This is a genomic window from Bacillus sp. S2(2024), assembly GCF_050474045.1.
Classification (GTDB): Bacteria; Bacillota; Bacilli; order Bacillales; family Bacillaceae_G; genus Bacillus_A; species Bacillus_A yunxiaonensis.
In genome coordinates this window covers 173,014-230,684 of sequence record NZ_JBFLUS010000005.1, presented here as the reverse complement: position 1 = coordinate 230,684, position 57,671 = coordinate 173,014, and the positions used below count along the sequence as shown (strand labels likewise).

Annotated in this window: 49 protein-coding genes and 20 pseudogenes (2 of these 69 only partly in view); 33 read left to right on the top strand and 36 right to left on the bottom strand. The window is 34.0% G+C overall.

The window, feature by feature from the left end:
* Window positions 1-2,346, top strand: partial view of a Tn3 family transposase gene (locus AB1284_RS26130; RefSeq protein WP_429762061.1) — the 3' portion only. It extends 615 nt beyond the left edge of the window; only the last 2,346 of its 2,961 coding nucleotides appear in the window; its start codon lies beyond the left edge, outside the window; it ends in the stop codon at window positions 2,344-2,346.
* A gap of 217 nt (window positions 2,347-2,563) precedes the next feature.
* On the opposite strand, the pseudogene AB1284_RS26125 reads toward AB1284_RS26130, so the two are convergent.
* Window positions 2,564-3,132 (bottom strand): annotated as a pseudogene (locus tag AB1284_RS26125) (IS6 family transposase); the annotation flags it as partial.
* 336 nt (window positions 3,133-3,468) lie between these two features.
* Window positions 3,469-3,627, bottom strand: a complete 159-nt coding sequence (locus AB1284_RS26120; protein ID WP_429762060.1) for a hypothetical protein — start codon at window positions 3,625-3,627, stop codon at window positions 3,469-3,471.
* 228 nt (window positions 3,628-3,855) lie between these two features.
* On the opposite strand from AB1284_RS26120, the gene AB1284_RS26115 reads away from it, so the two are divergent.
* The 3 genes from AB1284_RS26115 to AB1284_RS26105 all read left to right on the top strand — a co-directional run bounded on the left by AB1284_RS26115 (window position 3,856) and on the right by AB1284_RS26105 (window position 6,327).
* Window positions 3,856-4,074, top strand: coding sequence for a hypothetical protein (locus AB1284_RS26115; RefSeq protein WP_429762059.1), 219 nt, complete (start codon window positions 3,856-3,858; stop codon window positions 4,072-4,074).
* A 776-nt stretch (window positions 4,075-4,850) separates the two neighbouring features.
* Window positions 4,851-6,050 carry a formamidase gene (gene fmdA, locus AB1284_RS26110; protein WP_429762058.1) on the top strand — a complete coding sequence of 400 codons (1,200 nt, stop codon included), beginning with the start codon at window positions 4,851-4,853 and terminating at the stop codon, window positions 6,048-6,050.
* 1 nt (window position 6,051) lies between these two features.
* The gene (locus tag AB1284_RS26105) at window positions 6,052-6,327 is read left to right on the top strand and encodes an FmdB family zinc ribbon protein (RefSeq protein ID WP_377882077.1); all 276 of its coding nucleotides are present in this window, start codon (window positions 6,052-6,054) and stop codon (window positions 6,325-6,327) included.
* Window positions 6,328-6,497: 170 nt separating this feature from the next.
* Here the strand turns inward: AB1284_RS26105 and dnaI are convergent, their stop codons facing one another.
* Both dnaI and AB1284_RS26095 read right to left on the bottom strand, forming a co-directional pair.
* Window positions 6,498-7,352 (bottom strand): primosomal protein DnaI, encoded by an 855-nt coding sequence (gene dnaI, locus AB1284_RS26100; RefSeq protein WP_429762122.1) that lies wholly within the window; start codon window positions 7,350-7,352, stop codon window positions 6,498-6,500.
* 185 nt (window positions 7,353-7,537) lie between these two features.
* The gene (locus AB1284_RS26095; RefSeq protein ID WP_429762057.1) at window positions 7,538-8,095 is read right to left on the bottom strand and encodes an AbrB/MazE/SpoVT family DNA-binding domain-containing protein; all 558 of its coding nucleotides are present in this window, start codon (window positions 8,093-8,095) and stop codon (window positions 7,538-7,540) included.
* A gap of 387 nt (window positions 8,096-8,482) precedes the next feature.
* Between AB1284_RS26095 and AB1284_RS26090 the strand changes: the two are divergent.
* The 4 genes and pseudogenes from AB1284_RS26090 to AB1284_RS26075 all read left to right on the top strand — a co-directional run.
* Window positions 8,483-9,133: pseudogene (locus AB1284_RS26090) on the top strand (tyrosine-type recombinase/integrase); the annotation flags it as partial.
* The gene (locus AB1284_RS26085; RefSeq protein ID WP_429762056.1) at window positions 9,126-9,455 is read left to right on the top strand and encodes a DUF6262 family protein; all 330 of its coding nucleotides are present in this window, start codon (window positions 9,126-9,128) and stop codon (window positions 9,453-9,455) included. The pseudogene AB1284_RS26090 and the gene AB1284_RS26085, both read left to right, overlap by 8 nt.
* A 438-nt stretch (window positions 9,456-9,893) precedes the next feature.
* On the top strand, window positions 9,894-10,619 hold the full coding sequence (locus AB1284_RS26080; RefSeq protein WP_429762055.1) for a hypothetical protein: 726 nt from the start codon (window positions 9,894-9,896) through the stop codon (window positions 10,617-10,619).
* 192 nt (window positions 10,620-10,811) lie between these two features.
* Window positions 10,812-11,498: an IS6 family transposase gene (locus AB1284_RS26075; protein ID WP_429762054.1), complete on the top strand. Its 687-nt coding sequence runs from the start codon at window positions 10,812-10,814 to the stop codon at window positions 11,496-11,498.
* 253 nt (window positions 11,499-11,751) lie between these two features.
* On the opposite strand, the gene AB1284_RS26070 is transcribed toward AB1284_RS26075, so the two are convergent.
* The gene (locus AB1284_RS26070) at window positions 11,752-12,333 is read right to left on the bottom strand and encodes a TetR/AcrR family transcriptional regulator (RefSeq protein ID WP_429682098.1); all 582 of its coding nucleotides are present in this window, start codon (window positions 12,331-12,333) and stop codon (window positions 11,752-11,754) included.
* A 322-nt stretch (window positions 12,334-12,655) separates the two neighbouring features.
* Between AB1284_RS26070 and AB1284_RS26065 the strand changes: the two genes are divergently transcribed.
* Complete coding sequence (locus tag AB1284_RS26065) at window positions 12,656-13,276, top strand: FMN-dependent NADH-azoreductase (RefSeq protein WP_133338802.1); 621 nt, start codon at window positions 12,656-12,658, stop codon at window positions 13,274-13,276.
* A gap of 247 nt (window positions 13,277-13,523) precedes the next feature.
* A pseudogene (locus AB1284_RS26060) lies at window positions 13,524-14,226 on the top strand (DsbA family oxidoreductase).
* Between the two features lie 132 nt (window positions 14,227-14,358).
* On the opposite strand, the gene AB1284_RS26055 reads toward AB1284_RS26060, so the two are convergent.
* A protein-coding gene (locus tag AB1284_RS26055; protein WP_429748878.1) for an IS3 family transposase occupies window positions 14,359-15,548 on the bottom strand; the annotation gives its coding sequence in 2 pieces (ribosomal slippage) (window positions 14,359-15,248 and window positions 15,248-15,548; 1,191 coding nt in all).
* 67 nt (window positions 15,549-15,615) lie between these two features.
* Window positions 15,616-15,996: pseudogene (locus AB1284_RS26050) on the bottom strand (IS6 family transposase); the annotation flags it as partial.
* 128 nt (window positions 15,997-16,124) lie between these two features.
* Between AB1284_RS26050 and AB1284_RS26045 the strand changes: the two are divergent.
* From AB1284_RS26045 to gtfA, 4 genes are all read left to right on the top strand, one after another.
* Window positions 16,125-17,108: a LacI family DNA-binding transcriptional regulator gene (locus AB1284_RS26045; protein ID WP_429762053.1), complete on the top strand. Its 984-nt coding sequence runs from the start codon at window positions 16,125-16,127 to the stop codon at window positions 17,106-17,108.
* Window positions 17,109-17,387: 279 nt separating this feature from the next.
* On the top strand, window positions 17,388-17,987 hold the full coding sequence (locus AB1284_RS26040) for an alpha/beta hydrolase (RefSeq protein ID WP_429762052.1): 600 nt from the start codon (window positions 17,388-17,390) through the stop codon (window positions 17,985-17,987).
* A 146-nt stretch (window positions 17,988-18,133) separates the two neighbouring features.
* Entirely contained in the window at window positions 18,134-19,141 is a 1,008-nt protein-coding gene (locus AB1284_RS26035; protein ID WP_429762051.1) for a carbohydrate kinase family protein, read from the top strand.
* A complete protein-coding gene (gtfA, locus tag AB1284_RS26030; protein WP_429762050.1) occupies window positions 19,101-20,570 on the top strand; it encodes a sucrose phosphorylase in 1,470 nt (489 codons plus the stop codon). Before AB1284_RS26035 ends, gtfA begins: the two co-directional genes overlap by 41 nt.
* Before the next feature lie 314 nt (window positions 20,571-20,884).
* Here the strand turns inward: gtfA and AB1284_RS26025 are convergent, their stop codons facing one another.
* The gene (locus AB1284_RS26025) at window positions 20,885-21,592 is read right to left on the bottom strand and encodes an IS6 family transposase (protein WP_429762049.1); all 708 of its coding nucleotides are present in this window, start codon (window positions 21,590-21,592) and stop codon (window positions 20,885-20,887) included.
* A 104-nt stretch (window positions 21,593-21,696) separates the two neighbouring features.
* On the opposite strand from AB1284_RS26025, the gene AB1284_RS26020 reads away from it, so the two are divergent.
* The 12 genes and pseudogenes from AB1284_RS26020 to AB1284_RS25965 form a co-directional block, all read left to right on the top strand.
* Entirely contained in the window at window positions 21,697-22,038 is a 342-nt protein-coding gene (locus AB1284_RS26020) for a hypothetical protein (RefSeq protein WP_429762048.1), read from the top strand.
* A 174-nt stretch (window positions 22,039-22,212) separates the two neighbouring features.
* Window positions 22,213-23,202, top strand: coding sequence for a LacI family DNA-binding transcriptional regulator (locus AB1284_RS26015; protein WP_429762047.1), 990 nt, complete (start codon window positions 22,213-22,215; stop codon window positions 23,200-23,202).
* A gap of 605 nt (window positions 23,203-23,807) precedes the next feature.
* Complete coding sequence (locus AB1284_RS26010) at window positions 23,808-25,136, top strand: MFS transporter (RefSeq protein ID WP_429762046.1); 1,329 nt, start codon at window positions 23,808-23,810, stop codon at window positions 25,134-25,136.
* 117 nt (window positions 25,137-25,253) lie between these two features.
* Window positions 25,254-25,451: a sporulation histidine kinase inhibitor Sda gene (gene sda / locus AB1284_RS26005; RefSeq protein ID WP_429762121.1), complete on the top strand. Its 198-nt coding sequence runs from the start codon at window positions 25,254-25,256 to the stop codon at window positions 25,449-25,451.
* 102 nt (window positions 25,452-25,553) lie between these two features.
* A complete protein-coding gene (locus tag AB1284_RS26000) occupies window positions 25,554-26,360 on the top strand; it encodes a Nif3-like dinuclear metal center hexameric protein (RefSeq protein WP_429762045.1) in 807 nt (268 codons plus the stop codon).
* A 44-nt stretch (window positions 26,361-26,404) separates the two neighbouring features.
* Entirely contained in the window at window positions 26,405-27,208 is an 804-nt protein-coding gene (locus tag AB1284_RS25995) for an alpha/beta hydrolase (RefSeq protein WP_429762044.1), read from the top strand.
* Between the two features lie 136 nt (window positions 27,209-27,344).
* On the top strand, window positions 27,345-27,575 hold the full coding sequence (locus tag AB1284_RS25990) for a LacI family DNA-binding transcriptional regulator (protein WP_429762043.1): 231 nt from the start codon (window positions 27,345-27,347) through the stop codon (window positions 27,573-27,575).
* Between the two features lie 96 nt (window positions 27,576-27,671).
* Window positions 27,672-28,106 (top strand): annotated as a pseudogene (locus AB1284_RS25985) (LacI family transcriptional regulator); the annotation flags it as partial.
* A 33-nt stretch (window positions 28,107-28,139) separates the two neighbouring features.
* Window positions 28,140-28,328, top strand: a complete 189-nt coding sequence (locus AB1284_RS25980) for a substrate-binding domain-containing protein (RefSeq protein ID WP_429762120.1) — start codon at window positions 28,140-28,142, stop codon at window positions 28,326-28,328.
* Between the two features lie 34 nt (window positions 28,329-28,362).
* On the top strand, window positions 28,363-29,307 hold the full coding sequence (locus AB1284_RS25975; RefSeq protein ID WP_429762119.1) for an alpha/beta hydrolase: 945 nt from the start codon (window positions 28,363-28,365) through the stop codon (window positions 29,305-29,307).
* A gap of 174 nt (window positions 29,308-29,481) precedes the next feature.
* Window positions 29,482-30,291, top strand: a complete 810-nt coding sequence (locus tag AB1284_RS25970; RefSeq protein WP_429762042.1) for an alpha/beta hydrolase — start codon at window positions 29,482-29,484, stop codon at window positions 30,289-30,291.
* A gap of 81 nt (window positions 30,292-30,372) precedes the next feature.
* A pseudogene (locus AB1284_RS25965) lies at window positions 30,373-30,450 on the top strand (IS6 family transposase); the annotation flags it as partial.
* A gap of 57 nt (window positions 30,451-30,507) precedes the next feature.
* Here AB1284_RS25965 and AB1284_RS25960 read toward each other — a convergent pair.
* Window positions 30,508-31,050, bottom strand: a pseudogene (locus tag AB1284_RS25960) (IS6 family transposase); the annotation flags it as partial.
* A gap of 273 nt (window positions 31,051-31,323) precedes the next feature.
* Here AB1284_RS25960 and AB1284_RS25955 point away from each other — a divergent pair.
* A pseudogene (locus AB1284_RS25955) lies at window positions 31,324-31,524 on the top strand (zinc ribbon domain-containing protein); the annotation flags it as partial.
* 669 nt (window positions 31,525-32,193) lie between these two features.
* Window positions 32,194-32,793: pseudogene (locus AB1284_RS25950) on the top strand (Rpn family recombination-promoting nuclease/putative transposase); the annotation flags it as partial.
* Between the two features lie 35 nt (window positions 32,794-32,828).
* On the opposite strand, the gene AB1284_RS25945 reads toward AB1284_RS25950, so the two are convergent.
* The 21 genes and pseudogenes from AB1284_RS25945 to AB1284_RS25845 form a co-directional block, all read right to left on the bottom strand.
* The gene (locus tag AB1284_RS25945) at window positions 32,829-32,996 is read right to left on the bottom strand and encodes a hypothetical protein (RefSeq protein ID WP_429762041.1); all 168 of its coding nucleotides are present in this window, start codon (window positions 32,994-32,996) and stop codon (window positions 32,829-32,831) included.
* Window positions 32,997-33,589: 593 nt separating this feature from the next.
* Window positions 33,590-33,925, bottom strand: a pseudogene (locus tag AB1284_RS25940) (Rpn family recombination-promoting nuclease/putative transposase); the annotation flags it as partial.
* A 57-nt stretch (window positions 33,926-33,982) separates the two neighbouring features.
* On the bottom strand, window positions 33,983-34,849 hold the full coding sequence (locus AB1284_RS25935; RefSeq protein WP_429762040.1) for an Rpn family recombination-promoting nuclease/putative transposase: 867 nt from the start codon (window positions 34,847-34,849) through the stop codon (window positions 33,983-33,985).
* A gap of 478 nt (window positions 34,850-35,327) precedes the next feature.
* Entirely contained in the window at window positions 35,328-35,831 is a 504-nt protein-coding gene (locus tag AB1284_RS25930) for a DUF4303 domain-containing protein (RefSeq protein WP_429762118.1), read from the bottom strand.
* A gap of 423 nt (window positions 35,832-36,254) precedes the next feature.
* On the bottom strand, window positions 36,255-36,710 hold the full coding sequence (locus AB1284_RS25925; protein ID WP_429762039.1) for a DUF4274 domain-containing protein: 456 nt from the start codon (window positions 36,708-36,710) through the stop codon (window positions 36,255-36,257).
* A gap of 170 nt (window positions 36,711-36,880) precedes the next feature.
* Window positions 36,881-37,396 (bottom strand): SecY-interacting protein Syd, encoded by a 516-nt coding sequence (locus AB1284_RS25920; RefSeq protein WP_429762117.1) that lies wholly within the window; start codon window positions 37,394-37,396, stop codon window positions 36,881-36,883.
* Between the two features lie 29 nt (window positions 37,397-37,425).
* On the bottom strand, window positions 37,426-37,932 hold the full coding sequence (locus AB1284_RS25915) for a hypothetical protein (protein WP_429762116.1): 507 nt from the start codon (window positions 37,930-37,932) through the stop codon (window positions 37,426-37,428).
* An 821-nt stretch (window positions 37,933-38,753) separates the two neighbouring features.
* The gene (locus AB1284_RS25910; protein WP_429762038.1) at window positions 38,754-39,206 is read right to left on the bottom strand and encodes an SMI1/KNR4 family protein; all 453 of its coding nucleotides are present in this window, start codon (window positions 39,204-39,206) and stop codon (window positions 38,754-38,756) included.
* 42 nt (window positions 39,207-39,248) lie between these two features.
* Window positions 39,249-40,225, bottom strand: a pseudogene (locus tag AB1284_RS25905) (HNH endonuclease); the annotation flags it as partial.
* A 164-nt stretch (window positions 40,226-40,389) separates the two neighbouring features.
* Entirely contained in the window at window positions 40,390-40,959 is a 570-nt protein-coding gene (locus AB1284_RS25900; protein ID WP_429762037.1) for an imm11 family protein, read from the bottom strand.
* A pseudogene (locus AB1284_RS25895) lies at window positions 40,960-41,409 on the bottom strand (SMI1/KNR4 family protein).
* A gap of 14 nt (window positions 41,410-41,423) precedes the next feature.
* Window positions 41,424-41,877, bottom strand: a pseudogene (locus AB1284_RS25890) (YrhA family protein).
* 24 nt (window positions 41,878-41,901) lie between these two features.
* Window positions 41,902-42,462 (bottom strand): T6SS immunity protein Tdi1 domain-containing protein, encoded by a 561-nt coding sequence (locus AB1284_RS25885; protein WP_429762036.1) that lies wholly within the window; start codon window positions 42,460-42,462, stop codon window positions 41,902-41,904.
* Window positions 42,463-42,490: 28 nt separating this feature from the next.
* A complete protein-coding gene (locus AB1284_RS25880; protein ID WP_429762035.1) occupies window positions 42,491-42,886 on the bottom strand; it encodes a hypothetical protein in 396 nt (131 codons plus the stop codon).
* 382 nt (window positions 42,887-43,268) lie between these two features.
* Window positions 43,269-43,522: pseudogene (locus tag AB1284_RS25875) on the bottom strand (pre-toxin TG domain-containing protein); the annotation flags it as partial.
* A 460-nt stretch (window positions 43,523-43,982) separates the two neighbouring features.
* Window positions 43,983-44,474, bottom strand: a complete 492-nt coding sequence (locus AB1284_RS25870) for an SMI1/KNR4 family protein (protein WP_429762034.1) — start codon at window positions 44,472-44,474, stop codon at window positions 43,983-43,985.
* A pseudogene (locus tag AB1284_RS25865) lies at window positions 44,471-45,051 on the bottom strand (HNH endonuclease). The gene AB1284_RS25870 and the pseudogene AB1284_RS25865 overlap by 4 nt, the downstream one beginning before the upstream one ends.
* Before the next feature lie 227 nt (window positions 45,052-45,278).
* Window positions 45,279-46,526, bottom strand: coding sequence for a PoNi-like cognate immunity protein (locus AB1284_RS25860; protein ID WP_429762033.1), 1,248 nt, complete (start codon window positions 46,524-46,526; stop codon window positions 45,279-45,281).
* Between the two features lie 27 nt (window positions 46,527-46,553).
* Window positions 46,554-47,072 (bottom strand): annotated as a pseudogene (locus AB1284_RS25855) (hypothetical protein); the annotation flags it as partial.
* A 427-nt stretch (window positions 47,073-47,499) separates the two neighbouring features.
* A complete protein-coding gene (locus tag AB1284_RS25850; RefSeq protein ID WP_429762032.1) occupies window positions 47,500-47,928 on the bottom strand; it encodes an SMI1/KNR4 family protein in 429 nt (142 codons plus the stop codon).
* A gap of 28 nt (window positions 47,929-47,956) precedes the next feature.
* Complete coding sequence (locus AB1284_RS25845) at window positions 47,957-48,334, bottom strand: immunity 22 family protein (RefSeq protein ID WP_429762115.1); 378 nt, start codon at window positions 48,332-48,334, stop codon at window positions 47,957-47,959.
* 606 nt (window positions 48,335-48,940) lie between these two features.
* Between AB1284_RS25845 and AB1284_RS25840 the strand changes: the two genes are divergently transcribed.
* On the top strand, window positions 48,941-49,414 hold the full coding sequence (locus AB1284_RS25840; RefSeq protein ID WP_429762031.1) for a hypothetical protein: 474 nt from the start codon (window positions 48,941-48,943) through the stop codon (window positions 49,412-49,414).
* A 206-nt stretch (window positions 49,415-49,620) separates the two neighbouring features.
* On the opposite strand, the gene AB1284_RS25835 is transcribed toward AB1284_RS25840, so the two are convergent.
* The 4 genes and pseudogenes from AB1284_RS25835 to AB1284_RS25820 all read right to left on the bottom strand — a co-directional run bounded on the left by AB1284_RS25835 (window position 49,621) and on the right by AB1284_RS25820 (window position 52,444).
* On the bottom strand, window positions 49,621-50,064 hold the full coding sequence (locus AB1284_RS25835; protein ID WP_429762030.1) for an SMI1/KNR4 family protein: 444 nt from the start codon (window positions 50,062-50,064) through the stop codon (window positions 49,621-49,623).
* A gap of 535 nt (window positions 50,065-50,599) precedes the next feature.
* A pseudogene (locus AB1284_RS25830) lies at window positions 50,600-51,153 on the bottom strand (suppressor of fused domain protein).
* Between the two features lie 168 nt (window positions 51,154-51,321).
* Window positions 51,322-51,897 carry a hypothetical protein gene (locus tag AB1284_RS25825; RefSeq protein ID WP_429762029.1) on the bottom strand — a complete coding sequence of 192 codons (576 nt, stop codon included), beginning with the start codon at window positions 51,895-51,897 and terminating at the stop codon, window positions 51,322-51,324.
* A 415-nt stretch (window positions 51,898-52,312) separates the two neighbouring features.
* Window positions 52,313-52,444, bottom strand: coding sequence for a hypothetical protein (locus tag AB1284_RS25820; RefSeq protein ID WP_429762028.1), 132 nt, complete (start codon window positions 52,442-52,444; stop codon window positions 52,313-52,315).
* Between the two features lie 333 nt (window positions 52,445-52,777).
* Here AB1284_RS25820 and AB1284_RS25815 point away from each other — a divergent pair, with 333 nt between their 5' ends.
* From AB1284_RS25815 to AB1284_RS25800, 4 genes and pseudogenes are all read left to right on the top strand, one after another.
* Window positions 52,778-53,191 carry a DUF6892 domain-containing protein gene (locus tag AB1284_RS25815; protein WP_429762027.1) on the top strand — a complete coding sequence of 138 codons (414 nt, stop codon included), beginning with the start codon at window positions 52,778-52,780 and terminating at the stop codon, window positions 53,189-53,191.
* 719 nt (window positions 53,192-53,910) lie between these two features.
* Window positions 53,911-54,293 (top strand): annotated as a pseudogene (locus AB1284_RS25810) (hypothetical protein).
* A 190-nt stretch (window positions 54,294-54,483) separates the two neighbouring features.
* Window positions 54,484-55,372 (top strand): annotated as a pseudogene (locus AB1284_RS25805) (IS1595 family transposase).
* A gap of 52 nt (window positions 55,373-55,424) precedes the next feature.
* Window positions 55,425-56,066: a DUF3885 domain-containing protein gene (locus AB1284_RS25800; RefSeq protein WP_429762026.1), complete on the top strand. Its 642-nt coding sequence runs from the start codon at window positions 55,425-55,427 to the stop codon at window positions 56,064-56,066.
* A gap of 262 nt (window positions 56,067-56,328) precedes the next feature.
* On the opposite strand, the pseudogene AB1284_RS25795 reads toward AB1284_RS25800, so the two are convergent.
* A pseudogene (locus AB1284_RS25795) lies at window positions 56,329-56,620 on the bottom strand (tyrosine-type recombinase/integrase); the annotation flags it as partial.
* Window positions 56,621-57,242: 622 nt separating this feature from the next.
* On the bottom strand, window positions 57,243-57,671 hold the 3' portion of the coding sequence (locus AB1284_RS25790; protein ID WP_429762025.1) for an SMI1/KNR4 family protein. Its footprint extends 228 nt past the window's final position; only the last 429 of its 657 coding nucleotides appear in the window; the start codon falls outside the window, past its right edge; its stop codon occupies window positions 57,243-57,245.

The window sequence follows — 57,671 nt, the reverse complement described above, 5'->3', positions numbered from 1 at the left end:
AACTCTTCAAAAACTTATTTAGCTTGGTTAAAAGAAGTACCTGGTCAATTTTCACCAGAATCTTTTTTAAAGGTTATTGAGCGCTTAGAATACATAAAAGGACTACAGTTAAACATTAATACAAAAGGGATACATCCTAATCGACTACGACAACTGTCTCGAATGGGAGCACGCTATGAAGCTTTCTCATTTCGAAGGTTTAAAGAGATAAAAAAGTATGCCATATTGGTAGCTTATCTATTCGATTTAACTCAGGATTTAATTGATCAAGCTTTTGAGATTCATGATAAACAAATGATGAATCTTCAATTAAAGGGAAGAAAGCAGCAAGAAGAGATCCATAAAAAAAACGGAAAAGCGCTAAATGAAAAAATTCTTCATTATGCAGACTTAGGAACTGCATTAATTAAAGCTAAAGAAGAAAATATGAATCCTTTTGTGGTATTAGAAACAGTCATGCCCTGGGATAAATTTGTAGCTTCTGTAGAGGAAGCTAAACAACTGTCTCGACCTATAAATTATGATTATCTTGATTTATTAGAAAGCCGATACAATTACCTACGAAAATATACTCCTACATTACTTAGAGCCTTAGAATTTCAGTCTACAAATTATGCTAAGTCTGTATTAAATGCTTTAGACGTCATCCGTGAACTAAATGACTCAGGAAAACGTAAAGTATCACAAGGAGCCCCATTAGCTTTTGTTTCAAACAGATGGCAAAAACATATATACGACGAAGATGGAAACATTAATCGACATTTCTATGAATTAGCTGCATTTACCGAACTACGAAATTATGTACGTTCTGGAGATATTTCTATTGTGGGAAGCCGGCAGCATAAAGATTTTGATGAATACTTAGTACCATCTCAAGATTGGATTGATAGTAAAGAAATAGGGACACGCTTAGCAGTTGCTACACATGCCGATGAATATATAGCGGAACGAGCACAAACTCTATTAAAGCGAATTGAAACATTCTCTAACAATGCTCACTCATTAGATGGAGTTGATATTGACAAGGGAAATCTACATCTCCAGCGTTTGGAAAAGGATACTCCAGAGGAAGCCAAACAACTAAGTGCCAAACTCTATCACATGTTACCTCGGGTTAAGCTTACAGACCTACTTCTAGAAGTAGCGAGCTGGACAGGCTTCGAGCAGCAATTTATTCACGCATCCACAAACAAACCACCTAAAGGGGAAGAAATCATTATTTCTCTTGCTTCACTTATGGCTATGGGAACAAATATTGGACTTACGAAAATGGCAGAAGCTACACCAAATATCTCTTATCATCAGTTAGCTAATGCAAGTCAGTGGCGTATGTACGATGATGCATTAAATCGTGCACAAGCAATATTGGTTAATTTTCAGCATCGGCTACCCTTGGCTTCTTACTGGGGTGACGGTACTACTTCATCATCGGACGGAATGCGGGTTCAAATTGGGGTATCCTCTTTGAGCGCTAGCTCGAATCCACACTATGGATCTGGTAAAGGAGCGACTATATATAGATTCGTAAGTGATCAATTTTCTTCCTTTTACACAAAAGTTATTAACACGAATGCAAGAGATGCTATACATGTGATTGATGGGTTACTTCATCATGAATCTGATTTAATGATTGAAGAGCATTATACGGATACAGCCGGCTATACTGACCAAGTATTTGGCTTAACTCACCTGTTAGGATTCCGTTTTGCACCTCGATTAAGGGACTTATCGAGTTCTAAATTATATACAATTGGTTCACCTAAAGATTTTTCAAATATAGAAGGTCTTATACGGGGACAAGTGAATATGAAATTGATCTATGAAAATTATGATGACGTTTTACGTATAGCCCATTCAATTCGAGAAGGAAAAGTGTCCGGTGCACTAATTATGAGCAAGTTAGGTTCTTATACCCGCCAGAATAAAGTAGAAAAGGCTTTAAGAGAAATGGGTAGAATTGAAAAGACTATCTTTATTTTAGATTATCTTTCAGATAAAACGTTACGTAGAAAAGTTCAACGAGGATTAAACAAAGGGGAAGCAATGAATTCACTAGCAAGAGCAATATTTTTTGGGAAACACGGAGAATTCCGTGAACGTGCTCTCCAAGACCAATTGCAACGAGCAAGTGTATTAAGTATTCTCATTAATGCCATCATTATATGGAACACCGTATATTTAGGTAAGGCTGTAGAGATGTTAAGAAGTACGCATGGGTTTAACGAAGAACTATTAAAACATATCTCACCACTAGGATGGGAGCATATCAACTTTTTAGGTGAGTACCGATTTAATAAGAAAGATACTACAACGTTAGAATCTCTTCGTCCTTTACAACAAGTCTAAAAATAAGAGCCGGATTTTTCTTAGAGTAGAAAATCCGGCTCATTTTATGTCGAAATTTGCTTAAAGTATATTTTCGTTAAAATGTGGGCGGGACCCCTAGAAGTGGGAAACTTCTTTTGGGTGAAAGTTAAAAGTCTGACAGATGCTGATTGAGAAATTCGGTTCTGTTACAAAGTTTCCGAAGATATAAAGAGATGGGGAAGGTTATGGACCAGTTTTATGAAACTATTAATAATTCATGTAATGCGTTATACGTTGAAAAAACGAAGTTTGGTTGAGGACTTCGTTTTTGTTTGTATATAGCATGAACAGTTTCTATACCTTTAATAGTACGTGAGGCATGGCGAAGACTTTGAAATCCTAAAGAACGGGAGAATCGACGTTTCACATGCCGGTGATCTTGCTCAATGATATTATTGAGGTACTTGATTGTACGATGAAAGGTATTTTTGTAAAGACCTATCTCTTTTAATTTTTTGAATGCGGAAGCTAAAGAAGGGGCCTTATCTGTCGTCAGAACCGTTGGTTCTCCAAAAGATCGAACAAGTCTTTTCATAAAAGCATATGCTGCTTGTGTGTCCCGTTTTTGACGAAGTTGAATATCAAGTGTTTGTCCCTCTTTATCGATTTCTCGATATAAATAACACCATTTCCCTTTCACCTTGATATGGTTTCATCCAAACGCCAAGATAACAATGTGTTTTTGTTTTTCTTTTTCCAAATGTGGTAGATAAGTTTTCCATATTCATGAACCCAGCGCATGATAGTTGTTGGATGAATAGAAATAGTTTTGAATTTCATTTTGTAGCAAAGGAAACCCCGCTTATCAACGGGGCTTCTAAAGGTATTGTGTCAAGTAACGAATTACTAGACTAAATTACCATAACATGAATTATATAGAAATAATATTGGTAAATGTGTCCAATTAAAAAGAGTGAATAAGGTTTCACTAAATACTTTGATATTAAGGGGAAATTTCTAAAGTAAAGGAAGATACAAAAAATAATTCCACAAACAATTAGTTATCTGCACCCGAAAGGGTGCTTTTTTGATGGTTATATATATAATTTACAAATGTTAAATTTTGGAGCGGAAAAATAAAAAACCACTCAGAGTGTTTTCTTAATCTCGCATTGCCCCTGCCTCCCGGGAAGTTATTGCACCTTGTCCTTCGCTTACATCTTTTTGAATTTCTTGTTTTACTTTTTTTGCATCAGTTCCAGCAAAATCCGGTTTCATAATAGAACCCAAATTCTCTTTAGCTTTTTTATGATTTTGCATACAAGTCCTCCTCAATTTATTATTTAACAATCTTATTATTTGCAAAAATACACTCGGTATATCCCGAGTAGTTGAGCGTATAGTGTATAAGTGCTATAATTATAAATAAATCTATATATATTAATTGATATACAATAACATAAGGACACACCTGCGTGCTATTAAAATAGCATGGGTGGGTCCTTTTTTGCGTGTACATATATTGATTAATACAATAAGAGAGAGATAATGATGAAAATTAAATCTAAAATTATTGGTGCAGCAATGGCAACCATCTTACTTATGGGTGGAGTAACATCTCATGCTGCGATTAATGTTGGCTGGACTCAAGTGAATGGGGCCTGGTATTTATATGATGCATCAGGTGTAGTTAAAAGAGGTTGGGGGCAAGACAGAGGGAACTGGTACTTACTTGACCAATCTACGGGAGAAATGAAAAAGGGGTGAGTGCAGGACGGCGGAAATTGGTACTTACTTAATCAATCCACAGGAGTAGTCAACAACCCGCCACTTAACACCCTTACGGGTCATTTGAAGTGGGGGCTTGCGTCTGTCAAAGTCCGACTGACAGTGCTTCTACCCTCGTAGAGAGCAACTACGCTTATTCCTACCCAGTAGTGCAAACGAGCAACGCTCTCCTACCTTAGTGTGGTGGAACATAAGGACGGTTGACTTCGCCCTTACTACAAGAGTCATACCCAAGTAGTACCGTCAAAAACGGTTTCGTATACGTTAAAGATTTTATAGTTACAACGTATTCCTGTAACCAACCTCATATCTTTAGTTGTTAAAGAACGAATAAGAGTGCCTTTTACGCAACGGTTTTCTCTTATGTTCCAATTATAACAAAACGAAAGGAGAAGGAAAGGTAGATGTTTCAGATACTTAATATGGTACAAAATCTTACGATTTTTAACGTACCGTATCTGACGGCAATTCCTCCCCCACTTATCGTTGGGCTACACCCTGCACATGATTGAAGTAGGGGTATCCTTGCCGATTTTAGATGAAAACGGGCTTGCGACTTTAGTCGTGGGAGTCTCAATTAAGATGTATTCAATACCGTCCCAACCATATGAAACTTCATCTACTTCCAATCGGTCTAAATATACAAGTATTTCGATTTTTTTGAATTTTATTGATATTGTTGGTAATCAATCATATAATGGAAGCGCATACATTATTTAACTACTATAATATTTAAAATGTAAGGAGGTAATAAAATGCCAAAAACTATGTTCAAGCTTGATTTGAGTAAACCAATGGAAGAGCAGCTACATCCCGGTCACAATCGCTGGCATCCGGATATACCTGCTGCCTTTTCCGTTGAACCAGGTACATCGTTTCGGTTGGAATGTAAGGATTGGACAGACGGGCAAATTAAAAATGATGATAATCCCAATGATATCAGGAATGTGAACTTAGCACGCGTTCATGTATTAAGTGGACCGGTATATGTAAATGGCGCCCAGCCGGGAGATTTATTGGTAGTTGATATTTTGGATATTGGGGCATTTCAGGGTGAAGAATGGGGCTTTAATGGGATTTTTGCACGAGAAAATGGTGGAAGCTTCTTAGTCGATGAATTTCCTGAAGCGGCAAAGTCTATTTGGGATTTCGAAGGTATTTATACCACTTCCAGACATGTGCCAGGTGTGAAATTCGCTGGCATCATGCACCCAGGGCTAATAGGTGTTGCGCCTTCAATGGAGCTTTTGCAAAAGTGGAATGAAAGAGAAAAAGAGCTTAGAGATACAGATCCTAATCGTGTACCGGAATTAGCCACCAGACCAAATCCTGAGGCAGCCGTCCTTGGAACGCTAAAAGGAGCAGAGTTTGACCGGGTCGCCATGGAAGGAGCAAGAACGGTCCCACCAAGGGAAAACGGCGGAAATTGTGATATTAAAAACCTGTCGAAGGGGTCAAGAATTTACTTCCCGGTTTTCGTTAAAGGGGCCAAGCTTTCAGTTGGCGACCTCCATTTCTCACAAGGTGACGGAGAAATCACTTTCTGCGGCGGCATTGAAATGGCGGGTTGGATTGACCTCAAGGTAGACGTCATTAAAGGTGGTATGGAAAAGTATAAAATTACAGAAAACCCAGTTTTCAAACCGGGGCCTGTTGATCCTCATTATTCCGATTTCTTAGTGTTTGAAGGGATTTCCGTAGATGATAGGGATGGGAAACAGCATTATTTAGATGCTAATTTGGCTTATCGCCGAGCTTGTTTGAATGCAATTGAATATTTAAAATCCCAGGGGTATACAGGAGAGCAGGCATACATGATTTTGGGTACAGCTCCGGTTGAAGGAAGAATTAATGGAATTGTAGATATTCCAAATGCCTGCTGTACCATTGCGATTCCAACGAAAATTTTTGAAAAAGATATTTTACCGAAAATAAATAGAGGGGAAAGGAAATAACATGCCCAGTTACACATTTCATTGCCCCGATTGTGGAGAATTTACATTATTCTTTATATCAATGACAGGAAATAAAGATAAAGCTGTATGTCCTGATTGTGCACTTGAATCAAATCGAATCTATTATGCTCCTAATCTCTTTTCCTACTCAAAAGAGATACGCACCCGAATTGAAAAAGGTATGGAGCCACGCAGAATGACGCGCGAAGAATTAGGTCCTAAACAGACAACAAGGAAGAAAGTAACTGCTAATCGCCCGTGGCAAGTAGGGAATTAAAAAAAGCAAAGGGGAGGGTTCTACCTTCTTTTGCTTTTTTTAATTAAAAATAAAATAATGATGAAAGGTTTTAAAACCAAATCATAAGAATTTAAGAATCCTAAATTTGCTATAACTTTGGCAAACTTAGGATTCTTTTTTCTTGTGGTAAATTTATATGAACTGAAATATTACAGAGCAGCAGCACGCCTTCTATTTTTCCATTGTACTTCAATTACATCGACATATGGTGTAATTCTCTCCATAAGCCTTGCTGCCTTCATCTTTTCTTCTCCAGTATTATAAGTGTACGATAGATGATGTTCCAATTCAGAAATAGATAGATTAGATGTATACACAGTTGGCAATCCATTAGCCGAACGATACTGTAAAATCGAACCCAAGATATCATCTCGTAACCAAGTGCTAATACATTCTGCGCCTATATCATCTAGGATAAGTACAGGCGTTTCTTTTATATAATCAATTTTCTCTTCTACTGTACCTTCCTTTATGCTAGAACGTAATTCTCTGAAAAAATCAGGGACATATACGAAAGTAGAAGGGATGGTGTGCTTCGCTAGTTCATTTGCAATAGCAGCTGCAAAGAAGCTCTTTCCAACTCCAAAAGGTCCATATAAATATAATCCTTTTGTTCTAATCCCTTGAATTACACCAGATGTAAAGTCCAAAGCTGCTCGTATAGCATGCAAATGTCCTAGTTCATCTGTTTCTATATCACTGAATTTTACACTTAACACATTTTCAGACACATGGACACTTCGAATACAATTTTTCTGAGCTTGAATCCGCTTATATTCAAGCATAAAAGGACAGTATTGATAGGTTAATTCGAAACAATTTCCTTTCTTATACTTGGCGTATCGATTACTTTTCTGTATGTAGGAGGCATGGCCATGTATTCTATTTTTACATTCATGTAAACCGGAACAACCACTACACCCTCGTTTGATCTCATTATATTCGACAAAAACAGTTAGATTATCTATTATATCTTGCTTAGTTACGCTTGGATTTTCACACAGGTAGCTTTAAATCGATGGTGAATCTAATAATCGATTCGTTTATTCCTCTAGTTTAATAGCAAGTGATTCAGCAAATTGGCTTCCTTTTAATACATCTTTAATGCTTTTAATTCCATTCATCCTAATCTACCTCAATCGGTGTATTTGCAGTATTATTATCAATTCTTATAATTAAGTAACTGTTTTTAACGAAACCAACGCCTCACAAGCCACTTTGCATCATCCGTCTTTAATAACAACAATATTTCTTCTAATTCCTTATCAGAAGGAATTATGAATTTTTTAGGATCTGATTTCCTTTTAGGGGCAAATTCTTCGATGAATTTCATTTGGTAGTAGTCTTGCGTTCGTTCCATAATAGATTTTGGATATTTACTAGATTGTAATTGAACAATAGGAATCAATTTAAAAGATAATTTACTATTTGTATGTATTTCTTGAGACCTTATTACAACTGAAATGCCGTATTTGATATGGTGAACTGCTGTCAAAGGATTTTGAAATTCTGTGTTTACAAGTCCCGTTTCAGAGCAAATAAAACAGGGGAATTTCTTAATACCAATTACTTTCTTCCCTATACAAATAGGGCACATTTTTTCCTTTTCATCTTTCTCAAAAATAACCGTATTATTTTCCTTATCAATTTTAAAAACGACTCCATCGCCTGTCTCGATATCTAAGTACTCACGAATTGATTTTGGAATAGTGGTTTGACCTTTGCTAGATACAGTGTATTTAACCATAACATGCTTCACCTCAACCTCGTCTTCTTTACTTTTTCTCTACCTCCAAATAAAATTGTAAAGAAAAGTAAAATGAAAATCAACATTTTATGTATATATATGGATTAAATAATTTTGAGAAAGCCTTTGAAGGCATAGAGAAGACATTTTGAAAATAGATTGATCAAAATAGTTTCTTCTCTAACAAATTTCTTTTCGATTTTTCTAATTTAGCAAAACTTCTTGAAAAAATGCCAGTCATTGGAGATTAAAAAAGATAGCATGCCTAGTTGAAACATGCTATCTTAGATTTATTTTTCCGTAATATGGGATTTTTTATTTATGAAATTTTAATGTGCCAGTAGGAAAGAATACATCTTCTTTTTTGCCACATTGATTACACGTAATATTAAGGGCAAGAATGGAGAAATTTATTTGTTTAAAAATCATGCATTTCGACACCGTTACGGTGTTAATTTGATTAATAACGGAATGAATATCCTTCATGTTCAAAAACTGATGGCACATGCCAGTCCTGAAATGACACTAGTCTATGCTCAAATTCATGACCAGACACTCCGTGAAGAATGGGAAAAGGCTCGAGACAATGGCGCAGTAAGACTAGATACTCATGGAAAAGTTATTTTCGCCGATTTAGTTCAACAGGCTGAAGAAAATGGAGTTGAACTGGAGTGGATACGTCACAACATGGACTCCATTCGTTTAGATCATGGTTTTTGTATAAAAAGCCCAAAACTTCATTGTGATTTTCTTGAACAGACATTGGAACCACCGTGTATTAAAAACAACTGCCGGAGTTTTCACGTAGACAAGACTTTTCTCGACTATTATCAGGAACAGATATCTAAAATGGAAGCTGATATTGAAGTATACAAAAAATCTGGAAGGCTACGTTCCATTGAGTTAATTGAACCCAAATTAAAAAGATATAAAGAATTAGCAAGTGATTTACAACATAATGGTGGTATCTTTGGTTTAGATAAAACTAGACCTGAGTATGTTGGAGATGAACGTGAGAAGGTGCTGCAAAATGTCTAATGAAAACCCAAATACCGAAGGTATTATAAAATATGCGAAGTTGAAAACGGAAACGACCATTCAAAAAGTTGAAGAAGCGATCAAAAAAATGATTAAAAAACAAATGAAAAGAAATTTTAACTCTGTATCTGCAGAATCAGGGGGTTCAAAGGCATTTCTATACAGAAATACAGAAATCCGAGATCGAATCGAAACGCTTCGCAAACAACAAGAAGGTCTCCTTTCAATAAAACAAGTTAAAAGAAATATGAGTGACGCATCAAAAGATGTAATTATTACTTCCTTACGGAAGCGAATCAAGGATTTAGAAAATGAAAATTAGGAAATTAAAGAACAATTGAAAATTCAATTTGGAAAGATTTATGAGGAAATTTAGTTCTAACGATTTTCCCTCCTTTATTTGACTTTTATGTGTTGGATGTCTTTTATTCCGCAATCGGGCCAGATTGCAGAACAACACCTTTAAAGCAAATTGGATGTTTATGCTAAATCATGGTGAAATTATCAAGGTTGTACTTAAACTAAAGCAGCTAATAAAAGCTCATTGTTATGCGATTAAAGCCCCCTTAAATATCTTTATTCCATATACTGGTATGATTTATAATCGGTATTAGGTATTGATATATATAACGTGTTAGTCGTTATAGTACGTTTTATTTGTAAATAACTTCTTTTACGGCCAAGTCAGTGTGAAGTCATTTTCAAGAGAAGCTCGGAACGACATTAATATATATCGATTTTTTTAAAAGGAGGCGTTAATGTGAAAAAAATGATGATGGGCACTCTTTTTCTGTTTTTTATTATTGTCTCTGGGTGCAGCCACTCTCCCACAACCTCCGGCGGACATGCCGTGATTGACTGGGTGGATTTCATCAAACTCAATGGCCACAGTTATCAAGCTATTTATACAGGGACTCTCTCTGACCCATCCCTTGTGGGAAAGGAAATCGGTACCGTAAAATTCAGGGTTTCCGATAATGTGACTAACCCGAACTACAAGATAAAGGATGGGGATGCTGCCTTCCTTGAAAAAGGGACGAAAATTTATGAGGTAAAAGAAAACCCTGATTTGGTTGCCGTAAAAGACCAGGAAGCAATCGGCGGTTATAGAGTCTATTACCGTGACCGTGGATCCTACAACTACCATTTCAAGAATCTGAATCAGGACGAAGTGGAAAAAATACAAATCTACGAGGAGCATGGCGACACCAAGCTTGAACATCGGCTTTTATCGACCTTGACGGATTCATTCCAAATTAAGAACTTCCTCGGTTTACTAAACCAGGGGACGGAAAACGATGACTTTCGGTATGATCACAGTCATCCTGATCAGAAAGTCTTCAACATTGTTTTTTACACAAAAAAAGCGGTCGCCTATCGATACAACATTTTTTATAACGGCAAGGAGTATGGATGGGCCCCTTGGAGCCAAGAGGTTCTTCCAGTTTCAATTGAAGAGTTCCTGAAAACCAAGCAGTTCAATTAACTGACATCCGGATCCAAGTAGTTTGGCGGTTTTGGTCTAATATTATCACTTGGGGCTATCCTCATTGGCATTGTACTTATAACAAGGATATTTCACTAACAAGGGCTTATCTCGTATTAGATTTAAGGGTTCTGTTGCAAAGTTTTCTAAACTAAGCTACACTTTCGAAAAAGAAAACGAGGAGAATTACAGATGGGATATTTTAAAGGAAAACAGTTCAAGAAGGATATTATTTTAATAGCCGTTGGCTACTATTGTCGTTTTTCTTTAAGTTATCGCGATGTGTCTGAAATTCTCAAAGAACGTGGTATTTCTATTCATCCAACAACTATCATGCGCTGGGTTCATGAATATGGAAAACTTATCCATCAAATTTGGAAAAAGAAAAACAAAAACACATTGTTATCTTGGCGTTTGGATGAAACCTATATCAAGGTGAAAGGGAAATGGTGTTATTTATATCGAGCAATTGATAAAGAGGGACAAACACTTGATATTCAACTTCGTCAAAAACGGGACACACAAGCAGCATATGCTTTTATGAAAAGACTTGTTCAATCTTTTGGAGAACCAACGGTTCTGACGACAGATAAGGTCCCTTCTTTAGCTTCCGCATTCAAAAAATTAAAGGAGATAGGTCTTTACAAAAATACCTTTCATCGTACAATCAAGTACCTCAATAATATCATTGAGCAAGATCACCGGCATGTGAAACGTCGATTCTCCCGTTCTTTAGGATTTCAAAGTCTTCGCCATGCCTCACGTACTATTAAAGGTATAGAAACTGTTCATGCTATATACAAACAAAAACGAAGTCTTCAACCAAACTTCGTTTTTTCCACGTATAACGCATTACACGAATTATTAATAGTTTCATAAAACTGGTCCATAACATTCCCCATTTTTTTATATCTTCGGAAACTTTGCAACAGAACCGTAATTAGTCACTCAGTCCCTTACATGGATCTGCGCAACTATTCGTGTCAAAAGTGCGCAAAATAAAGTGTAAAGTTACAAGCTGAAAAAATTGGTACGAACCAGCGTAACAGAAACGTTCGTTTTTGTTGCGTAATTTAATAGTAAAGGCTACTTTAAAATGGCGAAAAAGATTTGAAATTTAACATGAGTTTCATTAAAGGAAATACTTACTCATGCCATTTTTAAATATAGGCAGGGTCTTAGTCACTAGCTCTTCTGGTGAAATAGGTCTTCCATCCTTATTCCATGTGTATGCAGCTCCGTATATACTCCAACTTAGCATAGTAGATAGGGTTGTTACCAATTGTTTATCCTCTAATTCAATGGTATTTTTAGTTCCTTTTAGCATAAGATCAGCTATTAGCTTCTGTAACTCTTCTTTAATTTTACTTTCTATAATAGTTCCTAAAGAGTTATAACCTTTAGGACATAGGTCGCTTAACTCTTTATGGTGATCACACATGGCTAGAAAAATATTTGCAATGACTTTTTCATTGAATCCCTCGTGATCATTTAGTCTTTTTTTCAATTTGTCTGTAAAAGTATTGGTGATTGTAGAATGTAATAAATCAAATTTATCGTCAAAGTGCGCATAAAATGTAGCGCGGTTAATAGTAGCCTTTTCTGTGATATCACGTACCGTTATATTGTTGAAATCTTTTTCACTAGCTAACGAAAGAAAAGAGTCTACAATCAATTGTCTTGTACGAAGTATTCTCGGATCTTGTTTTGGCATAATCAATCTGTTCTTCTCCTTTTTAGATACATAATGGTGTTTAAAAGCGACAGTGTTAATAGAGATGTTGTGTAAACAACATATTAGCCATTTTGATGGTTGTTAATAGTTCTTTTTCATCTTATCATCAATTATACAACGCGCGTTGTTTAAATAACACATGTTTTTGTTTGAGGGTGTTGATTCAGCAAAAATTGTAGGGATCATTTAGAATCATACCGAAAATATTGTTCAGATGAAACGTGTAAATTCTTTTAATGAGTATTCAAAAAATGTTTGGGAATAAAAAACATTCATCAAAATCATAAAGGAGACAATTATCATGTCAAAAGTATTATTTGTTAAAGGAACACCTCAAAGTGAGGAGCAATCAAGAAGTACGCAAGTTGCAAGAGCATTTATCAATGAATATAAGGAAGTAAATCCAACGGATGAAATAATTGAGGTGGATGTCTATTATGCAAATGTGCCATTAATTGATGCTGATTTTTTAACTGGACAAAAGAAGTTAAGAAGTGGGGAAGCGCTAACAGATGTTGAAGCACAGAAAGTAGAAGCAGTTAATGCATTCACAAAGCAATTTATGGAAGTAGATAAATACATCATTCAGTCTTCAATGTGGAATTTAGGAATCCAACCGTTATTAAAAGCCTATTTTGATACAATCATGAGTGCTGGAAAAACGTTTAAATATACACCAGAAGGTCCAGAAGGATTGATGAAAGGGAAAAAAGCAATCCATATTCATGGAATGGGAGGGTTTTATTCGCAGGCAATTGGAATGGAGCATTCCGATTCTTACGTGAAAGGTGCGCTAAAGTTTGTTGGGATTGAAGTGGTTCCAACGATTTTTGTTGAAGGTATTGACTATGATCCAACTAAAGAAGAAGAAATTGTTGCTGCAGCAATTGAAAAGGCAAAAGCGGTAGCACGAACTTTTTAAAAAAGAGCATTGGTGGGATTAGTTAAAAAGATTTTTATTAACATAATCCCCTCACAGTAGACTAGTACAAAAAGAACGTTAAATTGTACTTAATAATGGAGGGGATTTTTCTATAAAATCAAGAGGACAAAAATTTAAAAACTATTCTTGCTAAGTAATATCAAATTACGTTATACAATTAAAACTGTCAAGCGTAATAGGGAATAGATAAAACACATTCATCAAAATAATAAAGGGGGAACATATGATGAAAGTAGAAATTTGGTCTGATTTTGTTTGCCCGTTTTGTTATATTGGCAAACGTCAATTTGAAATAGGGTTAGAACAGTTTAAACATAAAGAAGAGGTAGAAGTCTTATTTCGTAATTTTCAATTAGATCCATATGCGAAAAAAAATACAGGAATGGATATCCATCAGGTAGCATCTTCCAAGCATGGTATCCCATATGAAAAAGCAAAAGCAAGAAACAATCAATTGAAACAGAAAGCAAAAGAGGTTGGGTTAGATTATCAATTTGATACAATGATTCCTACGAATTCATATGATGCACTTCGTCTTTCTTATTATGCAAAAGAGAAAGGGAAGATACAGGAGTTTATGGAGCGTATTATGAAAGCTCATCTCACGGATTCACTAGATATCGGTGACCATGCAACACTTGCTCAACTTACAAGTGAGATAGGTCTTGATGGCAACGAAGCTTTGGATGTTTTAGCAAATGATAAATATAGCGAGAATATTGCAGCTGATAGAGCCGAGGGATCAAAAATTGGGATTCAGGGCGTGCCCTTTTTCGTAGTGAATGACAAATATGCCATCTCAGGAGCACAACCTAGCCAAGTATTTTTAGAAATATTACAACGGGTTTGGAAAGAATGCTAAGGTTGAAGAGCATAAATTAGAGCCGTCGCTCGATGATTATTGTTCAGATGGAACATGTGAATTTTAATGAATATTCAAAAAAAGATACAGAAATCTCAAAAGAATAATATAGTATTTCAAGGCTCCGGTATTGTTGTACTAAATCTTGAAGTAGTGCCAACTGGTCTTACCCCTGTCAAGTGGACAGATTCAAAAAAGACTATGCAATCAGTGTGTTCCGATATTCGATTGGAGCACACTGATTCAGTTTTTTCTGAAATCGTTCATGATTATAGAACCAAATATAATCCTCAATGGCTCGATAGAGATCGTTTTCTGTTTTACATCCAGAAAAATACATATTCTCTGTTTTGACATGTGAAAAGAAGGATTCAATGCATGCATTATCTAGACAGTTTCCCTTGCGAGAATGACTACCTATTATCCCGAATGTTTTAATTTGATCATTGTATGTTTTAGATGTATACTGGAAACCCTGATCTGAATGAAGGATTGCTCCTTGTACTTCTCTTGTTGTAGCCAGTTTTTTGACAGTATCACTCACCAGTTTCAAATCATTTCGTTTGGATAGCTCCCACGCGACGATTTCATTATTAAAAAGATCTTGGATGGCAGACAGGTAATAGAAACGATCTCCAAGATCTAGATAGGTTATATCTGTAACATAAAGACGGTTCGGTTTATTCGTTTTAAATACACGATTGAGTCGATTCGGTTGTATGATAGAGGCCTTCCGCCCAAAGAAACGGCGTTTCTTTCGAATTACAGACCGAATATTCAGCTCTTTCATTAACCTATACACACGTTTATGATTCACATGAAACCCTTCTTTTTTCAGTGCTATTTGCAAGCGGGGACATCCATAAAAAGGACGTGTATGATGGATAGCCATTAAATGTTTCTTCAAGAGTTGTTCATATTGGTACCTTTTTCTTCGAACTTTCTCCGTTTCTCTCCATTTATAGTAGCCAGATCGGGAAACACCCGCAATCGTTACGATCCAGGTAATAGGATAATTCTTGTGTAATTCGTGAATGATTTCAAAACGTTTTACTTTTGGAACCCATCCTTCCCATGTAGATTTGGATACTGCTTTTTTAAGTATTCAACCTGCGCTTTTAAATAATCTCTTTCTTCCTCGATACTTATAAATGTTGTTTTAGATAAGCGATGAAAGGGATTGAGTTCTCTTGATTCTCCCCCTCGTTGATCAGCCAAAGGCTCACCCTGCTTATGCTTCTTTACCCAATCTTTCAATTGAGTAGGACTTCTAAGCCCTAGTTCATTTGCCAGAATCTGATAACTCTTTTCTCCATTTACATACAGCATGACTGCCTTACGTTTGAATTCTTCTGTATACGGTTGAAATGTTTGTCCTTTTTTAGCCAAAGAAAATCCCCTCCAAATAGAGTGTAACACTTACTTATCAAAAACAGTCTTTTTACACTGTCTACTCAAAAGGGATAATACCATTCTTGAAGAAGCACTTTGCAGCCTTTTGGTCTCTTGTTTTGCTTAGGAAAAAGTCAATGGTGTTTCCTTCGGAATCCACTGCGCGATATAAATACATCCATTGACCTTTTACTTTGATATACGTTTCATCCACTCTCCATGAATCATTTGTACGTTTTAGATGACGACGAAGTCGCTTGTCTAATTCAGGACTATACTGATGAACTCAACGCATAATGGTCGTATGAGCCATCGATAATCCTCGTTCCTCCATCATTTCCACAAGGTTACGAAAGCTTAAGTTGTACCGTAGATACCATCTGACAGTAAGAAGAATAATATCGGGTTGATAATGTTTCCACTTGAATAAATTTTGCTTTTCCATACTGATCACGCCCCTTTTTAGAGTACTAGTATCAGTATGTCCAAGTTTACTAGATTTCTTGCACCAGAACCATTAATACTTTATAATTTGTTTGATGATTTGTAGGACACGGGGGAGGGTGTTAAAAAATGAAACCGACATTAGAAGATGTTGCTTTACATGCCGGAGTTTCACCAACCACCGTTTCAAGGGTATTGAATAATCGTGGTTATATTAGTAAAGAAACTCGTAAGCGTGTTTATGAGTCTATGAAAGCAATTAATTATTTTCCCAATGAGATAGCGAGGTCCCTTTTAGCGAAACAAAGTCACATTATCGGGTTGATTTTTCCTACGGTGAGCAATCCGTTTTTTGGTGAGTTAATTTTTAATATTGAAATGATATGTGAGAAATTAGGTTATAAAGTGTTTTTATGTAATAGCTTAAATCATGTGGATAAAGAAAAAAAGTATTTAGATATGCTATTACGAAATCAGGTAGACGGAATCATTGTAGGTAGTCATAATAGAGGGATATTTGATCAGGTTATAACAAGTCTACCAATTGTTGCTGTTGATCAGTTTATTTCTGAATCTGCTCCAATTGTATCTTCTAATAATTACTTAGGTGGTAAATTGGCTACAGAGCACCTAATAAAAAAAGGTTGTAAAAAGATTATCCATATTGGTGGACCAATACGATTAGATACTCCGACACATTTACGTTCCACCGCATACAAAGATGTGATGGAAGCTAATGGTTTTGAGCCAATTATTTATGAAACGTTTCAAGCTTTTAACCATACTGAAACCGATGAATTAATTAAGCGAGTATTACAGGAAAATCCAGATGTAGATGGTATTTTTGCAAGTGACGATATTTTTGCAGCGAACCTTTATAATAAAGCATTACAAATTGGAATAAACGTACCAGATGAGTTGAAAATTGTTGGTTATGACGGAACTGAAACAGTAAGAAAACTTTTTCCACAATTAACAACTATAAAACAGCCTATTTCTGAAATGGCAGAAATAGCAGTTAAAATATTAGTTAGCAAGATAAAAAATGAGGAAATTTTAACGAATTTGAATAAACCACTTGATGTAAGTCTTGTCGAAGGCAGCACAACATAGTCATATTTTAATAGTGAATACCTTTCACTATTAAAATATGACTTTTTTTGTCAAAAAAGAGAATAGACGTTCATGTAAAAATACAATCTAAGAAGGAGAAATAATACGATTGTTAAAAAGCATGTTATATTAAAAATTAAATTTTATTGAAAAATATGGGATTAACATGTCAAAGGATTGACATGTTAATCCTTTGACATATAATAGAGCTATGAAAACGTTTTAATGCATTAAATAAATTTAATTGAATATTTCCATTCTTTTGTGCAGCTCTCTCGAATGTTGGAGCAAAACGGAATTGTTGCTGTAAGATTTGATCTTGGAGGACATGGAGAAAGTGATGAAGAGTTCTTTAACGTTACAATCTCAAAAGAAGTTGAGGAAGGAAAAGCAATTATCGATTTTGTAAAAAACTTAGGATTTGTAGATGAGACAAAAATTAGTCTCTTGAGGATGAGTCTTGGAAGCGTTGTTGCAGGTGAAACCCCAAATAACATTCAAGCATTATGTATGTGGTCTCCAGCGGCAGTAGTTACAGATGAAATCAATATAGATAAAACTATTCAAGGACAGTCCATTTTGCAAATAAAGGAACAAGAGTATTTTGATTTTAATAGTTTAAAACTTGGTCCGAATTTTATTAATGACGTTGCAGATTTGAAAATCTATTCTAATGCATCTCGATTTAAGGGGGATGTAAAGATTATTTATGGGGATAAGGATTTGATTGTTCCACCTGAATATGCCTTTAAATATAAAGAAGCTTATTCACAAGAAATTATCATAAAAATAGTTGAAGGTGCCGATCATTCTTGGGGGAATATTCCACACAGAGAGGCTTTATTTAAAGAAACGTTAAGTTTTTTCATAAAGATATGAATTAATCTTGAATGAAGGTAGAAAAAAGCTTATTTAACTGAGAAGCAGCATAATAATGATGTTGCTCTTTTCCATTCCATTCATTAGGTAATGAATATCAATTAAAGCTTTTCTTTTAGTGCCTTTCAAAAATTCGGAGGATTAAGATGTTTAATTTGGATGAAAAAATAGAATTTCAAAACAAAAGTAATGATATCTTAACAGTTGGAGAAATTCTTATAGATATGATATCTACAGATTATGATGAGAATTTTGAGTGTAATACTTATTCTAAGTTTTTTGGGGGATCACCATCCAACATTGCGATGAACGTCAAAATGCTAGGAATAAACTCCCTTGTTGCTTCGGCAGTTGGAGAAGATGGATTGGGAAATTTTTTAATAAACTACTTGAGTAAAACGGGGATAGATCCGAGTTGTGTACAGATAGTCGAAGATTCAACAAGTATGGTAGTAGTAACAAAGAGTAAATCAACACCTATTCCTATTTTTTATCGAGGGGCCGACTACCAATTAGACTATACTTTAGAACTTGAAGAGGCAGTTAAAAATTCTAAAATAGTTCATTTCTCTTGCTGGCCAATTTCTAGGATACCATCCCGTCATACTATCGAAAAAGTGATGGAAGTGGCAAAAAAGAACAATAGCCTAGTATGCTTTGACCCAAATTATCATCCCAAGTTATGGCGAAAGGGAGAAGATGGTGTTAAGTATGTTAAATCAATCATAGGTAAGGTTGATATTGTAAAGCCTTCGGAGGATGATGCAGAGAGATTGTTTGGAAAAGATACTCATGAAAAACAAATTGAAAAATTTTTGAATCTCGGAGTAAAACTTGTCATCATGACATTGGGTAAGGATGGAGCAATTGTGTCGAATGGGAAAAAGATGATTTCTTTCAATACATTAGCTACTGCGGTAGTCGATACGACAGGCGCAGGTGATGCATTTTGGTCAGGATTTTATGCTGCGGTGGTGAAAGGATATACGATTAGACAAGCCCTAAATTTGGGATTCGCTGTATGTGCCTATAAATTGAAATATACAGGTGCCGTAATTGATTTACCGAAGCTTGAATTAATTAAAGAACTGTTTGATTGCAGGAGGTTAACAAATGACAGTAAAAAATCAAGTACAACTAATAACATATCCTGATTCACTGGGAGGAAACTTAAAGGCACTAAATCATGTCCTACATCAACATTTTTTAGACATATTTAAAGGTGGAGTGCATATTCTGCCACCTTTTCCCTCTTCAGGGGATAGGGGATTTGCTCCATTAACGTACCTAGAAATTGAGCCAAATTTCGGCACTTGGGATGACGTTCGTGCGATTGGTGAAAATTTTGATGTGCTGGTAGATTTGATGGTCAACCATATTTCCCAGAAGTCTAATTATTTTCAAGACTTCCTAAAAAAAGGACGTAAATCAGAGTATGCTGATTTATTTATTACCTTAGACAAAATTTGGGAAGATGGAGAGCCGGTACAAGAAGACATTGACAAAATGTTTCTGCGCCGGACAATCCCCCATTCTACTTTTACGATTCAGGAAACGGGCAAAGAAGAGAAGGTTTGGACAACATTTGGCAAGAACAATCCTTCAGAACAAATTGATTTAGATGTTAAATCGGAGAGGGTAAAACAACTGCTTACGGATTTCTTTATGAACTTTAAAGAAAATGGTGTGAAGATTGTCCGTTTGGACGCGGTTGGCTACGTAATTAAAAAGCTTGGGACAAGCTGTTTTTTCGTGGAACCGGAAATCTATGAGTTCCTTGATTGGATTATGGAGCTTGCCATTTCGCTGGACATTGAACTGCTTCCGGAAGTGCATGCCCATTACACCACCCAATTCAAGCTGGCTGAGCATGGCTGCTGGATCTATGATTTTATTTTACCATATAGGGTTCTAGATACGTTGATTAATAGGAACAGCAGCGCTCTTTGTGACTATCTCAAGAGTCGTCCGCATAAGCAGTTTACAATGTTAGACTGCCATGACGGAATTCCCATTAAGCCGGACATGGATGATCTTATTAACACAAAAGAGGCTAGAAAATTAGTTGATGTATGCTTGGAAAGAGGCTCAAACCTTAGTCTTATTTTATCGGATGAACATAAAGCAGAGGATGGCTTTGATGTTCATCAAATTAGATGTTCCTATTACTCTGTTCTTAATTGTGATGACGACGCATACTTAGCAGCCAGGGCTATTCAATTTTTTACACCGGGGGTTCCACAAGTGTATTATGTAGGACTGCTGGCAGGGGAAAATGACCTCGAAAATGTAAAGAAAACAGGTGACGGACGTGAAATAAACCGCCACAACTTTAGCCTTGAAGAAATTGAAAAATCCCTTGAAAAAGAGGTTGTTCAGCGGCTGTTAAAGCTAATAAGATTTAGAAATGAGTATGAAGCATTTAATGGGAAATTTAAAGTTTTGGAATCTGCCAATGATGAAATTCGAATATCCTGGAAAAAGGATGATAGATACTGTACATTGTTTATTGATCTTAAAACGAATAAGACGATAATTGATTATATTGACGAAAATGGGGAGGTAACTCAATATTTTGTTTAACAATTATGGCATGGTTTGTGGTGAAACTATGGAATAGAACTCTGCACATATGTCAATGATGCCACGATGGTGTATATCATCGAAAGGGAAAATATGGATATAGGAAACTGAACATAAGTCTAGCATTTGAACTTGTTATTAGGTTGGTTGTTCATTGCGATAAGGATTTGGAGATTGGTCAGACACAAGCTGGTATACGTCATGTTGTACCAATAACTGGGGAAGCATGGGCTCGCTATACGCTACAAGCGGTTCTGGTGCCAATACTTCAGAAGAGATATAGAGAGGCGAAAAGTTTCCTAGTAGAATCTATTTTATGCTGGAAGGCCGAATAGTTGATGAATGAGGTTCACTTGATTTCGGACAGGCTTCTCCCCTTGGAGGGTTTGTCCTTTTTTCATCATATGCATCGCCTCTATACCACTCAGTATGTAAGTGGCAGTACAAAATGATTTCAATCCTAACATAGAACGAACACGTTTCTTGATAAAACGATGATCTTGTTCTACTATGTTATTCAAGTACTTTTGTTGTCTAAGTCGCATACCACCAGGTATGCTTTTTTCTTTTTTCAACTGTTCAATTGCTATAGGATAAGCTGGATTTTTATCGACTGTTATAACACGAGGTTTTGAAACATGAAAAGACTGCAAGGCCTTCTTGAAAAAGCGCTTTGCAACCTTCTGGTCTCTTGTTTTGCTTAGGTAAAAATCGACTGTATTTCCTTTCGAATCAACAGCACGATACAGGTATATCCATTGATCTTTTACTTTGATATATGTTTCATCGGCTCTCCAGGAGTCATTTGTTTGTTTAAGGTGACGTCGGATTCGCTTATCCAATTCAGGACCGTACTGATGAACCCAACGCATAATCGTTGTATGAGAAATGGATAAGCCTCGTTCCCCCATCATTTCTACTAAATCACGAAAACTGAGGTTGTACCGTAGGTACCATCTTACCGTTAACAAAATAATATCAGGCTGATAATGCTTCCATTTGAACCCATTTTCCTTTTCCATACTGATCACGCACCTTTTTTAGAGTAATATTATCAGTATGTCCAAGATTTAGAGATTATTTGCAATTGCCCTGAAGTTTTTGCTCCAGAGCCAAACCAGATGATGTGATTCGTCGCATTGCCATTGTTGGGCATTTGACTCCTAATGCATCTGGTACTGATTATGTAAATAAAGACGGATATTATGTTGAATATGCGACAGGAATCATCCGAGAAATGGAAAATGGGCTAGATGCTATTATTCCGGGAGAAGTTGTTGAGTGGACAGTTCTTTCTTATATACGCGATGCCGTACAGCTTGGAAAAATTAAAGCAATGTTTAATACGGGTCATTTTAGTTTAGAAGAATTAGGTATGAAGTATGCCGCTGAATGGATTGCTGAATTAGTGGAGAACAAGGTTGCAACTTATTATGTTTCCTCAGGGGATATATATCAATTTGAGTGAAGTGTTGGACCAGTACCGTTTCAAACAAATGCTATTAGAAGCTTAACATCCGATAGCGCCGACCCCTTCGGGGGGGTTCGTTTTGGATAACAATACTATCTGACCACGCTCCGATATAGATGATGAATAAGCACTAAAAAGGTATAATAAGACTAAAATGTTGGTGGTGAGTTTATGGCAACAATTACAGATGTGGCAGCAAAAGCTGGTGTTTCTGTACAAACGGTTTCACGCGTGCTGAATAATAGAGGCTATATCAGTCAATCTACAAGAGAAAAGGTACACCAGGCTATGGAGGAATTAAATTACCAACCTAACGAACTCGCTCGTTCTTTGTTTAAAAAAAAATCAAATATGATTGGATTAATTGTACCCAAAATTTCACATCCTTTTTTTAGTGAGCTAGCCTATTTTCTTGAACATTATGCATATCAAAAGGGGTATAAATTACTACTATGTAATTCAAATCGTAATAAATCTAAAGAAAGTAGCTATCTTGAATTATTAAAGAAAAACCAAGTCGATGGTATTATTATGGGTAGCCACAGTTTGGATGTGGATAAATATATTAATCTAAAATTGCCGATTATATCTTTAGATCGCATTATCTCTGAAGATATCCCATATGTTGCCTCAGATAACTTTATGGGAGGAAAACTTGCATCACAATTATTAATCAAGAAAAATTGCAAAAAGCTTGCTTTTGTTTATGGTGGCATCGGAGCACAACATCACAATGCACTGCTCGCAAGTGATAGGTTCAAAGGCTTCATGGAAGAAATAAAAGACACTGGGATTGAATATACCACTTTGGAACTAGATGGAACTGACTCAAAACTAGAATACAATGTAGATAAGATTGCTCGGTTCCTTCAAAAGTACCAGGAAGTTGATGGTTTATTTGCCAGCAGTGATGTAATTGCAGCCCAGGTCATTCAAGCCTGTCTTCAATTAAAAAAGACAATCCCGGAAGAAATCAAAGTCATAGGATACGATGATATTGGTATCGCATCTTTAATATGGCCGCGTCTAACAACTATAAGTCAACCAATTGAAAAATTGAGTGAGCTAACAATCGATTTGATTACAAGGCAAATTGAAGGGGAAGAGGTACCACTTGAAAATATTATACCGGTCTCTACCATTGAAAGGGGTACCACTTAGACTTTCAGTAAATAATAGAAAGTGCTTATTATTTTACAGGTACAAGCCAAACTCGATCTCTTTAACCATAATCCATTTCTTTAAAAAACTACTGGGCGTGTCACTCGGTAGTTTTTTCAGTTTTTGAATAAAATTTTAAAATTCTAATTTCACATAAAATTATGTTAAACGATTGACACATGTATGTTAACCGATTAACATATAAATAACAACCGGTTGATTTAGAATTGTTATAATACATGTAAACGCTTTATAGTATTGGTTTGTAGTGAGAATTAATATCCCTAACGTAACTTAAAAAGTTTAATTGGTTTTTAGTTTGATTTGGCATGTGGTATTGGAATGAAATATGAATAATCACCTTTTTTACCCTTAAATTAGATGAAAACTAAAATTATAGTTGTATCTTGTTGGGGACTACAATAAAACGTTGACCTCTTTATCAGAATTAATGGTATGGATGTAAAGATACATTCGTAATGCGGAAACTTTTTGTAAGCGCTTTATATTCATGGAGGTGCGTTGCAGTTGTGCATGGTTATCGACCTGAGTATATAGCTTTAAAACGCAAGATAATATTATTAAAAAGGGAGGGGGATTTAATCATGAGTGAATCGAGAAGAATACCAAAATTGAGATGGTTTTACTTTTTACCTGTATTATTTTTAATGGGCTTTTTTACATTTTTGAGTTCGTCACTCTTAGCTATTGCCTTACCTGGAGGTATGATGAAAGATTTAGGAATTGCTGCAAGCGTTGCTGGGCTTGCGAGTGGAGTAACGGGTATTGGAGGTATGATTTTACAAATTTCTGGTGGACACAGTGCCCAAAAAGGAACACTTAGAAAATTTTTAGGCATTACAACGATATGCTGGAGCGTAATAACCATTCTTACAGCGTTTGTTACAAACGGTTGGCAACTCATTGTACTCAGATTTCTACTTGGTGTTGCAGAGGGAGCTAGTGTACCAGGCATCATGACTCTTTTGACATACTGGTTTCCTGAAAAGAATGGTGAAAGGAGTCGAGCTATAGCTGTTGTGTTCAGTGCCTCCGGCATCGCAGCAACGCTTACTGGCCCTATCGCTGGGTTTCTAATAGCAATGTTTAACTGGAAAATGATGTTTATCATCTTAGGAGTTATCAGTTTAATTATTGGTGTTATATGGTTTGCTGTAATGTATGACAGACCTGAAGAAGCTAGATGGCTAAGCAAAGAAGAAAGAGACTATATTACTACAACCATTCAAAAGGAACAGAGTGCTTTTGTAAAAGATGAGAACAATAATCTAAGTGGGGATAAGCTGCTACCTATTTTAGGGTATCTTTTAAGAAATAAGTATAGCTGGGCTTTGAGTATCATTGGCTTTTGCGGGGTGTTCGGTCAGATAGGATTTTTTACTTGGATGCCCACAGCTATTCAATCTGTTACACATGCAGGGATTGGTAATATCGGGCTACTAAGTGCACTTCCATCTATATCTGCGATTTTAGGATTGGCAGTATGGTCTAAATTAACAGTGAAGATAAAGCAGCGTCGCCTTAGTACTGGGATACCGCTACTGTTGTTTGCTATTACTCTTGCTTCCTTAGGTCTTTTTTCTAATAGTACAAATGCCGCTTTGTACATCGTTTTGATGTGTATAGTAGGCTTTTTTATACAGGCCTTTATGCCTAGTTTTCACTCAATACCATCTCTTATTTTCTCAAAGGAAGTTGAAGGTGCCGGTAGAGGGATAACAGGAGTTACTTCAGCAATCGGTGGTTTTGCTGGTCCATACCTTGCAGGTATTATTATTTCGATAACCGGTTCGCAAGCCGGCGCCATGTACGTTATGGCAATGATTTTAGTCGTTGGCATGTTAGCATCTTTCATTCTTCCTAAGAATCTTGGTTTAGAAGGACAAGTTGAAAAAAATAATGTATCAGCTTGACTTTCTATTAAAAAAGCTAAGAAAAATATTATTTCAAATTAATAGTGTTCACCCCCTATATAAATTCATCTTAAGTTTTCAACATACTGCTAAAGATATGTTGATTTAAGGGAGGTAATTAAAATACTTTCGACATTAAGTAAAGAAGCTTTATTTCACGCCTATGTACAGGCAATAGCGCAAAAACTTGACCCTTATTTTGTTTTTTTATTGGAAGAAGAGATGTATAGAAGGAATTTACGATTCCAGGACTATGGAATATCTCAACTTCAACACGCTACTTGCTTTATTTTTTATGTCGAAGTAACAAATTGAACTTATATAGTGATACATTCCTTCTTTAAGTAAATGGAATAAGGAATGTATCACCATTTATCTTTTATTTTAATTTATAAAGATGAAAGTAGGAAATAGTAAATGAATGTACAACAAGTGATTGAGACAGTTCTCTCGGATTCATGTGGCGATATGAGACTTGAAAAAACAGGTGATCAATTAATATGCGGGAATCATAATACTGAGGTCAAAGGAATTGTCACTACGTTTATGGCAACGATAGATGTTATTAAGCAGGCTATTGCGGTCGGGGCAAATATGATAATTACACATGAACCCACTTTCTATACGGGGTCGGATGAAACGGATTGGCTTGAGGATGACTCGTTATATCTTGCAAAGAAAATGCTGATCGAAGAAAACAATATAGTAATTTGGCGGTACCATGATTATATGCATATGGCGAAAACGGATAGAATTTATGATGGGCTTCTGCAAGAAATTGGATGGGAAAATAATTTGCTAGAGAAGAACTCGCCTTTCACATACGAAATTAATGAAGTCACTTTAGCTGAACTTGCCGGATTTTTCAAACAGAAACTATCAATGGATGTTATTCAAATTGTCGGCAACCCCGAAATGAAATGTTCGAGAGTAGGAGTGTTAGTTGGTGGAGGAAGCTTAGGTTTAGGCAGAGAACAAATGCCAATGGAGCTAATGAGAAATCATAACTTGGATGTTATGGTGTGTGGTGAAATCACAGAATGGACACTTTGTGCTTATGTCAATGATGCAACCATGCTCGGACTTAACAAGGGAATGATTGTTGTTGGTCATGAGCGGAGTGAGGTATGGGGAATGAAATACATGGCAGAATGGTTGAAGCCCTTGGTAAAGGACATTCCTGTCACTTTTATTGATACGAAAGAACCGTTTCTTTATTTATAAACCTCCATTTTTATAAAATTTAATAGACACAAGGAGTGAGTCAATTGGCCATATCACAAATTAATTTTTACTCAAAGGCTTTAAAAAGGGATGTTACTTTTAATGCACTATTACCGCTAGATCGCAATGAGATGTTTGGGCATGTAAATGCTGAGGAGCGCCCATTAAAAGCTCTTTATCTTTTACATGGATATTCCGGTAGTTATCTGGATTGGCTTAGCTTTTCAAGAATTCGGGAACTATCTGATAAATATAACATAGCTGTGTTTATGCCGTCGGGTGAAAACCATTTTTACTTGGATGATATTGATAAAGGAGAATTATTTGGTGAATACATTGGAAATGAATTGGTAATGTTTACACGAAAAATGTTTCCTTTATCCACAAAGAGAGAGGATACCTTTATTGGTGGATTATCAATGGGCGGATATGGAGCAATTCGCAACGGATTAAAGTACTCTGATAATTTCAGTCGTATAATTGCCTTGTCCTCCGCAATCATAACTTACCGGATAGCAGGAATATCTAGTGACTATAAAGATGAAGTAGCAGATTATAAATATTATAGAAGAGTTTTTGGCGACTTAAATCAGCTTATGGGCAGTGATAGAGATCCGGAGGCACTTGTCCTTGAGTTGATAAAGGCTAAAGTGGAAATACCCCAAATATATATGGCATGTGGAACGGAGGACTTCCTGTTAGATGTAAACCAGAAATTTCATGAATTTTTAGTTTCGAAAAAAGTGAATGTCACATATAGAGAAACAAAGGGGGACCATTCAAATGATTTTTGGAACGAATATATTGAAAAGGCTATATCTTGGGTAATCCTTGATAGGGAAAATTGAGCGGTAATTAATTTTATATATAAAAACAAAGACAATAGTCCTCACTTCGAAGGAACAGTGTGCATAAAACCGACATATAGTGATCCCAGTAGAGGGGACTTCCTCAATTTTCAATTAGTTGAAGAGGTTGAAAGAAATGAAACCAAAATTGGAAGATGTAGCAAAACATGCTGGAATTTCACCAGCCACCGTTTCCAGAGTATTGAACAACCGCGGCTATATTAGTGACAAAACTCGCAAGCGAGTTAATGATTCAATGAAAGAAATCCATTATTTTTCTAATAAGATGGCACGATCTTTGTCTACACAAAAAAGTAACATAATTGGGCTAATTTTTCCAACAGTGAAAAACCCGTTTTTTTTCTGAATTAATATTTAATCTTGAAATGGTATACGAGGAATTAGGTTATAAAGTATTTTGATGTAATAGCTTGAATCATGCACAGAAAGAAAAAAGTATTTAGATATGCTTCTACGGAATCAAGTGGACGGCATCATTCTTGGTAGTCATGATAGGGGGATATTGGATCAAGTTTTAACAAGGTTACCAATTGTCGCAATTGACCAATATATTTCTGATTCTGCTCCCATTGTATCTTCTGATAATTACTTAGGAGGTAAATTGGCAACAGACCATTTGATAAAAAAAGATTGTAAAATAATCATCCATATGGGTGGTCCAGCTAGTTTAAAGACGTCAATATATTTAAAAACACCCGTATATAAAGATGTAATGGTTGCTTGCGGTTTTACGCCAATCATTTATGAAACTAATCAATCATTTAATTCTAAAGTATATTATGAATTGATTACTCAAATCTTTCTAGAAAACTCTGATATAGATGGTATTTTTGCAAGTGACGATATTCTAGCAACAAACATTTATTATAAAGCTTAAAGCCTTATAATAAATGTTCCGGATTAGTTAAAAATTGTTGGTTATGATGGTACTGATATAGCAAAAAATTTCCTTCCGAACTTTACTACAATACAACAGCCTATATCTGATATGGCAGAAAGAGCAGTAAAATTATTAGATAGTAGAATAAACAATGATGATAATCTTATAGATTTTACTCAACCACTTGATGTAAAACTAATTGAAGGCGGTACAACATAGGTTTAGGTTAATGAAGAAGATGGAGGATCAAATGATGGAGTTTTTAGGTAGGATAAATCCTGAATTAAGAGAGGTTTTAACAACAGCACCAGTAATTCAACTCCCTGATGACTTGGTCATGGCAAGACAAATGCTAATACCCCCAACAGGGAATTCAAAACTTGTTCGAACTACCGAACGGTTTATTTCCGGTGGAGATGGACAAGAAATGCTGATCAAGATTTACGAACCTGCTCAGAGAGATCAGACAAAATTACCAGCTGTTCTATGGAGCCATGGAGGTGGATATGTCTTAGGTCATCCAAACGGAGAAGACAGCCTGTGTGAAAATTTTGTAGAAGCGGCCAACTGTATTGTCATATCTCCAGATTATCGGCTCGCCCCTGAGCATCCTTATCCGGCAGCTATAGAAGACTGTTATTCTGCATTGGTATGGATGACTAACTCAGCGGAAGAATTAAATATCGATCTGAGTCGAGTAGCGATTGGAGGGGGCAGTGCAGGGGGAGGATTAACTGCTGCATTGGCATTAATGGCTCGTGATAAAGGAGGACCTGCCATCTGTTTTCAAATGCCGTTATATCCAATGATTGATGATAGAAATATTACGTTCTCCAGCAACGAAATTAAGGACAAGCAAGCAATATGGTACACATCTAATAATTTGGCGGCTTGGGGTATGTATTTAGGCGAGCATGCAAATGGTGAAATCTCTCCATATGCCGCACCAACACGGGAGGAGGATCTGTCAGGGCTTCCTCCAGCATATACGTGTGTAGGTCAATTGGATCCTTTCCGTGATGAAACGATTGACTATGTTACACGTCTTGCACAAGCCGGCGTTGAAGTAGAATTTCATCTATATCCGGGTTGTTTTCATGCTTTCGAACATATTGTTCCAAATGCAGAAATCAGCCAGCGTGCTAAAAGTGAATATATTAATGCACTTAAAAAGGCATTAAGTTTTAAAGATAAGTAATGCGTGAAGTATATAGAGCATTGTAAAGAGTGAGGTAAAACCTCATAGAAACTGTTTATTGTTTTGAAAATCAAAATTGTTTTAGTAAGTAGGAGTAATTGTTGTTTTACTACTCCTTTTTAATAGAAATAAAAGTGAAACTTATTTCTGAAAAAATTAAATGAGGCAGAAAAAATGATACATGAAATTATCGATATTCGAACAGAGAATTCTGAAGCTAAGTTATATACTTATTTTTTAAATAATTCCCCAGAAATAGATAGTAATCGAAAACGTCCAACGGTCATTATATGTCCTGGCGGGGGATATGAATTTACCTCTGACAGAGAAGCAGAACCGATTGCCATTAGAATGATGGCTATCGGTTTTAATGCATGTGTTTTACGATATAGCGTTCACCCAGCTACTTTTCCAACAGCACTGTTAGAACTTTCCATGGCAGTTTCACTTATTAGGCAGAATGCAGAACAATGGCATGTTGACAAGAATAAGATCATTGTTGTTGGTTTTTCAGCTGGTGGTCACTTAGCAGCAAGTTTAGGGGTATTCTGGAATAGAAGTTTTTTATCTGAAAGTTTAGGGATTCCGAATGATGAGATAAAGCCGAACGGAATTCTATTAAGTTACCCAGTTATTACATCTGGACCATATCGACATAAGGATTCTTTTACTGCATTGTTAGGAGAAAACCATGATAAATCTTTACAAGAGGTATCATTGGAAAAGCACGTTTCCACCGACACCCCGCCAACTTTCCTATGGCACACTTATACGGACGAGCCTGTTCCTGTTGAAAATAGTTTTTTATTTGCTAATGCTCTTCTTAAACATAAAGTACATTTGGAAATGCACATTTACCCTAATGGGATTCATGGTTTGTCCCTTGGAACAGAGGAAACTAAGGAAAAAAATAACGAATGGACCATCCAGCCAGAAGTAGCTAATTGGATTGAAATGGCTGGACGTTGGATAAAAGGACTTTGATAATAAAAAGGGTTCTGGTGCAAGAAATCTAGTAAACTTGGACATACTGATACTAGTACTCTAAAAAGGGGCGTGATCAGTATGGAAAAGCAAAATTTATTCAAGTGGAAACATTATCAACCCGATATTATTCTTCTTAATGTCAGATGGTACCTACGGGGTTCTGTTGCAAAGTTTGAAAAAAGCATAAACAGGTTGGTAAATGAAGAACAATGTTTAGGAAGTAGCTAGTAATTGTTGAAGTTCATTGTACGTTGAAAAGGCGGAGTCTCTTTGAAGACTTCGCCTTTGTTTATATAGGACATGAATGGTTTTAATACCTTTAATTGTACGTGAAGCATGACGAAGATTTTGAAATCCTGCGGATTTGACAAAATGTCTCTTTACATACCTATGATCCTGTTCAATAAGATTGTTTAAATGTTTGATTGTACAATGGATTGTAGTTTGATAAAATCCTTGTTTTCTTAATTTGTTACATGCGCAAAGTAATGCCGGCGCTTTATATGTAGTGAGAACCGTTGGTTCTCCAAAATGTTTTACTCATTTTTTCATGAAGGCATAGGCAGCCTGATGATCCCGTTTTTTACGAAGTTGAATATCCAATGTATGTCCATCTTTATCAATTGCATGATAAAGATAACACCATTTCCCCTTAACTTTGATATAAGTCTCATCCAAATGCCAGGATAAACATGCAGATTTATTTTTCACTTTCCAAATTTGATAGATAAGATTTCCATATTCATGAACCCATCGATCCGTATACGAAAAATGAAATCATCTTTGAGAATGCAAAACTTATAGCAGATATTTTAATTGAATTAATGAACCGTCATACTATAGAAAACAAAAAGAGGCATAACTGAGATGGACAGAACGAATCGTTGCTTTCGTCATTTGCATCTATCTCGCTATATCTTGTACAATAAAGAAAAAAGAACATACTAGGCAGGGAGAGAAAAACCACGCCCTATCAATTTATAGTGGATAAAACGAGTAGGGGGAAGCTGTATGAAAAGTAACGTATTTGTTGTGGTATCTAAAACATTTGCTTCTAGTCAGTTATGTTCTAATTGCGGATATAAAAACAAAGACGTTAAAAATCTAACAATTCGTGAGTGGGATTGCCCTTCTTGTGGTACACATCACGATAGAGATCGGAATGCAGCACTCAATCTTAGAAACGAAGCAATTCGCCTCTTAACCGTAGGAACTACGGGGATAGCCTAATCCATTAGGGTTCGATAGAACTCTGTACTTAGGAATCTCCCACTTCAAACAGTCCGAAGGACGTTAAGTGGTGGATAGTTCAATTATTGCGTATCTTGTCATTAACTTTAAAATTTGATCCCATTTGTTTTTCACTTACAATAAAAACGATAAATTTTTAAAAATAAAGGCTTTACAGCTTTAAATACTTTTTACAATACCAAATAAGGAAATAAGGATATATTGTGATTGAAAACAACTTATTAGGTATTTACACGAAAGTATTAAGTCATTGAAATTTCTTTGCCTACAAATATAGAAATTTGTATTTTACCTGATACGTGAAATTATTATTAGACATTCAAAGAAAAGGTACCCCTGCTGCAAGGTACCTTTTCTAAGGGGTGTAACTCATCATCTAATCGATTGATGGTCATATAAACCGATTAGACTTGTTAATGAGTTACATACTTATTATAACATAGGTGATATCAAAAATATCATCTATAACAAACAAAAAATTCCTAATATTACAAATAAATCAGAAACATCTCCAACAACAGATAGGTGCCATCATACTGTTAACAAAATAATATCAGGCTAATCTATAACTGTATAACCGGTCCCCGTTTACTTTTATATGAGTTAGCATAAGAGCCTGTTTGCATGTTCGACCTTCTTTTATGTACAATATATTATTGGTCCAAATTATATACATCTCAAATGCAAGAGGGGATGCCATATCGTTCACTACGGAAAACAATCACCATTAACTTATTAGATTTCAAATTATTTTCTAATGATGAATCTTTCCATACAATCGGACAATTATGGAATACGAAGACACAACAAATCTTAAGTAATGACATTGAAATTCATTTCGTAGAGATTCCAAAACTTGTGAAACAATGGCGTGAAGAAAAAGTGAATCCTTGGGAAAATGCGTTTGTTCGTTGGATGTTATTATTACCAGCACATGAAGACGAGCATTTAACTCAAACATTGGAGGAGATTGCGATGAATCAAGATCCAATTTTAAAACAGGCAATCAATAAATGGGAAAATATGAGTCATGATTCTTCTTTCCGAACAGCTTACGAAGCACGGGAGAAGCTACTTCTAGATGAACAAGCTAAGCTAGCTCATGCTCGTGAAGAAGGTTTAGAAGAAGGTCTGGAAAAAGGTAAAGCCCAATTGATTCGTGGTATGCATAAGAATGGTATGCCGTTAGAAGATATTTCAAAATTTACAGGCCTAAGTACAGAAGAAATACAAAGATTACTATTATAATGTATGTAATACAAAAAACGAATAGAAGCACTTGTTCAATGAACAAGTGCTTCTACGTTCATATGCTCACTGCCCGCCACGACACTTACAAGTCCTGCCCAAAGAGTTTCATATACAACTGTTACAGCAAATGGAATGTTAAGCATGGATTTAATAGTGTTTTCATAGACATCGCCTCCGTCATATTTATTGTTTTGTAACATAATAAGACCTTGCGAAAGGGTCTTTTTCTTTTTTAACTAAAATGCCGAAAACTAATAAATAGGCTTTTTGTTTATGAAATCTCAAAAACTAAGAATACTCTTCAATTTGAGATATCCATTAAATATTGAATCATAGACATACCTATAGATATCAAATAAAAGCCTTACATGAAAGGATTAGACCATGAAACAAAAATCAAATCGTTAATTATCACTTGATTTTTTTATTTTACGTCTCAAATTCATAACAAAACTATACTTTTTGAGATTTAAAATTAATCAATGTCACAACTTCCTATAATTTATCTTATGTAAACTAATAAAAAGTAAGTTAAATTTTATATTATCCCCTGTTGTTGTTCGGTGTCCAGCGACACAAATCTCACTACTCTTACTACATAAAAATACTAACTCCCAACTATTTTTGTAAATAGATAAAAACTAGAAATAAAAAATCTAATTGGTTGTGATCTGTATCTGTTTAATTATTACTACACCATGACTATTTATTTAATACTTGTAGCAAATAGAATAAGGATACAATAATAAAAAGCTTTACGAAATTTTTCGCAAAGCTTTTATAACTACGTACATTATAATAGTAATTTTCGTATTTCTTCTGTACTTAGACCAGTGAATTTTGCAATGTCTTCTAACGGCATACCATTCTTATGCATACCACGGATTAATTGGATTTCCCCTTGTTCAATCCCTTGTTCAATTCCTTCTTCAATTCCTTCTTCAATCCCTTCTTCAATCCCTTCTTCACGAGCATGAGCTATTTTAGCTTGTTCATCTAGAAGTACTTTTTCACGTGCTTCATAAGCTGTTCGGAAAGATGAATCATGACTCATATTTTCCCACTTATTGATTGCCTTTTGTAAAATTGAATCTTGATTCATCACAATCTCCTCCAATGTTTGAGTTATAATACACTAATAAAAAGCTTTACGAAATTTTTCGCAAAGCTTTTATAACTACGTACATTATAATAGTAATTTTCGTATTTCTTCTGTACTTAGACCAGTGAATTTTGCAATGTCTTCTAGAGGCATTCCATTTTTATGCATACCGCGGATTAATTGAATTTTCCCTTGCTCAATCCCTTCTTCACGAGCATGAGCTATTTTAGCTTGTTCATCTAGAAGTACTTTTTCACGTGCTTCATAAGCTGTTCGGAAAGATGAATCATGACTCATATTTTCCCACTTATTGATTGCCTTTTGTAAAATTGGATCTTGATTCATCGCAATCTCCTCCAATGTTTGAGTTAAATGTTCATCTTCATGGGCTGGTAACAGTAACATCCATCGAACAAATACATTTTCCCACGGGTTTACCTTTTCTTCACGCCACTGTTTGATCAATTTCGGTATCTCTACAAAATGGATTTCAATATCGTCACTTAATACTTGTCGCGATTTTGTATTCCACAATTGGCCGATAGTATGAAATGCGTCATCGTGAGAAAACAAAATAAAATCTAATAAGTTAATGGTAATGGTTTTCCGAAGAGAACGATACGGCATCCCTTCTTGCATTTGGGACGTATAGAGTTTACTCCAGTAATATAAAGAACGTTTCACCATATCATGTGTATTCCGAAGCTGGATTTCAATATTTACTTGTGTTCCATTGTCAAGTGTCGCTAATAAATCTAAAATGGATAATTTATCATCTTCATATGATTTGTGAAGATGCGGATCTTCTAATTGTAGTGACGCAATTGGCACTTCTAACGATTCAACTAAAACTGCATTTAAGAAACCAATTAGAATTTCTTCATTGCCCTTTGTTCCGAATAACTGTTTAAACGCAAAATCGATTCTTAAATTTACTAATTTTGTGGACACGGACTTTCTCTCCCTGTCTTTCTTTTTCTCTTATTTTATAAGATAATTCCCTATACATGCAAATGCAATTGTTATTAACTTAGACAGCAAAGTTACGAATTCCGTTAATAATTGACTTAGCACATAATTTTACTTCACCAAGAGTTAATTAAATAAGAATTTAATGTAAAGTTCTATATCCTTTTATCATTAATATATAATTATTCCCCTTGTGATTTGAAGCATAACTTTGCCATTTCGGCAAGGTTATGGTTCTTTTTATTTGCGGCAAAGTTAGGCTTCACAAAAATATAATATTACATAAATAACATAATTTCTCTTGTACCAATTTCAATGCAATATATTTTGATTTATTGTAAAACAGTAAGTGGAAAGAAGAGGATATTATTTTATTATTAGGCTCTGTTAATATTAATTGTTGACTTTGGAACAAAAGAAAACCGCCTCTTATAGAGAGCAGTTTTACTTATATTCATTCTTATTCAAATTCTGAAGCGTATTCTTCATATACCTTTAATGTATTAAGCAGTCTAGCTGATTTAAGCATGATTTCGTTTGATGAATCAGTTACACAAATATCAATAAATCGGTTATCGTTTCTGTCACCAAACAATCCTTCTGACTCAAGTTCTATTAACACTTTTAATAATTCATTCAACAGTGTATTTACTCGCATGTTAAAGTCATCTTCGGCGGTTTCATGATATTTCTTAATAATTTTGTTCACTTCATCAAACATTCCGAAATCGTCCCACTCACTCCACTCAACAGCCCCATATCTATAATAGTTGTATAAAGGGTCTGATTTATTCACCTTAATCAGTCTTTCTTTATTAGCCACTGGTCCAACGCTACTGAAACAGTCGTCCGTCATTAGGGAGTATCCATATATTGTGTCATTACCACACCTAGATGTAAGTTCATTATAATGACAACGAATTGCATTTTTCAACTGAACATGTAAACTTTCTTGAAGATGCATTTTCACCGTATCTCCTCCGTTCTTTTTGTAGCGATATGTTGTTACATACTTCAATCTTAACATGAAAATCAACATTAAACGTTAACTGAGCCTATTATTAATTAGCGGCAAGTTTATGGGTTAATAAAAGATTTTGGGCAATATTATGGTTCAAAGTGAGGCGGATTTATGGTTCAAGTCACACCCCTCTTCTATTTGGCGACACAAATCTTGGATCTTTTTATTCTTGCAGGTATTATTCTGCTAATAAAATTGACGGAATTATACCCACTAGATACGCGTAATATTTTTAAACACCCTATTATTTTTTCTATCCACTTCACATATACTTTATTTTTCATTCATATATACTTGTGCGTATTTAAATTTAGCACCACGAACTTTATCATATCCGTACATAAAATATAAATTAGTATAGTGATTTTATATTTTAGGAATATCAATTATATTTCCTGGGGACTCACTAATAAGAATATCTGAAATACTTGGGTTGTTTTTTTTCAACTTGGATATTTGAATTTTTGTTAATTTAGGGTTAAATGATATATTTTGTGTTTTAAACTCCGAATTCATAATTTTATTTTGAAGTTTTAATATAAAAACCTTCCATTCTTGTAATGGAGAATTTGAAACTTCCTCTGGACTTTCTAATAGTCGATATCCATCTGCATAATGAAACATTTGTAATCCCGTCCCTAAGTCACAATCTTTATTTTCAAGAATTGCAGTTGGTATATCAAATCCACTATTACAATTATAATTTGCTGCAAAACAATGAAGAATTATTGGATTATCTATATTCTTTAGTCGACTAATTGTATCCTCTTTATTTGTATTATAAAGTAATTCTTCAAGCAAACTAATATCTTTATTTTCCATTACACCTTACCACCTTACTGATATTTACTTATTTTGTATTTCCAATTGTTTTAGCTTTCTTTCCCAAAGTTCTACTGTTGCACCTTGGCTTGGATACAATGAATATGTCCTTATGTAAAAAAGACCCTCTAATATCAGACGGTCTTTTTTACATAAACGTTCTTATTATTTTATTTTTGTAACCTTAAACTAGAAATTAGCTCATCTAGACCATTCGCAATCTCTTTAAACGAACCTCGTTCAAAATCCTCCAATTCAACTTTTCCATTTGTATTATCTAAAACAACTATCAAACCGTTCCCCTCTACACCTATTGGAGTCTTATCAACCTTATTATGATTGTTTTTATATCCTTCTAAATTACTTTCGAAGGAATCCAATTCAATATTTGGTAATACAGGTTCTAGCCTAATATAATGATTACCAATAAATCCATCTAAATCAGCAAACCAATAAGAATTAAAATAGTCATCAATCGAAGTTTGCAGTTTAATTTCAAATCTTTCCTCAATCGTCGTTAAATCATTCTTATTATTTTTTTCAATAGGTTTCCATGAAATTTCTTCTTCATCATCCATTTCACCCTGATATATAAATGAATCAACTTCTTCGTTATATGGCGTTTTAAATAAAAAATCTAATCCTTTATCAAAATATTCTTTTCTTAAATTAAAATATTTGCTCATAGCATCCTTCATTACCAAAATAATCACCCTTACTTTTCTAAGAATTTTTCTAATAGTTCAGCATATTTTTGGTCATTTCCCCAAACTCCTGCGCTTTTCTCAGCATTATGAATCCCTCCTAAACCTGGATGTAGTTTTGAGGGTACAGCCACAGCTTGACCTCCACCACGAATGTGATGATGTATTAAAGTGTCATTATATAATTCTTTTAAATCATATTGAGGAAAATGTTTTCTAAACGTTGGATTGTTTATAGGTGAGAATCCTAATTCTATTTTTTGTCTATTTGACCTATTAAACGCTTCTGGGTACTTCTCTAACATCTCTTTCCAATAAAAATCTTTATCGCGTAACCAACCCTCTGCATTGGTGTTTTTTTGCCCTTTACCAACATAGGGCATCTCAACAGTTAACCGAGGATCCGCAGTATATTTAGCCTCTAGCTTACTTAAATCAGCACCACGATATGTTCTAATAGGATCATTAATATCACCTATCTTCTTAACCGTTTCACCCGTACCCTTAGCAAGTACCATTGTATCCTCAGCTTGATTAAAAGCAGTAGAATCAAAACTAGACCTTACATTAAGCTCACCCATATCAGCAAAAGCAAGTCGATTTTCTATGCTCAAATTATCAGCTAAATTTGTAAAAGTTTGTTGTATACGCGGTACTATGACTTCCTTGAATTTTGCAAACTTCGCACCTCTTGTAACTGTTGAAACTTTACTAAGACCTTTTAGAAATACCTAGTTTATTTAATCTTTCAACTTCGTACGCTACAGCACCATGTAAATTAATCCTATTGTTTAATTCTTATGGAGTAAACCAACCATATTTATTACGCAAGTATTCTATTCTACTTAAATTTTCGCCACTATTAGAAACTTCTCCCGTGCCCTTATATTTATTTAACTTTAATTTCTACAAATTTTCTACACACGAAAAAAACCTTGATATATCAGAGGCTTTCAACTATTTTCAATACCGATGGTCGGGGTCGAACCGACACTCCCGAAGGAACACGATTTTGAGTCGATTTTTCCCCTTTTGTTTATCATTTATTATCATTTTTAACAGTCATATTAAGTAATTCTACAGTTAATTGTAGGGTATCACAGTTAGCCTGTTCACACGACTATTATATACTTTACAGTATAATAATTCTAACAGGTGGGATTTTCAATAAAAACCTTCTACTGTTGTAACATAAGATTCAAAACCTTCCCCTGTCCTACTGTAACAGACACCAAGCCATAACCAACACCATGAAGATTACCTCTAAATATCAATCCAGTAATAAAAGTTAATGAGCATAATAAAAGCTTATGCAAGTTATGCATAAGCTTTCTCTTCTTTATTCTTCATCGTCATAATCACGTAAGCTATCAAGTAATTCTGTAAAAGATAAACAAACAGGAAAAATAGCTTCTTCCATCTCTTCTACCTCATGGTCCCAAAATACAACAGTTGGGGATTCAAGATTATTTCGATAATCAAAGCATAAAAGGTTACCAAACGGGTCTCTAGCAAAAGGGTATACTTTATCAACTAATCTATCTTTTATACCTTCATAGTTTTGAACAATCGAATATTTATCTTCTATATGAAGAGTTAAGAGGTCGCTAAATACATTTTCATCTTGTCCCGGTATATCAAATACTTTTGGGTGAGGATATCCTCCGTCATATTTCTTCACGCATTCAACAAAATCATTAGGTAATTTAATATTAAAATATTGTTCTACTTTTTGGATTTTTTCATCTGTAATTGGTGTTTTACTCATAAAGGACCATGTAATATTGTTCATTTTTACCACTCCTTATTTATCACTATCTTTTCCCCCAATTTTTTATCCACCTGTATGACCAGTATCGTGATGTATCTGATAATCTACAAGTTGCATTCTACCAGCATCTTGATGATGATGCCATGTGTAATGTTTTGGTGTTTCGCCTTTTTTAAACATATCAATTTCTTCTTTTGTGAATTTTGAAACTAATCCAGGGTCTTTCATTATTTGTTCATATAATGCTTTACTACATTTTCTAAAATGCGTTGGTCTAGTTTTTTTGAAATCTTCCTCTTTTAGAGTTACCTCGCCCTTAGATTCAAAAATAGGAAACCCATCAGCATCATACGGTACACCTGTAACTGGATGTTTATCTCCTGCTAAATCACCCATTCTTAGCCTAATTGTTTTCGGACCATTAGCACCCTCGTAAGTATAAGTTACGGCTTTTTGCAAATAGTGTTGTGTACCACCTGCGAGCGCGAAATCACTTCCGAATTTTCCTACATAATTATTTAATGTGTTAACTGCATTTCTATATGTAGCAGAATCACTTACTACAGACATTCCTTTTGCTAGGTTTGCAGATGTCGCTACTTTTGATACCTTGCTAAGACCTTTATCACCAATCAGTCCTAATCCTACTTGTGTTAGGGCATAACTAAACCATCTTGTACCACTTTCTAAATCACCATTTATTACATCATTAATAAATGAATCTGACAATACATTATACATGGTACTAAGGGTATCAATAGGGTGCAACGCAGCATGCCCATGTTTTTCCATGTTTCCCAATCACCTAATGCTACTATACCATCTATTGTATCCTCAACGGCTTGTCCTGCACCATCCCACACGCCACTCAAAAATTTCTCTACGTTGGATTTTTCAGAAGGATTTTCTTCTTTAAGTTTCTCAGCTTCACGAGCTTTATCCTCTGTAATCTTTTGAATAGATGCCGTCCATCCCATATTCAATTCTTGTACACTAAATGTACCACTTGCGGGACTGAAACCTTTCCCGCCTTGAACTTGACGTCACCACGGACACCCCTGCCTTGAGCTAATTGCTATATTCGGAGCTTGAACCCTAGAGAATGTGCACATGCAACACACATAAAAAGAGTGCATGTCATAAATACACGCACTCTCTCCTCTTATAATGTTTCTATTTCTAAATCAACTTTCTTTCCTATACCCTACATATTCAATTCTGAATCCCACACCTCAACAAATTCAAAACCTTTTAAATCACTTTCTAAAACTGCATTTCTGAATTCATCTGATACAAAAATAGCAGTAGGATGAATAATTTTGTTTATATATATTTTAAAAATTGCTTGATTTTGAACAATACTAGGAATAAATGAATATTTTTCACACCCTATTATTAAACCAGAGCTTAGTTTTTCAAATACTGTATTATCACTATCAAGTGCATCTAACACATTTAAAACGTGAATAGCATAATATTTTTCATTTGTTATGGTATGAATTAATGGTAGAAACTCAACGTTATCACCTATTAATGGCTCTAATATCTGCTTTGCTTTCCCACTAATCATTCGTACGCCAGATTTCCCCAAAAAAATAGGGCAATCACTACGAGTCCCTTTGTCTTCTAATTTAATAAAAATATCCGTCCAAGAATTTGATAACTTTCCCTTGGAATTAAATTGTTTTTTAAAATATTTATTATCCTCTTTATAATTTAATAAGTGAAAAGACTGATAATCATCAGTTGAACTTTTCAATTCCCAAATTTTCATTTATTCTTCACCTTCGAATTCATATAAGCTAGAAAGTAATTCTTGAAAAGATGAACAAACTGGATAAATCGCTTCTTCCATCTCTTCCTCATGATCCCAAAATATAACCGTTGGTGATTAGGGATTATTTCGATAATCAAAACATATATGGTTTCCAAATGAGTCTCTGGTAAAAGGATATACTTTATCTATTAATCTATCTTTTATGTCTTCATATGTCTGAAGAATGGAGTGTTTACTTTCTAAATCGAAAGTTAAAAGTTTATTGAATACATCTGCGCCCTGTCCTTGTATGTTAAATGTATTGGGTAATGGATAACCTCCATTATATTTTTTGACACAATTAATAAAATCATTAGGAAGTTTTATGCCTAGATATTTTTCTACTTGTTGAATATGTTCATCTGTAATTGTTTTTTTACTTGTTCCAATCCATGTAATATTATTCATTTTAATGCACCCTTCTAAAGAAGAGTTGTTTTTAACGATTCCTCAAGCATTGTATTAAAATCAATATATGTTTCCATGACTGTACCAGATGGTTTATCAAGTTCTAAGTAAGTACCTTCAGATAAGTCTTTACAAAACCATGCAATATTTGAATCTCCAAGGAAAAGATATTCTTTTTGAAATTCATTTTCATACCATATCTCATTCGTTTCTATAAGCCCACAAATTAGTTTGTCTCTTTCAGTGTCTAGTAAAGAAGAGTCAACTCCATAAATTACTAGCCCATTAAAATCTAAACCATTTACGGTTTTAAGAAACTCCTCCTTATTCACTCGGTAAGTCAATATTAAAATTCTCTTTCACATGTTCTCTCAGTCTCTGAACTTCAGTATCTGTTGCTGGTGTATTCAGTTTATCATTAAAGCTTGCCTCTATTTTTTCAATTTCTAAAATCTGATTTTTCCACATATAAAAACCTCTTTCTAAATTTATTTATTTCCCTTTTGGGTAGATGTTGTGTTTTGGTATGGGCCAGCTTACATCTACACTATCTCCAGGTTGTAAATGTTTAGTTAATGTACGTTGTGTATTAGTTATAGCTTTATGATATGGAATATAGCCAAAGCATTCTTCGTAAGATGGCTCTCCGTATTTTTCAACGGCTTCTTTATAAGGTTGCCATTGTAATTTATCATCCATGTAATCAGCATCTTTTAAGTCCTCAAAAAAGAACTCAAATCCAGATGATACGACATTAACACATCCTTTTCTAAAGTTTAACAAGTTTACATATTTCCCCTTTTCCCAAACGATAATATCTCCCATAGATGTGGTGAAAATTGGGATATCTTGCTCACTTCTTGAATAACACTCTTCTAAAATATCTAAATACATATCCGGATTGATTACTTTCAGATAGGAATTTAGCATACTACCAAAACCATATTTCTTCCATACTTCTATTAATTCTGCTGGAAGTTTATCTTTATACTTTAATATGGTATCCTCATTGACTACTTCATGCTTTTTTAAGTCTTTAAATATATTCTCCATTAGTTCTCACGTTGAAATCAAGACAACATTAACATGTTGGCGGAACCTCTTTTAAAAATTCAATATTGATTCTATCAACTTCAATTTCAACATACTTGTTAAAGTATTCACTATATTCCAGGAAATTTTCATCTGCATCTGTAATAATGATTCCCGCATCAATAAATTCACGATTTAATATTCCACTAATACGATACTTAAAAGAATTATCAATTCTTTTTAAATTTTTAACTCCATCTATTCCTTTGTTTATTTCAATATCATCAAAAACTGTAATATCGAGATTAACAGGATAACTTTTCCCTTCTTCAATTTTATACGGACAAACAGTAGAAAATCCTGTAAATACTACACCGCTAATATTTATTGTAACTTCCTCTTCAATTAATTCATCAATTTTTTCCACATATGCTATATATTCCATTTTTTCCTCCTATTATTTATTAATCAGCAGGGTGTATAATTTGTTCATTTTTTCCGTTTAGCGTTCTCCAAAATGTTTTACCACTTTAAGTATGATATGTTGTAATATATCCTTCATTATTCGTACCTACTAACTCAAACTTAACTTTACCCTTACCTGTATTCCCCATATATTTAACATAACCTGTTCGTACTTCACCTCTATAATCATACTTAACTTTTATTCCATTTTCGATTACATCCCTAGCACCTTATAAATATTGCTCAGCATTTTCATAAACTCCTTTAAACTCCCCACCATGCTTTTCAAAATGACTAATTAGTTTTTCTTCATCTGCAAAATGTTCCACTTTTTTGACTGTAGTTTCAACTTGAGTAGTGGTTTTTTCAGCTTTTGTAACTGCAGCAACAACTTCAGCTGCTTCAGCAGTCATTTTCACACCTTTACCAACTTTTGCAATCTTTCCGACAGGTGTAAGACCAGCCACGCCATTCCACCAGCTAAAAACCTGTCCCAAGTAGACAATTTTTCTCCAGTAGATGGATCAACACCTTCCCAAGCACGACGAACATCATATTCACCACTTATCTCGCCAGCTATATCCCTAGCTAACTTTTTACCATCAAAATCTTTTTTTCCCGATTCTGATGAAGTTTCATCGTTTATTGTTTCTTCTCCAGCCAAATCACTATACGCAAGTTTCTCAACTTCATGAGCCTTATCCTCTGTAATCTTTTGAATAGACGCCGTCCATCCCATATTCAATTCTTGTATGCTAATAGATAATAAAAAAGAAAACCCACAATGAAATTAATCTTCAAAGTGAATTTTCCTTTTTACATTTAAGATAAAAAACTATTTTCTAATTAAACGAGCCTGCACTCTCTATTCAATAAGACTGTATTTTCGAACTGCAATTATATTCGTCGCATAGTAAAATGTCATCTCACCTAAGCTCGTACTTCGTTTTCTATTCTATCATTGCACACAGTACTCCATGATGGTACAACCATCATGGAGTATATATTTTCAAACACCCTATTATTTTTTCTATCTACTTCACATATACTTTATTTTTCATTCATTACTATATTTTTTAATCGTGTAATTTACTTAAAAAATCAGTAAATGTATCTGCGATGTAAAATACATTTTCTCTTGCCAGTTCTTCTACTTGTGCTTCTGTTAAACCTTCTTGACGCATTAACATTTCTTTTTCGCCAGCATTCTCATGCTCCCAAAAAATCACAATTGGGTTTTCTGTATTATTTTTATAATCTAAACAAATTAAATTTCCAGCTGGATCATTTGCAATAGGGAAAACCTTTTGTGGAAGCGTAAGGTTGTATATTTCATACTTTTTAACAATGTACTCACTACTTTCCTCATCAAAACTAAATAAACTACCAAAGCAACGCTCTACATTGCCTACATTAAATTCCTCTGGTAATACACTCGCACCTCCATTTATTTTTACACAATCAATATAATCTTGAGGTAACTGGAAGCCTAATTGTAATCCAATTTCTTTAATCTTAGTTTCTGATACTTCTGCATCAGTATATTCCCACTCTAAATCTTTTCTCATCTAATACCCTCTCCCCATAATTTATTTCCACCAAGATGGTTAACTGCCCCATGAATATCTTCTAATACTAATTGCATCTTTCCAGGAACCTGATGATGATGCCAAGTAAACCCCTTTATTCTAGCTCTTCCCTTTTCAATCTGATCAAGCTGTTGTGGAGTAAAAAGTTCTCTTGGCACTTCACCTTTTTCAATTGCCTCTTTTAATATCCTTGTACACTCTTTAAACTGATCTGTATCTTTCATAACATAATATTTTTCATCTAATTTTAACGTAAATTTTAAATTATCTCCTTTAAAAATAGGAAAACCTAACACATCATAGTCTACACCCTTCACATGTGTTCCTCCTGCCAATCCTTTATTAATTATATTATTTTTAGGTGAAGCATTTAAATAGTCATCAACATATCCTACCACTGATTTAAATTCTTCAACGCTATCATACCCAAATTCTTTGATAGTAGTATCATCTACTAGTTTTAAGAAGTCTTCAACACTATCGTAGCCTTTAGGGACAATCGATCGATTAATCAAATTCCCGTCTTTATCGTAATTTTTTTAATTACTTCGTCAATTTCAGATCTATGAACTGTATTACCCGTACCCTTAGGCTTATTTAATTTCCCTACATTATATACAAGTTCTTTAACACTCTACTTAAATTACAGCGCCGTTTGCAAACACAAAAAAGTGGCAGTCGGATTCCCCAAACTACCACTTTTTATAACCTCTTAATTCATTAAATTCTGTACAATTTTGTCTTCTAACATTATACATGATGGACAATATTTTGATTTACTTGTTATAGAACTTCGTCTACATCGACATCCTCTATTTTTACTTCATACATATTTTGCATATTTACTTCCTTCGGTACCCTTACATAATAATTCTGATCATTATTTAAAATAAATTGAACCAATTTTGTTTCTGATTCATTCCAGAAATTTTTAATATTATCAATGTAGTCCTCTAAATCCTCTTTATAGTCCAATTGTAATATGTAATCTTTTTCTGTGAGGGCAAAAACAATTAAACTTCCTAAGAGGTTTTTTTGTTCATTTTCTTTTTCATACTCTTGTAATAAAAACCAAATTTGATCTATCCCTATCAACTTTTTGTATTTTTCATAAAAACTACTATCACTCATAATCTCATAATCATGTATCAATTCATTGACAAATGAGTGCCATCTTATTGGGATAATCGTTTCTAATAAAGGATTATGTTCAATACCTTCTATTATTTCATCTATCTCTTCCGTCTCATCCTCATAGTTATACTCACTTAGAGATATGTGTTTGAATTTCATTGAATTTTTGTAATGCGCCAAATCATATGGATAGTGATTATTATCTTTTAAACTAGTATCATCAAGTTCCAAAATTTTCGCAAGCGCTGCAGTTTCAAAGCTCCAAAACCCTACATATCCAGGTTCTTTATGCGCATTTTTCCATTCATAATCATAATGTCCTTTAAACCATTCTTTCTCCATATACGTTTTCAATCTTTTAGATGCTTCTCTCTTATCTGTTTGTGCAAGTTCTATAATCTCTCTTGTCTTTGCATATGGATTTTCTTTAAAATAAACATTGGTGATTTTTGTGTATCCAATATCACTAGCACATAATAAAAAATCAATCACTGAATCATTCATATTTTTTTTCTCAACTAACTTATTTAATCTTTCTATATTCTTTTTATCCGTTTCTAATAATATTCCTAAGGATATCATACAAAGCATATATATATATCCAACTTTCCTAGTCCCTGTACGTTCTAAATCATAAAGTGCATTATGAAAATCTTCTTCTATTGCACTAATGTCTTCTCCTAAAGAGTACTTTGCACTAATATCCTCCATCTCATATCTAAAATTTGCTAGATAGGTTCCTTCTATAATACTATTATTATCTTTAGAATATCTTTGAATACCATTTTTTTCATCTTCTTCTAAACTTTTAATATCCTCTCTATTTTCTTCAATAAACTCTTTATTATATTCTATTCCTTCTCTACATTTCTCTTCTATACATAAATGATCTCTCATTACATTAAATTCCTCCTAGCTTCTAAATTAAGGCCATTCTCCAATTACATTACCTTCTGCATCTATTCTATATGTTTTTACATTTCCACTACTATCGACTTTTGATAGTACTCTTTCTACTTGATCTTTTTCCAACGCTTTCGTAATCTTATCTGCTAATCGTTTATCTCCATCAACAGCTTTCAATATTCTACTTTTTCTAGTTTCCGAACCTGTCAACCAATCATTTGACATTTGGGGTCCATCTTTAGTTTTTCCTAATTGTGAACTACCAAACTTAGCTTCATCAATAACATATTTGATCTTTGATTCTGCATTTGTATTTTCGTATAATCCGTCAATCCCTTTTACTATTTTATCATCTATGCTTGATGGTGCACTTTTGCCGACTGGCTTTAAATCAAATCCTGCATCTTTTAAACTTTGATTGTTTAATAAGTTATCACTTGATTTTATTTCACCATAATTACCTTTTTGTTTATTTGTAGCTGTTTTTGCATCAAAGTCACCTACATTTGTATTTTTTCTACTACCGAGATTACCATTACCCGTACCCTATGTTGTAATCTTAAAATAAAAAGCACTCGTTGCCTATTGTAGACAATGAACTGCACCCCAATTGTTAGACACAGTCTAACAATTGGGGTGCAGTTCACAATCAAGTGCTTTAAGTTCATGTGTTTTTTAAGTAGCATTAAATTTGTAAGTTTTGTAGCTACAGTATGAAACCTTTTATATATCGTAACAAGTAATACGTTAAAACTTGCGAGCTAGTATGAGTTCGTTAGTTCAATAACCATGCCATTATAGTTGTCATCCAATAAAATTTCTCGTGCTATTATATTGTTATACATAGTACAACCATCATAAGTCACTTCGTTCAAACACCCATTTCTTTTTCATTCACTTGTCTCATGTGTTTACTTAATATCATAAGTAAAATCATTCTGTCTAACATTAACTTATTCCCTGGCTAACAGTTAAAATATTCTTTTAAAAACGCATAAAACGTTGACCAAGTTTCTTTTAACTCTCCGCTTAAAAGTAGCTCATCTCCGCCTTCAAAATTAACTAAGTAAACTTTATCAGTTATACTATCAAGCACTAGTACAGCATTTGCTGACATTTCACTTAAAACTAGATACTTTTTAGGAAATCCATGCTCTTTTCGAGCAATAATTGTATATGATTCAATATTGTTCTCTTCATCTACAATATCTAGCAACTCATAGGGAACATGCTCTTCCCAAAAAGGCCCTGCATATCGATGATAAAAATCACTAAATGTATCAGATACTTCTACACTTAAGCTAGTTAAGGTCTCTTTCACTTTATTCTTACCTTCACGTTTATAAATGTCTTCTCTAAGAACTTGGTCTAGTTTATCAGGCAAAACACTCACTTCAATTCCCTCCAAAATATAGATATTACTATTGTAGATAACTAGTAGAAGTAATATAATCAAAATCCTCAAAAGAATTAACTAGATTCTCGTATTCAAAATTGTAAATTAAAATAACAGCATTATACGACTTATTTAAGTTAACATATTCTCTAATTTTAGGTAGTATAATTTCCTCGTATGAACACCCATCTAGCAAAACAGAGATATTATCGCTCTTTTCTTCTAATACTTCTTTTTCAACAAAGTCTTCATCTATTTCATTTGTATCAATATTGAAATTTACAAAAAATTTAGAAGGTATAGACTCTCCATCTTCATCGTATGTTAAATTGACGTATTTCTCTAACTGGTTTTGTGTTTTAATATTACCTAGCCATATTGAAACTATTCCTTGTTTTTCTATAAATAACACACTCCTATTTTAATCTTAATCCTTCCGGCAATGATGAAATACTACCCTCTAATCTATAGTGAGCCCAACTATTAAGTCTTATAATAAATGTGTTATAGTCCATTTGATGTACTAATAATTCATTTTGTACTTTTGTAAAACCTAATCCTCCATAAACACCTTTAGAATCTACAAATTTAATATTAAATATTGCCCTTCTTAAATCTTTAATTTTTTCAGCACTGATATTCCAAAACTTGAATTGCGGAGCTCTTAACCCTAAATGTCATTCATACAAGCCACCAAGTTCTCTGATCTGACGTTCAAATTTCTTTCTACTCTTTTATTTTTCCATAGTTCATCCAATTCATGACTAGAAAGAGAGTTGAAGAAATCATTAAATTTCCCACTTTTTGCAGTCGAGATATCTTCTGTAGTTAATTTAGATATATCCTTTATTTTATCAAACTTCCATGTATCCTTTGTTGTAATCTTAAAATAAAGACTCTGTTAAAGAACAATGTTGATATTTTAGTGTAATTAATAATAAGCTAACACTATACGGAGCAAATACTTATTAATTTAATGTCAATAACTATTGAATAGAAGGTGATTTTAATGGGAATTTTTATCCTTAATCGTTTTAATGGAATTGAGAAATATGAAATTTCTGAAGCTATAATATATGCGGTAAAAAAAAATGAAAATGAAATAATGGTATGGCTTGAAGTAGAAACAGAGCAAGAGCCACTCCAGTCACTACCCGATACAGCAGATTGTAAAATGAATCCAAGTGGAGAGATAACCATTTATATGGATAACTTAAATCTCGAAAATTTTGGAGAACAAGAATTTACTATTTCCAAAGGATATGATGAAGACAGAAACGATTGGGTGGCAAGAATATATTATTTTGAACACCAAGACGTTAATAGTAATATACTGAAAATGAAATATAAAGGAAACGGAATTTTTTATATCCATTGGACAGGTGTAACCACGGATATATCTTATTATGATGGAAGCAAGCCAAATACTACTATTGAGGTTTTTGGAGAGTTTATTTTTGAAGAATATAAGGAATGGTTATAAAGTGTGATACATACATTGTTTTTATTATAAAGAATCGGGTGTGTTAGTTATGCAGAGATTGGGAAACTATGATAATAGGGTTTCCCTTATTTTTATCTCAATATCAACATTAGCGTTTAACACAGCCAAAATAAAAAACACTCATCGTCTATTGTAGACAATCCAGCGCTTTAAGTTCATGTGTTTTTAAGTAGTAATCTAATTCATTAAAAATGTATATTTATCTCTTCTTTAAGAGCCTTTTCTAAATATTCTTCAAAACTGCTTGCTATAATTTCTTTTCTACCAAAATCAAAGTCAAATGTAATGATTTCTGTATTAGGGGAATTAAAACCTACTGGATTCCCTGCACTGTCTATTCCAATAACAATAAAATTCTCATACCCTTCAAGAAGAATATTTCTAAACTGTAGAGATTTCTCTACAAATGATGGTGTAGCAACAAACTCCGCCTCTCTCAATCCTAAAACAATTACTTCACCAACTGCTCCCGAACCATACTTCAAAAGAAACATTTTAAAATCCTCTGGTAATTTTACTTTTAACCCATCTTCAGCTTGTGTCACTTCCTCAATATTAACAGGTCCTCCAAATGCTTCAGGGCACATTTCAACCTCTTCATCAATTGCATTTAAAAATTCTATTTTCATTCAATCCCCCCTTTTAATCATCTCATCGGTATATCTTGCTTCCCAATATTCTTCACGCCATTTCTTGAATTCCTGCCTAGCTTCTCCACTGCCAACTCCACCTTTATTTCCAAATGGATGCTGTCTTGCATTCCCCAAATCATGGTATCTACTAGGCATCTCAATTATTGGTCACTCAACTCTTTGTTCATGATGGTGAAGTATAATTGTATCAGATATTCCATCTTTTGGTGCGTACCCTTAGTGCACTTATAAAATTATAATGCTCTTTTCACTTTTCATTCTAAAACGCAGAAAAGTACTCGTAGTCTATTATAGACAATCAAGTACTAAGTGAACTTAACAAAAAAACAGGCCAATCATAGTAGTATCTGACTATAATTGCCCTGTCCAACGTAGCGTTATTACGTTAAATAATGTATACTTTTTCAGTTTTTATGTGCATATATCTCATCTAGAAAATCTTCCTACAAGTAAAACAAATAGTATATTAGTTATCATAGGATAGAGTGTTCCATTCAGTACTAGTTAGCCGTCAAATTATAGATTTCCTGCTAACATTAAAAGGATCTACGTTATTTTCCTCTAACAACTCTTCAAATTTTTCTGTTCCGTATTTTACAAAACATTCATATTCCGACTGGGAAATAAAGAATGCTAACAGAATTTTACCATCTTTATCTTCACCTTCAGTACGTACATGACTATATTCTTCCGGGAAAGCGAATGGTTCAATAAAGTAAACTGCATTTTTATTGTATTTTTGAACAAATGATTTATCAATACTTTCAATGCCGCTAATTGCTGTTCCTCGTCCTATTTCTATTCCATTACCTATACAATAAGTATATACCCTGTACTATTAAATGCTCCATCAACTATCATTGAAATTTCAACATTATCCCCTACTATTTCCTCATACTTACTGAATCCAAGCGTATTAAAAACTAAACATTCTTCAAATGTATTTTCATATTTTAAAATTTGTATACTTGGAAGCTCTTCATTATTCTTAAACACCTCTCGATCTATTGGATCGCCTAAGTATTTGCTATAATGGTCATAATAAAGTTCTCCGTAGTTAATTATTCTTTTATATCTCCTGTATATGATCTTTCCACTCCTTCAAATGTATGGCTTATATTACGAACTTAGATATACAAGTTTGGAAAGTAAACGTCAAGTAACTCCAAAATATACTATAAAAGGTAATTTTGGAGTTACTTGACGTTTGGGTAGCACCCATGCTCATCGACTTTAAGGGATTGATGGATACCAAGAAAATTTTGTATCACTATCAAGTGGTTTATTCTGAGTTTCCTTTTTAATTAGGCTGAACCATTCGTTTAATATTTGAGCTTTTGGTAATTGTGAGGCGGGATCGTCTTCCCAAATGATGTGTGAAAACCAGGCCTTTGTTTCCCATTCAAATTGCAGTTCTGCAAACGAGATTGTAGGATGGTCCGCTTCATGAAATTGCTGGTTTACTGCATGTGAAACTTCCGAAGCTTGTGGTAACAACTCATTCTTAATTCTATTTTTAATCGTCTGATTTTCTAGCTGATTCCAAAAATATAATTGCCCGTTAATTTGATAAAAAATATCAAAAGAAGCCTCTCCTTTTTTAAAATTAGCCAAAATAAAAGCGCGTTCCACATTATTATCAGCGGCTTTTACAGTATTGACAATTAAATTTTGTGCCATTGATACCCAATAGCTATTTGCTTCTTCTATTGGAGATTCAACATATAATTCTTCATTTAATTCATTGAGGGTTGCCTCACGATCGTTTACTTGTTCCACCTTTTTGAAAAGTCTACTAAAAAAGCCCATAATTTCCCCTCCACGTTGTCATTTTCTCATTTTGTATTTCAATAATTAGGTAATAATCAATGTTATTGCCACTGTGCTCATATCATTTTCAGATGGGTTATAAAAATGTCATGTAATTATATCCACTTAGCACATAATATCTTTAATAAAAATATAGTTTAAAAGTCAATTGTCTAGTGATACAAACGCATCAACTATTCTTCGCAAACAAAATAACGAAAATACTACTTTTATACTTTGAGTTTTCTATAAAATTTTTCTCTTTTTTATAATACCTAATACAATTGGAATATCTAAACTACTAATTGTTAACGGTAAAAACCACTTTCCAAAAACATTTCCCCATCTTCCATAGCCTATTCTTCAAATATTTTCTTTTTACTACGTTTATGTTCATTTGTATGTTCAGATACGACTACATGTTTGTTTTACGTAAGAAATCCTCTAAATCAAATGTAATAAACAGTTCACTTACCACTTGTGCATGTAATTGACCTTCCTCGTCTTTTACAACTACTGTGTCTAGTAACCCATCACCGTTTAACACATCACTTAGTTTTAGTTCTTCACCTTTTGCTGAATAAATTTCTGCAATGGAGAATATTCCTGTAACAACATATCAACAATAGACCCTACTGTTGATATTGCATCTCCTTAAATATACATTAAGCCTTTAGGGGCTTGATAAGAAAAGCCTATATCTTTTTTTGTAATCTGTTCGTAGAGGTCGTTGCTTCCGAATTCTTTTCTTATTCCACGAACGGGGCAAATTAGTTCAATAAGGTCATTGTGAATAATGCTAATTTTTCCATATTTGTTATAATAATAGTGCAGGTTAGATTAAAAGTCTAGGACAGAGATAATATTGGAGGTAGTTAAAATGGGAAAGAGTGAGATGTTTAAAGATTTTAATTTTAAATTAGTGGTAATTGAAGCTTTATTAGATAAAGAGCCACTATTTCTAAAAGAATTAACAGACTTAATAGATAAGTATACGAATAATTTCGATTGGTATTCTGGAGCTGGACCAATAGTTGAAATCAGAGATTATTTAGAAGAGCTAACTTTAGAAATAAGTGATTTGGAAAAGATTGAATCCCTTTGCTTTGATGGGGGGAATGAAATTTATCATATCCTAAAGCCAGATTGGGATGGCGAAGACAGTTTATTTGATGTAACGTCTGTTGAAGGATTTCAGAATCTAAAAAATTTAAAAACAGTGGAATATATTTCACTGTGTTATCCAAAAGTATTAGAACCATTTAAACAAGCTGCAATTGAAATTGAGGATTAATGAGGAGAAAATGTTCCGGCTCTCGTTATAGTCTCTATCCAATACCGTTCCACACTTTGTACAAATGTGAGTACGAATAATTATGAGGTAAACGCTTATGGAAAATGTGAGACTATATAGCATAGTAGGTATTCACGCTATGATTTTAATTATGAACTTATTTTATTGGAATTTAAATATGAGATATTCAGTAGTGACTAAGGATAGAAGTAAGATAGACTCTTTAAGATTTTACACTTTACTATCTATGACTTCACAAATAAAGTAGGAGAATGTCTTTAATGTATATAAATGTAGATAGCATCGTAAACACAATAGCATGTTTCTTTCAGGTTATACTTATACTATATGTTGTTGCACATTTATTGGATACAGACAGGGGTGTTAATAGATTTAACCGTTTGGAAAAGATTATACGGATTGCATTATTTGTAAACGTATCATTTATCAGTATATCCCTCATCTATTTTATAGTTAAACACTACTTTTTACTATTCACAAGTTTAAGTGTACTAACTAACTTTATATTGATATGGTTCTGTAAAGTAGAGATACGTTTTAAGTTTAAAGGTACACCTAAATTTAAGAAGTCAGTTTGGGCGGAGTCTTTTCGAAACTTACTATTCTTTCTATACAGTGGAGGACTAATTTCAGAAGGGGTATACTTCTATTTTCAAGTACTAAAATCAATGCTACATAAGTAGAAGGAGGTATATACTTTGTTTGAACTTAGTTTAGGTAAGCTAGATCCTTACTTTCTTATACTTGTGAGTATCGTTGTACTGGTATTTCAAAGTATTGTCTTTGCAAGAATAGTAAGAGACTGGTTTAAAAGTAAAGATATAGAGAAGTTAAAATATACATAGGAATTATGGTAATAGGTACTATAACAAACTTACCTTTATTCGGATTTATATTGTTAGGTTTTATGTCTAACACTATTATATTAACGTCTTTAAAGATAGAATTGTCTGATACAAAGTCAAATCAGTTGAAGACTGTAAAGAACTCAAATTTCATGTCATGGTTCATAATGAACACTATACACTTAGTATTTTTCGTCATCGAGGAAATAAAACTTATTAACAGTATTTGGGGGTAAACTAATGGATAACGATATGATTTCTTATGCTTCATTAATGAACTACATAATACTGATATTGCAACTAGCTATTTTTATAATGGTAGCTCTCTATTTTATTGGCTCTGTTAAAGGTAAATGTTGATATTTGAAAACTATCTGAAATATTAGTATAATTGAAATAAGAACAAATATTCGGGAGGTAGTAAGGTTGAGCAAAGCGTTCAGTAATTTATTAAAGCATCTCGGCAATTTGTCACACACAGAAAAAGAACGAGTGTTTCAATGGGTAAAACGCTATGTTGAACCTTCTCCCTCTATCGGTGGTCGTCTAATCAATGAAATGAGAGAAACACGTTTCAAAGAAGGATTTGAATGCCCTCATTGTGCATCTGAAAACGTAGTACGGTTCGGTCAATACAATGGTCGTCAGCGCTATCGTTGTAAGTGTTGTAGTAAGACATTTACTGATACAACAAATACCGTTCTTTATCGTACTCGAAAAGGCGATGAATGGATTACATTTGTTGATTGTATGTTCAAAGGCTATTCCCTGCGAAAATCTGCCGAAATCGTAGGGGCTACTTGGGTTACGCTTTTTTATTGGAGACACAAATTGTTAAATGCAATAAAACAAATGGATTTCGAGCAATTTGATGGTATCGTTGAAGTTGACGAGACCTATTTCCTATACTCTCAAAAAGGGCAACGTGGTATTGCGGAACGCAAACCTCGAAAGCGTGGCGGGAAATCCAAACATAGAGGAATTAGCCACGAACAAGTTTGTGTTCTTGTGGCAAGAGACCGCACCAAAGTTAGAGCATTATCGTATTAAATCAAATGATGGAAAACACGTTATAAAGGGCTTGTATCATATTCAAAATGTCAATGGTCTCCACTCTCGGATGAAACAATGGATAGACCGTTTTAAAGGTGTGCCTACCAAGTACCTTGATAATTATCTTGCTTGGTTTTTATTTGTTGATAATCGTAGTAATGAGAGTACAAAACACAATATTAAAGAGTTCTTGCTTACATCATTTGTATTTGAAATGACCGATACTTATGATAGTTTGCGTCTGTCTAAATTTAGTGTATAGTCTTGGATTTAAAATTTGATTAGATTTTTTCAAACTATGAAGAGGTGTTGAGATGAGGTTGAATGAGTATATGCTTGAAACGTTTCCCAATTTAGAACTTAGACCACCTCTATTTTATAATTGGGCTATTGGTATTCGTTTTAAATTAGGTGTGGACTATGATTACAATAACATTTATGAAAATTGCCCATATTTAGAAGGCGTTTATAACAGAGCAATTACTTTATTTAAGTCTTTACATTCACCAAAAGATGATATTTATATTGTAATGGATGTAAATGACTTTGCAGACGGTGAAACTTTCAAACACAAATTGAACATCTTTTCTAAGTATGTAAAAGAGAAGTCAGTTTTGTTTAAGTTACAGCAAAATACAATCCCTTATATTTTTCCAGAAGACGATGAAGATAGAGAATATAAAACACATAGATTTGCTTTGAAATGTAAGGCTTCTGCCTTTAAATACATTCCTATGCTAAAAGCAATCTGTAATCAAGATATGGGAATAAAATCGAGTATTTTTCATAGGGTGTATTTCATAAATGTTAACAAGAACACTATATTTCACGTTTATGATGATAGGGGTTGTGATTTATTAGCTACCTCCCCTGAAACAATTAAGGATATTTATAATACATTTAATGATTGGATATTAGATTACGATAGAAATAAAATTGATAAAGTATTTAATTGAATTTAGCTTATATTAAACAAGGGGAACACCATATTTAGGTGTTTCCCTTTAATTAATATAAAAATCAACATTAAAATTTAACAGAGCCATTTTATTAAGAAAGACGTATTAAGAAATATAATTAAGAAAATGATAAAGAAAGACATTAAGATAGAAGATATAGGACTTCTAAATGCGATAAGATACTTATTATTTAAAGGAATTATTATTCAAGCAGTAGTTAAGTAGTATATTTTTATATTCTATAATACTTAGCTATTTTTCATTCTAACAATCCACTTAGCTGTGCATATAATTTTGTGGTTTCACTTTTTTCATGATTAACAACAGATTACTTCAAGAGGCGCTCCGTTGTTAATCATGTGAGTCGCGTAACTATGCCGTAATTGATGTGGATGAATACTCTTTTTAATTCCTGCGCGACTTGATATACACTTAACGATATATCTCATAAGGTTAATACTCATACGTCTTTTGGGTCTTCTTTCGGTGATAAACAAGCAGCAATCCTCATCGTCCCGTTCGCCTAAGTATCTTTTCAGCCACAAGGAGCAGTGTTGGAACGAACCAATAAACCACCAAAAAGATTGATATAAACAAACATGGTGCAATAACCCACGATTGTCCTTCTTTTGCTAGGCTCCAAATAGAAAAATAAATACCAATATAAGGACTAAAAATTATAATGTAACCAGCCAATCAGGTACGTTGATATCGAGACTAGGAAAGTAACTTAATATTTTAATTCGTTCCAATAGCTATAAGTAATCTCTAGGAGTATCTTTTCATAAATGGTAAACTCCCTAAAATAAATTATGAATTTAATTATTACCATGAATGCATATATTTTCCTAGTGATATTTTACATCGAATTGAGCATTGTTTTTCAGAAACTTCTGTAGATTTGAAATAAAGTTTGATCAGAAATACCCCACAAAACATCATTTTACAATAAATAAAAAGAATCCATTTTGAAAAAAGATAATATGCTCCTCCTTAGATAAACAGATTTTTATTTTTTATCTGTCTACCTAATGGGGAGCATATCAAGATTGATCAAAATGGATTCTTCTTCAGCAGATTTTTGTTTCGGCTTTATAAAAAAGTTTGATCATTTTCTGCCTGTATTGCTCCATAATCGCGCCCGATTGTTCTCTAAGAGTTTAATAGTTTCTATTAAACTTTCTTAATATACTCATACACTTCTTTAGGTTTTATATTAAGCAGGTGAGCAATTTCCGTTATTTTTTTTCCTTCTTTCTTCATCTTTTTTACTTTTGTCCCCAATGTTTGTTCGTATTCTTCTGCAATATCAAATAATGGAATCAATAAAGAGTGCCATATTTCAAAATCAGCATATTTATTTTTTTCCAAAAACTTATTTAGCAATGCTTTTAATTCTCTATTTTGTATAATTCTTTTTCCTTCTAACACTTGTTTCTCAGTAAGAAAATTACCTATATCTTTTATAAAATTGATAAATGAGTCCATAGAATCTGCAAGGAAACCGCCAACACCCCAACTGTCCATTCCGTGCATTAATGAAGATATAGGGTATCCATCCTCATTTAAATCAATAATAATTGGATCTCCACACATAGTTTC

What these genes read in the sequence shown, in the direction of transcription:
- AB1284_RS26120 (WP_429762060.1), bottom strand. Translation starts at nt 3,627, where the DNA reads ATGCAAAATCATAAAAAAGCTAAAGAGAATTTGGGTTCTATTATGAAA.
- AB1284_RS26115 (WP_429762059.1), top strand. Translation starts at nt 3,856, where the DNA reads ATGATGAAAATTAAATCTAAAATTATTGGTGCAGCAATGGCAACCATC.
- fmdA (WP_429762058.1), top strand. Translation starts at nt 4,851, where the DNA reads ATGCCAAAAACTATGTTCAAGCTTGATTTGAGTAAACCAATGGAAGAG.
- AB1284_RS26105 (WP_377882077.1), top strand. Translation starts at nt 6,052, where the DNA reads ATGCCCAGTTACACATTTCATTGCCCCGATTGTGGAGAATTTACATTA.
- AB1284_RS26095 (WP_429762057.1), bottom strand. Translation starts at nt 8,095, where the DNA reads ATGGTTAAATACACTGTATCTAGCAAAGGTCAAACCACTATTCCAAAA.
- AB1284_RS26085 (WP_429762056.1), top strand. Translation starts at nt 9,126, where the DNA reads ATGTCTAATGAAAACCCAAATACCGAAGGTATTATAAAATATGCGAAG.
- AB1284_RS26075 (WP_429762054.1), top strand. Translation starts at nt 10,812, where the DNA reads ATGGGATATTTTAAAGGAAAACAGTTCAAGAAGGATATTATTTTAATA.
- AB1284_RS26070 (WP_429682098.1), bottom strand. Translation starts at nt 12,333, where the DNA reads ATGCCAAAACAAGATCCGAGAATACTTCGTACAAGACAATTGATTGTA.
- AB1284_RS26065 (WP_133338802.1), top strand. Translation starts at nt 12,656, where the DNA reads ATGTCAAAAGTATTATTTGTTAAAGGAACACCTCAAAGTGAGGAGCAA.
- AB1284_RS26045 (WP_429762053.1), top strand. Translation starts at nt 16,125, where the DNA reads ATGAAACCGACATTAGAAGATGTTGCTTTACATGCCGGAGTTTCACCA.
- AB1284_RS26040 (WP_429762052.1), top strand. Translation starts at nt 17,388, where the DNA reads ATGTTGGAGCAAAACGGAATTGTTGCTGTAAGATTTGATCTTGGAGGA.
- AB1284_RS26035 (WP_429762051.1), top strand. Translation starts at nt 18,134, where the DNA reads ATGTTTAATTTGGATGAAAAAATAGAATTTCAAAACAAAAGTAATGAT.
- gtfA (WP_429762050.1), top strand. Translation starts at nt 19,101, where the DNA reads ATGACAGTAAAAAATCAAGTACAACTAATAACATATCCTGATTCACTG.
- AB1284_RS26025 (WP_429762049.1), bottom strand. Translation starts at nt 21,592, where the DNA reads ATGGAAAAGGAAAATGGGTTCAAATGGAAGCATTATCAGCCTGATATT.
- AB1284_RS26015 (WP_429762047.1), top strand. Translation starts at nt 22,213, where the DNA reads ATGGCAACAATTACAGATGTGGCAGCAAAAGCTGGTGTTTCTGTACAA.
- AB1284_RS26010 (WP_429762046.1), top strand. Translation starts at nt 23,808, where the DNA reads ATGAGTGAATCGAGAAGAATACCAAAATTGAGATGGTTTTACTTTTTA.
- AB1284_RS26000 (WP_429762045.1), top strand. Translation starts at nt 25,554, where the DNA reads ATGAATGTACAACAAGTGATTGAGACAGTTCTCTCGGATTCATGTGGC.
- AB1284_RS25990 (WP_429762043.1), top strand. Translation starts at nt 27,345, where the DNA reads ATGAAACCAAAATTGGAAGATGTAGCAAAACATGCTGGAATTTCACCA.
- AB1284_RS25975 (WP_429762119.1), top strand. Translation starts at nt 28,363, where the DNA reads ATGGAGTTTTTAGGTAGGATAAATCCTGAATTAAGAGAGGTTTTAACA.
- AB1284_RS25970 (WP_429762042.1), top strand. Translation starts at nt 29,482, where the DNA reads ATGATACATGAAATTATCGATATTCGAACAGAGAATTCTGAAGCTAAG.
- AB1284_RS25945 (WP_429762041.1), bottom strand. Translation starts at nt 32,996, where the DNA reads ATGTTACAAAACAATAAATATGACGGAGGCGATGTCTATGAAAACACT.
- AB1284_RS25930 (WP_429762118.1), bottom strand. Translation starts at nt 35,831, where the DNA reads ATGCATCTTCAAGAAAGTTTACATGTTCAGTTGAAAAATGCAATTCGT.
- AB1284_RS25925 (WP_429762039.1), bottom strand. Translation starts at nt 36,710, where the DNA reads ATGGAAAATAAAGATATTAGTTTGCTTGAAGAATTACTTTATAATACA.
- AB1284_RS25920 (WP_429762117.1), bottom strand. Translation starts at nt 37,396, where the DNA reads ATGAGCAAATATTTTAATTTAAGAAAAGAATATTTTGATAAAGGATTA.
- AB1284_RS25915 (WP_429762116.1), bottom strand. Translation starts at nt 37,932, where the DNA reads ATGGTACTTGCTAAGGGTACGGGTGAAACGGTTAAGAAGATAGGTGAT.
- AB1284_RS25910 (WP_429762038.1), bottom strand. Translation starts at nt 39,206, where the DNA reads ATGAACAATATTACATGGTCCTTTATGAGTAAAACACCAATTACAGAT.
- AB1284_RS25900 (WP_429762037.1), bottom strand. Translation starts at nt 40,959, where the DNA reads ATGAAAATTTGGGAATTGAAAAGTTCAACTGATGATTATCAGTCTTTT.
- AB1284_RS25885 (WP_429762036.1), bottom strand. Translation starts at nt 42,462, where the DNA reads ATGGAGAATATATTTAAAGACTTAAAAAAGCATGAAGTAGTCAATGAG.
- AB1284_RS25880 (WP_429762035.1), bottom strand. Translation starts at nt 42,886, where the DNA reads ATGGAATATATAGCATATGTGGAAAAAATTGATGAATTAATTGAAGAG.
- AB1284_RS25870 (WP_429762034.1), bottom strand. Translation starts at nt 44,474, where the DNA reads ATGAGAAAAGATTTAGAGTGGGAATATACTGATGCAGAAGTATCAGAA.
- AB1284_RS25860 (WP_429762033.1), bottom strand. Translation starts at nt 46,526, where the DNA reads ATGAGAGATCATTTATGTATAGAAGAGAAATGTAGAGAAGGAATAGAA.
- AB1284_RS25840 (WP_429762031.1), top strand. Translation starts at nt 48,941, where the DNA reads ATGGGAATTTTTATCCTTAATCGTTTTAATGGAATTGAGAAATATGAA.
- AB1284_RS25835 (WP_429762030.1), bottom strand. Translation starts at nt 50,064, where the DNA reads ATGAAAATAGAATTTTTAAATGCAATTGATGAAGAGGTTGAAATGTGC.
- AB1284_RS25825 (WP_429762029.1), bottom strand. Translation starts at nt 51,897, where the DNA reads ATGGGCTTTTTTAGTAGACTTTTCAAAAAGGTGGAACAAGTAAACGAT.
- AB1284_RS25815 (WP_429762027.1), top strand. Translation starts at nt 52,778, where the DNA reads ATGGGAAAGAGTGAGATGTTTAAAGATTTTAATTTTAAATTAGTGGTA.
- AB1284_RS25800 (WP_429762026.1), top strand. Translation starts at nt 55,425, where the DNA reads ATGAGGTTGAATGAGTATATGCTTGAAACGTTTCCCAATTTAGAACTT.